This is a genomic window from Solibacillus sp. FSL W7-1436, from assembly GCF_038007305.1.
Classification (GTDB): domain Bacteria; phylum Bacillota; class Bacilli; order Bacillales_A; family Planococcaceae; genus Solibacillus.
The window spans coordinates 1,602,501-1,660,171 of sequence record NZ_JBBOWV010000001.1 but is presented as its reverse complement, the minus strand read 5'-3'; the positions used below and the strand labels follow the sequence as shown (position 1 = coordinate 1,660,171).

At 42.3% G+C, this 57,671-nt stretch carries 45 protein-coding genes, 14 tRNA genes, 2 rRNA genes and 1 riboswitch (2 of these 62 cut by a window edge); of the genes, 7 read left to right on the top strand and 54 right to left on the bottom strand.

Annotated features, from left to right (window positions below):
- Positions 1 to 1,274: the 5' portion of an amino acid permease gene (locus tag MKX73_RS08335; RefSeq protein ID WP_340717033.1), read on the bottom strand. Its footprint begins 184 nt before the window's first position; only the first 1,274 of its 1,458 coding nucleotides appear in the window; the start codon lies at positions 1,272 to 1,274; the stop codon falls past the left edge of the window.
- Between the two features lie 251 nt (positions 1,275 to 1,525).
- A riboswitch (Lysine riboswitch) is annotated at positions 1,526 to 1,706 on the bottom strand.
- Between the two features lie 142 nt (positions 1,707 to 1,848).
- Between MKX73_RS08335 and MKX73_RS08330 the strand changes: the two genes are divergently transcribed.
- Both MKX73_RS08330 and MKX73_RS08325 read left to right on the top strand, forming a co-directional pair.
- Positions 1,849 to 3,048 carry a CynX/NimT family MFS transporter gene (locus MKX73_RS08330; RefSeq protein ID WP_340717032.1) on the top strand — a complete coding sequence of 400 codons (1,200 nt, stop codon included), beginning with the start codon at positions 1,849 to 1,851 and terminating at the stop codon, positions 3,046 to 3,048.
- A 60-nt stretch (positions 3,049 to 3,108) separates the two neighbouring features.
- Positions 3,109 to 3,663 carry a restriction endonuclease gene (locus MKX73_RS08325; RefSeq protein WP_340717031.1) on the top strand — a complete coding sequence of 185 codons (555 nt, stop codon included), beginning with the start codon at positions 3,109 to 3,111 and terminating at the stop codon, positions 3,661 to 3,663.
- Positions 3,664 to 3,706: 43 nt separating this feature from the next.
- Here the strand turns inward: MKX73_RS08325 and MKX73_RS08320 are convergent, their stop codons facing one another.
- The 13 genes from MKX73_RS08320 to MKX73_RS08260 all read right to left on the bottom strand — a co-directional run bounded on the left by MKX73_RS08320 (position 3,707) and on the right by MKX73_RS08260 (position 18,781).
- Complete coding sequence (locus tag MKX73_RS08320) at positions 3,707 to 4,762, bottom strand: nitric oxide synthase oxygenase (RefSeq protein ID WP_340717030.1); 1,056 nt, start codon at positions 4,760 to 4,762, stop codon at positions 3,707 to 3,709.
- Positions 4,763 to 4,900: 138 nt separating this feature from the next.
- Positions 4,901 to 5,866: a quinone oxidoreductase family protein gene (locus MKX73_RS08315; RefSeq protein ID WP_340717029.1), complete on the bottom strand. Its 966-nt coding sequence runs from the start codon at positions 5,864 to 5,866 to the stop codon at positions 4,901 to 4,903.
- Positions 5,867 to 5,955: 89 nt separating this feature from the next.
- On the bottom strand, positions 5,956 to 7,482 hold the full coding sequence (locus tag MKX73_RS08310; RefSeq protein ID WP_340717028.1) for a tripartite tricarboxylate transporter permease: 1,527 nt from the start codon (positions 7,480 to 7,482) through the stop codon (positions 5,956 to 5,958).
- 19 nt (positions 7,483 to 7,501) lie between these two features.
- The gene (locus MKX73_RS08305; RefSeq protein WP_340717027.1) at positions 7,502 to 7,966 is read right to left on the bottom strand and encodes a tripartite tricarboxylate transporter TctB family protein; all 465 of its coding nucleotides are present in this window, start codon (positions 7,964 to 7,966) and stop codon (positions 7,502 to 7,504) included.
- A 58-nt stretch (positions 7,967 to 8,024) separates the two neighbouring features.
- A complete protein-coding gene (locus MKX73_RS08300) occupies positions 8,025 to 9,044 on the bottom strand; it encodes a Bug family tripartite tricarboxylate transporter substrate binding protein (RefSeq protein WP_340717026.1) in 1,020 nt (339 codons plus the stop codon).
- A gap of 178 nt (positions 9,045 to 9,222) precedes the next feature.
- Positions 9,223 to 9,912: a response regulator gene (locus MKX73_RS08295; RefSeq protein ID WP_340717025.1), complete on the bottom strand. Its 690-nt coding sequence runs from the start codon at positions 9,910 to 9,912 to the stop codon at positions 9,223 to 9,225.
- A 5-nt stretch (positions 9,913 to 9,917) separates the two neighbouring features.
- Complete coding sequence (locus MKX73_RS08290; RefSeq protein WP_340717024.1) at positions 9,918 to 11,501, bottom strand: sensor histidine kinase; 1,584 nt, start codon at positions 11,499 to 11,501, stop codon at positions 9,918 to 9,920.
- A gap of 214 nt (positions 11,502 to 11,715) precedes the next feature.
- A complete protein-coding gene (locus tag MKX73_RS08285; RefSeq protein WP_340717023.1) occupies positions 11,716 to 12,921 on the bottom strand; it encodes an RtcB family protein in 1,206 nt (401 codons plus the stop codon).
- Positions 12,908 to 13,180 carry a hypothetical protein gene (locus MKX73_RS08280; RefSeq protein ID WP_340717022.1) on the bottom strand — a complete coding sequence of 91 codons (273 nt, stop codon included), beginning with the start codon at positions 13,178 to 13,180 and terminating at the stop codon, positions 12,908 to 12,910. Before MKX73_RS08280 ends, MKX73_RS08285 begins: the two co-directional genes overlap by 14 nt.
- A 343-nt stretch (positions 13,181 to 13,523) precedes the next feature.
- On the bottom strand, positions 13,524 to 14,489 hold the full coding sequence (locus MKX73_RS08275) for an agmatinase family protein (RefSeq protein WP_340717021.1): 966 nt from the start codon (positions 14,487 to 14,489) through the stop codon (positions 13,524 to 13,526).
- Positions 14,486 to 15,715 (bottom strand): imidazolonepropionase, encoded by a 1,230-nt coding sequence (hutI, locus tag MKX73_RS08270; RefSeq protein ID WP_340718869.1) that lies wholly within the window; start codon positions 15,713 to 15,715, stop codon positions 14,486 to 14,488. The genes MKX73_RS08275 and hutI overlap by 4 nt, the downstream gene beginning before the upstream one ends.
- Before the next feature lie 45 nt (positions 15,716 to 15,760).
- Positions 15,761 to 17,422: a urocanate hydratase gene (gene hutU / locus MKX73_RS08265; protein ID WP_340717020.1), complete on the bottom strand. Its 1,662-nt coding sequence runs from the start codon at positions 17,420 to 17,422 to the stop codon at positions 15,761 to 15,763.
- Positions 17,423 to 17,446: 24 nt separating this feature from the next.
- Positions 17,447 to 18,781, bottom strand: a complete 1,335-nt coding sequence (locus MKX73_RS08260; RefSeq protein WP_340717019.1) for a YjiH family protein — start codon at positions 18,779 to 18,781, stop codon at positions 17,447 to 17,449.
- Positions 18,782 to 18,938: 157 nt separating this feature from the next.
- Here MKX73_RS08260 and MKX73_RS08255 point away from each other — a divergent pair, with 157 nt between their 5' ends.
- Complete coding sequence (locus MKX73_RS08255) at positions 18,939 to 20,408, top strand: response regulator transcription factor (protein ID WP_340717018.1); 1,470 nt, start codon at positions 18,939 to 18,941, stop codon at positions 20,406 to 20,408.
- Between the two features lie 46 nt (positions 20,409 to 20,454).
- Here the strand turns inward: MKX73_RS08255 and MKX73_RS08250 are convergent, their stop codons facing one another.
- The 20 genes from MKX73_RS08250 to MKX73_RS08155 form a co-directional block, all read right to left on the bottom strand.
- Positions 20,455 to 21,300 (bottom strand): aspartate/glutamate racemase family protein, encoded by an 846-nt coding sequence (locus MKX73_RS08250; RefSeq protein WP_340717017.1) that lies wholly within the window; start codon positions 21,298 to 21,300, stop codon positions 20,455 to 20,457.
- Positions 21,297 to 22,676: an FAD-dependent oxidoreductase gene (locus MKX73_RS08245; protein WP_340717016.1), complete on the bottom strand. Its 1,380-nt coding sequence runs from the start codon at positions 22,674 to 22,676 to the stop codon at positions 21,297 to 21,299. Before MKX73_RS08245 ends, MKX73_RS08250 begins: the two co-directional genes overlap by 4 nt.
- Before the next feature lie 5 nt (positions 22,677 to 22,681).
- Positions 22,682 to 23,128 (bottom strand): GlcG/HbpS family heme-binding protein, encoded by a 447-nt coding sequence (locus MKX73_RS08240; protein WP_251690492.1) that lies wholly within the window; start codon positions 23,126 to 23,128, stop codon positions 22,682 to 22,684.
- Between the two features lie 21 nt (positions 23,129 to 23,149).
- Entirely contained in the window at positions 23,150 to 23,884 is a 735-nt protein-coding gene (locus tag MKX73_RS08235; RefSeq protein WP_340717015.1) for an SDR family NAD(P)-dependent oxidoreductase, read from the bottom strand.
- A gap of 9 nt (positions 23,885 to 23,893) precedes the next feature.
- Positions 23,894 to 25,312, bottom strand: a complete 1,419-nt coding sequence (locus tag MKX73_RS08230; protein ID WP_340717014.1) for an FAD-dependent oxidoreductase — start codon at positions 25,310 to 25,312, stop codon at positions 23,894 to 23,896.
- Positions 25,313 to 25,334: 22 nt separating this feature from the next.
- On the bottom strand, positions 25,335 to 26,198 hold the full coding sequence (locus MKX73_RS08225) for an isocitrate lyase/PEP mutase family protein (protein WP_340717013.1): 864 nt from the start codon (positions 26,196 to 26,198) through the stop codon (positions 25,335 to 25,337).
- A gap of 14 nt (positions 26,199 to 26,212) precedes the next feature.
- Positions 26,213 to 26,998 (bottom strand): FAD synthetase family protein, encoded by a 786-nt coding sequence (locus MKX73_RS08220; protein WP_340717012.1) that lies wholly within the window; start codon positions 26,996 to 26,998, stop codon positions 26,213 to 26,215.
- 51 nt (positions 26,999 to 27,049) lie between these two features.
- A complete protein-coding gene (locus tag MKX73_RS08215; RefSeq protein WP_340717011.1) occupies positions 27,050 to 28,000 on the bottom strand; it encodes a VOC family protein in 951 nt (316 codons plus the stop codon).
- A 118-nt stretch (positions 28,001 to 28,118) separates the two neighbouring features.
- Positions 28,119 to 29,093 carry an SMP-30/gluconolactonase/LRE family protein gene (locus MKX73_RS08210; RefSeq protein WP_340717010.1) on the bottom strand — a complete coding sequence of 325 codons (975 nt, stop codon included), beginning with the start codon at positions 29,091 to 29,093 and terminating at the stop codon, positions 28,119 to 28,121.
- A gap of 134 nt (positions 29,094 to 29,227) precedes the next feature.
- Positions 29,228 to 30,223: a 4-hydroxy-2-oxovalerate aldolase gene (gene dmpG, locus MKX73_RS08205; protein WP_340717009.1), complete on the bottom strand. Its 996-nt coding sequence runs from the start codon at positions 30,221 to 30,223 to the stop codon at positions 29,228 to 29,230.
- Entirely contained in the window at positions 30,220 to 31,107 is an 888-nt protein-coding gene (locus MKX73_RS08200) for an acetaldehyde dehydrogenase (acetylating) (RefSeq protein WP_340717008.1), read from the bottom strand. Before MKX73_RS08200 ends, dmpG begins: the two co-directional genes overlap by 4 nt.
- A gap of 17 nt (positions 31,108 to 31,124) precedes the next feature.
- Entirely contained in the window at positions 31,125 to 31,895 is a 771-nt protein-coding gene (locus tag MKX73_RS08195; protein WP_340717007.1) for a 2-keto-4-pentenoate hydratase, read from the bottom strand.
- 14 nt (positions 31,896 to 31,909) lie between these two features.
- Positions 31,910 to 32,386, bottom strand: coding sequence for a flavin reductase family protein (locus MKX73_RS08190; protein ID WP_340718868.1), 477 nt, complete (start codon positions 32,384 to 32,386; stop codon positions 31,910 to 31,912).
- Between the two features lie 69 nt (positions 32,387 to 32,455).
- Complete coding sequence (locus MKX73_RS08185; RefSeq protein ID WP_251690479.1) at positions 32,456 to 33,409, bottom strand: VOC family protein; 954 nt, start codon at positions 33,407 to 33,409, stop codon at positions 32,456 to 32,458.
- 31 nt (positions 33,410 to 33,440) lie between these two features.
- A complete protein-coding gene (locus MKX73_RS08180) occupies positions 33,441 to 34,649 on the bottom strand; it encodes an acyl-CoA dehydrogenase family protein (protein WP_340717006.1) in 1,209 nt (402 codons plus the stop codon).
- A 20-nt stretch (positions 34,650 to 34,669) separates the two neighbouring features.
- A complete protein-coding gene (locus MKX73_RS08175; RefSeq protein ID WP_340717005.1) occupies positions 34,670 to 35,527 on the bottom strand; it encodes an alpha/beta fold hydrolase in 858 nt (285 codons plus the stop codon).
- Positions 35,528 to 35,540: 13 nt separating this feature from the next.
- The gene (gene tcuA, locus MKX73_RS08170; protein WP_340717004.1) at positions 35,541 to 37,025 is read right to left on the bottom strand and encodes an FAD-dependent tricarballylate dehydrogenase TcuA; all 1,485 of its coding nucleotides are present in this window, start codon (positions 37,023 to 37,025) and stop codon (positions 35,541 to 35,543) included.
- 69 nt (positions 37,026 to 37,094) lie between these two features.
- Complete coding sequence (locus MKX73_RS08165) at positions 37,095 to 37,949, bottom strand: alpha/beta fold hydrolase (protein ID WP_340717003.1); 855 nt, start codon at positions 37,947 to 37,949, stop codon at positions 37,095 to 37,097.
- 11 nt (positions 37,950 to 37,960) lie between these two features.
- On the bottom strand, positions 37,961 to 38,953 hold the full coding sequence (locus tag MKX73_RS08160) for a VOC family protein (RefSeq protein WP_340717002.1): 993 nt from the start codon (positions 38,951 to 38,953) through the stop codon (positions 37,961 to 37,963).
- A gap of 101 nt (positions 38,954 to 39,054) precedes the next feature.
- Positions 39,055 to 40,257, bottom strand: coding sequence for an acyl-CoA dehydrogenase family protein (locus MKX73_RS08155; RefSeq protein WP_340717001.1), 1,203 nt, complete (start codon positions 40,255 to 40,257; stop codon positions 39,055 to 39,057).
- A gap of 447 nt (positions 40,258 to 40,704) precedes the next feature.
- Between MKX73_RS08155 and MKX73_RS08150 the strand changes: the two genes are divergently transcribed.
- From MKX73_RS08150 to MKX73_RS08140, 3 genes are all read left to right on the top strand, one after another.
- Positions 40,705 to 42,531 (top strand): V4R domain-containing protein, encoded by a 1,827-nt coding sequence (locus tag MKX73_RS08150; RefSeq protein WP_340717000.1) that lies wholly within the window; start codon positions 40,705 to 40,707, stop codon positions 42,529 to 42,531.
- A 275-nt stretch (positions 42,532 to 42,806) separates the two neighbouring features.
- The gene (locus tag MKX73_RS08145) at positions 42,807 to 44,015 is read left to right on the top strand and encodes an MFS transporter (RefSeq protein WP_340716999.1); all 1,209 of its coding nucleotides are present in this window, start codon (positions 42,807 to 42,809) and stop codon (positions 44,013 to 44,015) included.
- A gap of 168 nt (positions 44,016 to 44,183) precedes the next feature.
- Positions 44,184 to 45,146 carry a fumarylacetoacetate hydrolase family protein gene (locus MKX73_RS08140; RefSeq protein ID WP_340716998.1) on the top strand — a complete coding sequence of 321 codons (963 nt, stop codon included), beginning with the start codon at positions 44,184 to 44,186 and terminating at the stop codon, positions 45,144 to 45,146.
- Positions 45,147 to 45,198: 52 nt separating this feature from the next.
- Here the strand turns inward: MKX73_RS08140 and MKX73_RS08135 are convergent, their stop codons facing one another.
- Complete coding sequence (locus tag MKX73_RS08135) at positions 45,199 to 47,046, bottom strand: SLC13 family permease (RefSeq protein ID WP_340716997.1); 1,848 nt, start codon at positions 47,044 to 47,046, stop codon at positions 45,199 to 45,201.
- A gap of 317 nt (positions 47,047 to 47,363) precedes the next feature.
- Between MKX73_RS08135 and MKX73_RS08130 the strand changes: the two genes are divergently transcribed.
- Entirely contained in the window at positions 47,364 to 48,854 is a 1,491-nt protein-coding gene (locus MKX73_RS08130) for a catalase (RefSeq protein WP_340716996.1), read from the top strand.
- A gap of 203 nt (positions 48,855 to 49,057) precedes the next feature.
- On the opposite strand, the gene MKX73_RS08125 is transcribed toward MKX73_RS08130, so the two are convergent.
- The 19 genes from MKX73_RS08125 to MKX73_RS08035 all read right to left on the bottom strand — a co-directional run.
- Positions 49,058 to 49,987, bottom strand: coding sequence for an AEC family transporter (locus MKX73_RS08125; protein WP_340716995.1), 930 nt, complete (start codon positions 49,985 to 49,987; stop codon positions 49,058 to 49,060).
- Positions 49,988 to 50,142: 155 nt separating this feature from the next.
- Positions 50,143 to 52,095, bottom strand: a complete 1,953-nt coding sequence (locus tag MKX73_RS08120) for an S-layer homology domain-containing protein (protein ID WP_340716994.1) — start codon at positions 52,093 to 52,095, stop codon at positions 50,143 to 50,145.
- 223 nt (positions 52,096 to 52,318) lie between these two features.
- The gene (locus MKX73_RS08115) at positions 52,319 to 53,314 is read right to left on the bottom strand and encodes an MBL fold metallo-hydrolase (protein WP_340716993.1); all 996 of its coding nucleotides are present in this window, start codon (positions 53,312 to 53,314) and stop codon (positions 52,319 to 52,321) included.
- Between the two features lie 182 nt (positions 53,315 to 53,496).
- A tRNA-Glu gene (locus MKX73_RS08110) sits at positions 53,497 to 53,568 on the bottom strand.
- 2 nt (positions 53,569 to 53,570) lie between these two features.
- Positions 53,571 to 53,646: transfer RNA gene (locus tag MKX73_RS08105), tRNA-Asn, on the bottom strand.
- Positions 53,647 to 53,655: 9 nt separating this feature from the next.
- Positions 53,656 to 53,732, bottom strand: a tRNA-Ile gene (locus MKX73_RS08100).
- Between the two features lie 6 nt (positions 53,733 to 53,738).
- Positions 53,739 to 53,814 (bottom strand) — tRNA-Phe (locus tag MKX73_RS08095).
- Between the two features lie 10 nt (positions 53,815 to 53,824).
- Positions 53,825 to 53,900: transfer RNA gene (locus tag MKX73_RS08090), tRNA-Asp, on the bottom strand.
- Positions 53,901 to 53,926: 26 nt separating this feature from the next.
- A tRNA-Ser gene (locus MKX73_RS08085) sits at positions 53,927 to 54,019 on the bottom strand.
- 19 nt (positions 54,020 to 54,038) lie between these two features.
- Positions 54,039 to 54,114, bottom strand: a tRNA-Ala gene (locus MKX73_RS08080).
- A 6-nt stretch (positions 54,115 to 54,120) separates the two neighbouring features.
- Positions 54,121 to 54,197, bottom strand: a tRNA-Pro gene (locus MKX73_RS08075).
- Positions 54,198 to 54,221: 24 nt separating this feature from the next.
- Positions 54,222 to 54,298 (bottom strand) — tRNA-Arg (locus MKX73_RS08070).
- 27 nt (positions 54,299 to 54,325) lie between these two features.
- Positions 54,326 to 54,414: transfer RNA gene (locus tag MKX73_RS08065), tRNA-Leu, on the bottom strand.
- Between the two features lie 4 nt (positions 54,415 to 54,418).
- Positions 54,419 to 54,493: transfer RNA gene (locus tag MKX73_RS08060), tRNA-Gly, on the bottom strand.
- Between the two features lie 50 nt (positions 54,494 to 54,543).
- Positions 54,544 to 54,619: transfer RNA gene (locus MKX73_RS08055), tRNA-Lys, on the bottom strand.
- A gap of 6 nt (positions 54,620 to 54,625) precedes the next feature.
- Positions 54,626 to 54,701 (bottom strand) — tRNA-Thr (locus tag MKX73_RS08050).
- A 9-nt stretch (positions 54,702 to 54,710) separates the two neighbouring features.
- Positions 54,711 to 54,786, bottom strand: a tRNA-Val gene (locus tag MKX73_RS08045).
- Positions 54,787 to 54,795: 9 nt separating this feature from the next.
- Positions 54,796 to 54,911: ribosomal RNA gene (rrf, locus tag MKX73_RS08040) — 5S ribosomal RNA — on the bottom strand.
- Between the two features lie 87 nt (positions 54,912 to 54,998).
- A 23S ribosomal RNA gene (locus MKX73_RS08035) occupies positions 54,999 to 57,671 on the bottom strand (it continues 256 nt past the right edge of the window).

Genomic DNA, 57,671 nt, shown 5'->3' with positions numbered 1-57,671 from the left:
GCAAACGCAAATAGCGGACCGAATGGGAAGAATTTTGATACATACGGTAAATCGCTCAGTGAATGTCCTTGTGCGACATAGGCACGACGGAATCGGTAATGACTGATCGCAATACCGAGCCAGGCGATGAAGCCGGACATACCAGAAGCATTTAATAGCCAGATGTACACTACTCCGTCACCGAAAAATGATGCGAGGAATGCTAATGAACCTACTGCCAATGTTGCTAATAATGCATACATCGGAATACCGCGTGAAGTTACTTTCATGAACAGTTTCGGTGCTTTTCCTTCTACCGCTAACTGGTAAAGCATACGACTTGCTGCATATAAACCTGAGTTCCCTGCAGATAACATCGCCGTTAAAATGATCGCGTTCATAACAGATGCCGCAAACGCTACACCTAAGTTCTCAAATACTAATGTAAATGGACTTGTCGCAATATCTTCTGAAAGGAGACGTGAATCCGTATACGGAATAAGCAATCCGATTGCACCAATTGCGAAAATGTAGAACAGTAAAATACGCCAGAATACTGAACGTACAGCTTTTGGAATATTTTTGCCCGGGTCATCTGTTTCCCCTGCCGTTACCCCAAGCATTTCCGTACCTTGGAATGAGAAACCGGCTGCAAGGAAAATACCGAACAATGCCAGGAAACCGCCATTAAAAGGTGCGTCGTCTTTAACGAAGTTTGTGAAGCCGACCGGATCGTTCCCGCCTAAAATTCCGAAAATCATTAAGAAGCTGACAATGATGAAGACAATTACTGTCGCGACTTTAATCATCGCAAACCAGTATTCCGCTTCACCGAAAGCTTTTACAGATGCTAAGTTAAATGATAAAACGACTACAATAAATAAAATTGTCCATAAAATTGAAGAACTGTCCGGGAACCAGTATTTCATAATTAACGAAACAGCCGCAATTTCTGCTGCAATTGTAATTGCCCAGTTGTACCAATAGTTCCAGCCAAGCGCAAAGCCTAGTGCCGGATCCACAAATTTTGTTGCATACGTACTAAACGAACCGGATGTTGGCATATAGGCAGCCATTTCCCCTAATGATGTCATTAGGAAATACACCATAACGCCGATCAGTGCATATGCGAGCAATGCCCCGCCAGGACCTGCCTGTGCAATCGCACCACCTGATGCTAAGAATAAACCTGTACCGATTGTTCCGCCAAGTGAAATCATCGTTACATGGCGACTTTTCAAACTCTTTTTCAACCCGTTTTTATTATCGAGCTGATCTATTTTAATCTCACTCATGATAAAACTCCTTTATTTTAGCCAATACCGTTGTAATAAGGCGGCTGTCCATTAGTTGCTTTAACTTTTTAGCCAATTGAGCTAGTTTTTTAGTCAAATTTATACGTTTATTAGTCCATTGAGCTAGTTTTTTAGCCAAAGTCCTGTAATTTTAGCCGCTCTCCGAAACTTTTTAGCCACTCTCGAATAAATCTGTAAAAAGAAAAACCACCACAAGTTTTTGTGATGGTTATATTTACACCTCATCAAACTTGAAAGATAGCTCAACACATGCTCACACATGTGACAGTTCTGTTCCTTATCGAAAACAGCCCCAGCATTATTTTCAAGAAGAAAAATAACACTTCGGCAACCATTCCTTTCATAAAGCTTCACCGATTCTTCCTAATCTCAGCTATACTAGTCTTAATGATTGCGACCTCTACCTCATACATCTACATGAGGTAATGTTTTATTTAATTGATTAAAAGTCTAACATAACATTTTTTTGATAGCAATGGCTTCAACTTTATTCTGTTTTTTAAGAGTATTCACACTACTTAAAACTATATTACTAGTCAAAAGGAGAATTAATATGGACGCAGAACAATTAAATCAAAATAGCAAAAAAATACTATCCAACAGAACACTCATCTATTTTATGGTTGCCGTATTTTTATTTGCGACAACATTACGTACACCGATTACGTTAATCGGTCCAATTATTTCATTTATTCGTGACGACCTTGGAATATCGAACTTTCTTGCGGGCTTCTTAACGACTATCCCTTTAATTGCCTTTGCGGTCGTTTCACCATTTGCACCACGAATTGCGCGTAAGTTTGGGATGGAATGGACCTTATTTTATTCCGTCATTCTGCTATGTGTAGGGATCGTATTGCGTTCACTTGGGGCAACATCCTTACTCGTTTTAGGAACAATATTAATCGGGGTCGCCATTGCATTTGGTAATGTCCTTATCCCTAGTTTTTTTAAATGGAAATTCCCATTACATATCGGTTTATTGACAGGGATTTATTCCGTATCAATGAACATTTCTTCCGGACTTGCTGCAGGCTTTAGTTATCCGATTGCTGCAAGTGCAGGCTGGCAAATCGCAGCTGGTATTACGATTATTTTAGGTATTCTTACAATGCTGATTTGGCTGCCGATTTTGCGTCAGGAAAAGGTCGAATTAAATATGCCCTCTTCGCAAACAAAGAAAACGCAGATGTGGAAATCCCCGCTTGCCTGGGCAGTCGCTGGAGCAATGGGCTTTCAATCATTTATATTTTACTGCTCGTCTGCGTGGATACCGGAAATTTTTATTAGCCAAGGCCTTGATGCTACAGCGTCCGGCTGGATGGTTTCCGTTATGCAGTTTTCGCAAATTCCGATGACATTTATTATCCCGATTATCGCCGGTAAAATTGCTTCACAACGTCCAATCGTCGTTTTCTTTACGATATGTTACTTAGTCGGTTTTACTGGTGTGTTGATGGAATGGACAAGCCTAGCAGTCGTATGGATGATCTTATTAGGCTTTGCAGGCGGGGCTTCGTTTGGTTTAGTACTGATGCTGTTTTCATTGCGTACAAAGACAGCGTATGATGCGGCTGAACTTTCCGGCTTCGCACAGTCAATCGGTTATTTCGTTGCCGCAATCGGACCGGTTCTGTTCGGATACGTCCATGACTTGACGGACAGCTGGTCAATTCCGATTTTGCTGTTTATCCTGATTTCTGTGCTGTTACTTTTCGCTTCCTATATGAGCTCAAACAATCGTATGGTATAACCAAACGTATGTACCCTTTTGTGATATAATAGCGGTAATAAATAAAAGGAGTACAGAACTTTGCGTAAAAAGAGAAGACGAAATAAAAAACGCCTGCCGGTCATCCCGCTATTTTTCATCGCATCGGCTGGTGCAGCTGGTTTTTATGTAATGCGAACGGCTGAAGGCATCGGTATTGGAATTGTCGCTTATTTCGTACTATATATCGCGTTTAAAATTTGGCTAAGATCGCTGAAGACGAGGAAGTTACGAAAGTCCGGCATTCGCGAAGTCGATAAAATGACCGGTGAGGATTTCGAGAGATTTTTAGGGGAGTTATTTAAACGACGCGGTTTTAAAGTGAGCTATACTGCAACGAGCGGTGACTACGGTGCCGACCTTATTTTGAAGGACGGTAAAGATATTATTGCAGTGCAGGCAAAACGCTATTCCGGTACGGTTGGTGTAAAAGCGGTACAGGAAATTATCGGTGCGGTGAAGATGTATGAGGCAACTGAAGCATGGGTTGTCACAAACAGTCATTTTACACGCCAGGCCGAAAAACTTGCCGACATCAATGACGTTTATCTGATCGATCGTGAGGAATTGATTCAGATTATCTTGAACAAAAGATAAAGAAACAGGTGTGCAGAGGCTTTCGCTTCCTGCACACCTGTTTTTAATATGGCTGCTGCTGGTATAGGTAGTTTGGTTTTTTGATCTTGTTGGCAATCGGTTCATGATACAGATCCGTCGTTGCAGGAGACAATGGCGGTACTAACCATACCCAATTTCCCGTTACATCCCGGTCGCTCTTATTTTCCTGCTTTTGAAACAGCTGAAACTGCTGGGCGGCTGTATGATGATCGACAATACTAATGCCCGCTTTTTTATATGAATGAAGAACCGCAACATTCAGTTCGACAAGTGCACGGTCCTTCCAAAGCGACGCATTCATCGAAGTGTCCAGTCCCATTGTTTCGGCCACTTTCGGCAGGAAATTATAGCGGTACGTATCCGCCAAGTTGCGCGCCCCGATTTCTGTTCCCATATACCAACCGTTAAACGGTGCTGCCGGAAAATCAGTTCCTGCAATATTAAAACGCATACTTGAAATAATCGGAACCGCATACCATTTCATATTCAACGGCGAAAAATCATACTCCGGATGGGTAATCGCCACTTCCAGTACATGCTCTTTCGGAATGTCAAATATCATCGGCTCCCGGTCTTCCACTTGAATTACAAGCGGTAAAACATCATAGTTTGTACGTGCACCTTCCCAGCTGAGCCTTTCACATATTTTCGTGAACTCGAGCGAATCGGAATCACCAATAATCCCATCATCTGTTTCATATCCGGCATAGCGGATTAGCTGATGGTTCCAAATGCGTACACGCTCCGGTTCAAACAGTGTAATGGCCGGTCTGATTTTCCCGTTGTTGGTAGCAAAATCAATATGGTTGATTAGCGCTTTATAAATATCCTGTTCACTAAGTAAATGGCGCTCATCAAACACGGTCAGGCTATTCCAAAACAGTCGTCCGATGCATTTATTGCTGTTGCGCCATGCAACCCGCGCCCCATGTGTAAGCTCATCTGACGTTAAGGTGAAATCCGGAAGCTGAGCCTCTTCCAGCCGCTTTTTCAGCCACTCTTCTGTCTTGTTTGTTTCTTTTTTATATAAAGTAAGGAAATCTATCCGTTCATGCAATACAGTAGTCGTTGTTGCCATTGTTTCATCCCCTTCTAGCCTTATTTTGGCCTCTTAGAAAGAGAAACTCAATGAAACAACAACCGGTTAAAACATGTATATTTCATACATGACTAAAATTGTTCATAAAGTTCGGATTGATAATTAATAGGGCTCATTTTATAAAAGACGAATTAAAACCTTCCCTTGATGCTTTCTGCTTTCAATTAGACGATGTGCTTCCCGGACTTCCTCTAAATCGAATACTCGTGCAATCGGAACGCTTAATTGCCCTTTTTCAAACAATGGAATGATTCGCTCAACTACAGGAGCTAATCGAGCCGGGGCTTCCTTACGAGTTGTACCTAAGCTGAAACCTTTTATGTTTCGGCAGCTATTATGCACATCGCTTGTTGATATTACGCCAGCCTTTCCGCTGCTATTTCCAAACTGAACTAATGTGCCAAAATTAGCTAAGCATTCAAGACTTGCCTTTGTCACATCACCAGCGACTGAGTCAAAAATCACTTGTGCCCCTTTATCATTAGTATGTTGCTTAACACCTTCTACAAAGCTGTCATAAGTAAACACATCATCAGCACCTATGCTTAGAACATAATCTTTTTTACTCAAATCACCAACAGTTCCAATAATTTTCGAGACCCCATAATATTTTGCCAACTTAACAAGCATTGTCCCCACTCCACCAGCCGCGCTGTGCACGACAATTGTATCTTCCTTTTGTACTTCACCAATCTGATTAAGTAAAATCTCAGATAAAATAGTCACTGTTGGTAGAGCAGCAGCTTGTAATGGGTCGATTGCTTCGGGAATTTTAAAGGTTAACGTTTCTTTCGCCGCTACTACTTGCTGATAAGAACCCTCTTTAGGGAATGCGAAAACATAATCTCCTTTTTGAAATGCCGCACATTTACTTTCGATAACGTGCCCTACAATATCTAAGCCTAATGTGATAGGAAATGTACTTTGACCTTTATTACCTATTCGAGTTTTAATATCAGCATAATTTACGCTCGTATATAGCCCCTGTATTAATACTTCTCCCTGTTGAATTACCGGTATCTCCGCATCTTCCAAAATTAAAACATCTGCCGCTCCTGGTTTGTATTGACGCACACTTTTCATTTCACTCACTCCCCTTTATTTATTTCAAATAAAATAGCCGCCCAAATTCGGACGGCAACTCTCTGTTAAACACGACTTAATAGCTTAACTCATCCTTCTTCATTAATAATTACATTTTTTCCACGTAATTTCATAAGAATCGGAATTAGTATCCATAAAACTGCAACAATCAAGAAGATTAATGAAAGTGGTTTTGCTACGAAAATACTGTATTCTCCATTTGAAATCGTTAAAGCACGTCGCATGTTATTTTCAATCATCGGACCTAACACAAGCGCTAAAACTAATGGGGCAACAGGGAAATCATTTTTCGCAAAGAAGTAGCCTGCAACACCGCATCCTAATAGTAAGAATAAATCAAACGTCGTATATTGAACTGCATATACACCGAAAAATGAAATTGCAATAATAATAGGCAGTAAAAATCGTTTCGGTGTTTGGATAATTTTAGCGAATACACGAACTAATGGCATGTTCAATACAAGCAGCATTAAGTTTCCAAGGAACATACTGGCGATCAAGCCCCACGCTACATCTGGATGTTCCTCAAATAATAATGGACCTGGCTGAATATTGTACATAATGAACGCACCCATTAAAATAGCTGTCGTCCCTGATCCCGGAATCCCTAATGTTAATAAAGGGATCATCGCTCCACCTGACGCCGCATTATTCGCAGATTCCGGTGAAGCAACCCCTGCAATATTTCCTTTACCAAATGATTCTGGTTCTTTGCTGATCTTCTTTTCTGTAATATAAGCAAAGAAAGAAGCAAGTGTCGCTCCAGCGCCTGGTAGTACACCTAAAAAGAAGCCAAGGAATGATCCACGAGCAATTGGTGCTGCACTATCTTTTAAATCCTTTTTTGTAGGTAAAATACGATTAATTTTTGCAATCGGCTCATCGTTGCCATCCTTCTCAAAAATCGTTTTGAAGACTTCACCTAATGCAAATAAACCTACAGCAATTGTTAAAAATTCAATTCCGCTAAATAAAACCGGCTGGTCATATGTAAATCGGGCAATTCCTGAAACAGCGTCTATTCCAATTGTTCCTAGGAGTAGGCCAAGAACAGTCATAATTAATGCCTTTGTTATCGATTTCCCCGCTAAACCACTTACCGCTGCCAACCCTAACAGCATTAGCGAAAAATATTCTGCCGGACCAAAATTGATTGCTACTTTAGATAATGGTCGGGCTAACAGAACCAACCCGATCAACGCAATAATACCGGCGATAAACGAACCGATTGCTGCAATAGATAAGGCAGCTCCAGCCCTTCCTTGACGTGCCATTTGATACCCGTCAAGCGTCGTAACAACTGAAGAAGATTCGCCTGGTGTATTTAATAAAATAGATGTTGTAGATCCACCATACATTGCACCGTAGTAAACTCCGGCTAGCAAGATGATTGAACTAGTTGCAGCCATTTCTATTGGTAAACCAGATGTTAATGTAGCCGTAACAGGAATTAATAATGCGACACCGCTCATTGGTCCAATTCCTGGTAATACGCCTACTGCTGTTCCAATAATTACACCTAATAATGCGAATAAAATATTATGCCACTGAAAAGCAATAGCAAACCCGTCTAATAAATACTGTACCGTTGACATATCAGCTCCTCCTTTCTATTTAGAGTGGGAATTTAGGTAATGATCCGCCTAATACGTTCACAAAGCCGAAGTAAATAATTGCTGAAAACGCAGCTGCCACTATAATCGAGCTAACCCACTTTCCTCGTTCAAGTGTTTGGAATGAAATTAATAAAAATGCAAAGGTCGTAACTAAATATCCTAGTTTTTCAAGTAAAAATGCATAAGCAACTGCTGAAATAAAAATAATTAGAAATTGCTTATAATTAGAGAATTTCGCCCCTTCTTTATCCTCAATACTTTTATATATTGCCTTATGACGAACCGTTTCAAAAAATAGTAAAATACTTAATATAATTAAAGCTATTCCTAATCCAAACGGAAATGTACTCGGCCCAATTTGAGAGCCGTATGCACTTGCAGATATTTTTTGGGATTCGACGATAATCAGTATTCCTAGCATCAAAAATACAACACTAGCAACACGGTCAAATTTTAAATTCATCGTTGTACACCTCCTATAAAGCAGATGAGGGCAATTATATGCCCACATCACCGTTTAATTATTTTTGCATACCTAAAGCTGTTAAAATTTCTGTAATCGTTCCTTCTTGTTCTTCAAGGAATTTCGTGAAATCTTCGCCTACACGGAAGTCCTGTTCCCAGCCGTTACGCTCTAATTCAGCTTTCCATTCCTCTTTATCATTTAACTCTGTTAATTTTTCAACCCAATAATCCTTAGCTGTATCAGACATATCTTTCGGTCCGAAAATACCGCGCCAAATCGTAAACTCTGACTCAATCCCTAAGTCATATAATGTCGGGATTTCTTCCAGACCCTCAAGCGCTAATTTTTCTGGTGATGTAACTGCCAATACTCGAACGTCTCCACTCTTCACATAAGGTGTTACAGTTGAAATATCCGTTCCGATCGCATCGGCGTTATTTCCTAATAATGCTGCCATCGCTTCCCCGCCACCATCATAAGAAACATATTTTACTGCTTTAGGGTCAATGCCGTACTCGTATGCAGGTAAAATTGTAACTAAGTGATCCATTGAACCCGGAGCTGAACCGCCAGCCATTGTAAGTGCTGTCGGATCTGCTTTAACAGCATCCAATAAATCTGTTAACGTTTGGTATGGAGAATCAGCACGGACAACAATTGCACCAAAATCCTTTGTTAGCTGCGCTAAAGGTGTCGTATCTTTATAACCGTAAGGACTATTACCTTCCGCTTTTAAGTTATTAATTAAAATCGGCGGTGACTTTACCATTAACATATAATCGTTTTTAGCTTCTTTCGTTGCGTATGTTGCCATGAATACGGCACCGCCGCCACCTGGTTTATTTTCTACTGTTATTGGTTTTTCGATTAATTTTGTTTCGTTCATTACTTTTGCAATGGAACGAGATGTTAAATCCCATCCTCCGCCAGCCCCTGATGGTGCCACGATTGTTAAGTTGCTTGTTGGATAATCTTTGTCGCCTGATGATGTCCCCTCACTATCATTACAAGCTGCTAATGTAAGTGTTAACGCCGCTGCTGAAAATAAAGTTAGTAGCTTTTTTTTCAAAGTCATAAAATAGTCCCCCTTCTGTTTTACGCGTTATGTAAGCGTTATCTTAATTAAAAGTGATATTGTGTCTTTTTTATATATAACGAAACTATTGTCTTTTATTTTCATACTGGTTATATTGTTCATATTGTTCACGGCATAAAAAAAGAGCATGTCTTTTTTACGACATGCTCATGTTCATTTATTTTTTTATAAAGTATCTGCGCTCCGGTCTGCCAACGTACCCATAAATATGCTCAACAAAAATCACCTTTTCATCCATTAGATGTTCCAAATAACGCCTCGCTGTTGTTCTACTTATCCCTATTTCATTGCCAAGCTTTTCAGCAGTAATTCCTTCATCACAATTTTGAATATAGGTTACGACTTTTCCTTTCGTCACGGAATCAATGCCTTTTGGATTGCTTCCCTTATCAATTTCACCTGCATATGTAAGGTTATTCCACAATTTTTTAATATCTTCGGCCTGCAACCGGTCGGTGGAGTTTAAAATTGTTTTTTTCTCTTTATAGTTGAGAAGGCATTCAGTGAAACGCTGTAGTGTTAAAGGTTTTAATAAAAAATCAATCACACCGCTCGCATATGCTTTCTTTACAATTTCAACCTCCGCTGCTGCCGTAATTAAAATAATATCGGTATCCATATCTTTTTGCCTAATATAATCAATTAGTTCTGTCCCCAGGTTATCGGCAAAGTATATATCAAGCAAAATCAAGTCTGGTTTTATTGTATCCAGCCAAATTTTTGCCTCTTCAACTGTATGAGACATTCCTATCGTCTTAAAACCTTCAATTTGCTCAATGAACTTTTCATGTATTTGAGCAATACGGATATCGTCTTCAACGATTAATACTTCAATTGTATTCCCCATATTTCTCACCCCTCTTTTGGAATTGAAAAAATGAATAGTGCCCCTCCTAATTCTCCTCGTTCAATTGCGATTGAACCATTTAATTTCCTCAAGTTTTCATCGACAATATACAAACCGTAGCCACGATGTTCTTCGCCTTTTGTGGATTGCTTTTTTTCAAATATGCTGTGGATTACCTGTTCATCAATACCATTCCCTGAATCTTCAATTTCACAAATAACCTCTTTTTCATCTTCATAAATATAAATCCGTACAATACGCTCTTCTTCATCTAAATGCTCTACCGCTTCAAAGGCGTTCGTAACTAAATTTCCTAGGACTGAAATGAGTAAATGCTTTTCCAGATGTTGACCCAGTTTCCCACAAAAACTATCTTCATCTAGTAATAACGTAACTTTTAACTCTTTTGCTCTATTATAGAATCCTATGATTAAACCACAAATAAACGTATCTTGTATTTTTTCGTTCAAAAAGGATATTAGCGCATGGTTCCCAATTCGCTCAGAGTGAATTAAGTATAGTGCTTCATCATATTCCTTCAGTTGAATCAACCCTGAAATCGTGTATAAAAAGTTATTGTACTCATGTGTTTGCGCTCGAAGGGATTCGATATATTGTTTTACTTGTGATAGTTCATTTGCAACTAAGTCAATTTCTTCAAAAGGTCTAAAACTGGACACCGCACCGGTTACTTTCCCCTTATTAATAATCGGAACACGGTTTACTAAAGTTTTCACACCATTAATGGTCATCATCCGGTCTAATTGTTCGTGGCCAGAATCCATAACTTTAATTAAATGTGTATTCGGAATAACTTCACTAATATTTTTGCCTATCTCAGATTGTCCACTTCTTAAAATCGCCTTGGCAGATTGATTAATCAATGTAATATTACCGTTTCGATCAACCATAATAATTCCTTCTCGAATCGATTCTAATATAGCATTTCGCTCTGACAATATTTTTACAATTTCCTGCGGCTCGTAATCCAATAGCTGTGCTTTTGTTTTATTGGAGAAATAAGTGGCCAGGATAATCGATAATATAATGGTAATAAAAAATACTACTATTAAATACTTGGAATAAATAATATTTGCTGAAAAGATATCGGTAAATAAAAAGCCAACCGAAACGACACCGATGATTTTCCCGCTTTCATCTTTTACAGGCGCCTTACCGCGTAATGCTTTACCTAATGTCCCTTCCGCAATAGAAACGTAAACTTCTCCATCTATTAGTGCTTTGGCATTATCATCACCAACCATTTTTTCCCCGATTCGTTCTTTTACGGGGTGTGCATACCTGATTTCATTTTCATCTCCAATAACGACATATTCAGCATTGGCATTTTGTTGAAACTTTAGCGCAACTTCTTGAATTTCGGATGATGTTTGGGGTTGCTTCAGTCCTTCTATAATGGCTGGGTGTTCCGAGGCGACTTTTGCTATACCCAGTGCCCGCTCACCCATTTCCTTTTCTACAATTTCTCCGATAATAAAATAGGTTAAAAATAAACTTATGACTAAAATCATTATTGCTAGAATGGTATTATACTTAAAAAAACGAAAATTTAACGAGCTTCTTTCCATATGCTATTACCTCTATTTTTGGCAGTGATACTTTAGATGATTATATCATAAGAATATTCCATTAATTCTAACAATTAAGAAAAGTGGCTGTAGTACATGGTCAATATACTCGATTACAGTACTCGGCGGAAAATGACTAAGCCACTTGGCGCCGAATAATTAACGGCACCAAATGGCTACATTGTCCTTTTTATAAAGTAAGCTTAATTACTAACTATCTCTTCCATTTATCACTCGCTTTGAAATTATAAACCGGTGTCACGTGGTTCTGGATTGTCACCGTTTCTCCAATTTGATCGACGATTTCCTGCATCGGCTTATAGGCCATTGGTGCTTCGTCGAGCGTTTCTTCACTTACCGAAGTTGTCCAAATTCCTTGCATCGTCTGTTTGAAATCATCCATCGACAAGTTTTTCATTGCGGCTGTCCGCGAGTAAATCCGGCCTGCTCCATGTGGGGCGGATTCGTTCCAGTCAGCATTCCCTTTTCCGATACAAATAAGAGAACCGTCCCGCATATTCATCGGGATGACAAGCTTTTCATCCTTTGCCGCGCGCACTGCCCCTTTACGCAAAATCATAGCATCCGTATCAATATAATTGTGTACGGAATCAAACTGCTCCGCGAACTCCCACTTCATCTTTTCCGCGATTGTCTTGGCAATATGGATCCGGTTTTCATGAGCGAAACGCTGTGCCAGTTTCATATCTGCAATATAATCCTGGAACAGTTCACCTTCTAAATAAGCCAAATCCTTTGGCACAATCGGATTTTCATTCTTATAGGCTTTAATCATTTTCTGAATTTCTCTGCTGTTTCCTGCTTCTTTCAGTGCCGCAATTCTTTCGGATAAATCTTCGCGCTGTAATGACTCAAATGCACGCTTCTGATGCCAGTTTGCCACCTTTGCCCCGACATAGCGCGAGCCCGTATGGATCAATAAATAGTGAACGCCCGTCTCATCTTTTGCAAGTTCGATAAAATGATTGCCGCCGCCCAATGTACCTAGCGAGCGTCCTGTATACTCATTTTGCAGGCCACGTGCGATGAAGTTTTCATTGGCAAAACGTTCTGCGTCTTTTAGATTGTGTGCCGTTTCATGAATTTCATTGCCGCTCGGTACAAAACGCCGGATTGTTGTATCGAGTTCATTAAAATCAATTTCGCCTTTACCGATTTCCGATACAAGTACCCCACATCCTACATCAACACCGACGAGGTTCGGTACGACGCGGTCATTCAACTGAATCGTTGTACCGATGACACAGCCTTTTCCGGCATGATAGTCGGGCATAATCCGCACTTTTGTTCCTTCCATAAACGACTGATTGACGAGTTCATCAATTTGCTGAATTGCCGCTTCCTGCGGTGTGTTCGTATAAATTTTCGCGTTTGTATATTTCCCGTTAATTTCGATCAATGCTGTTCACGCCTTTCTCTTTTATACTGAGTACTGCGAATATAAGAAATGCCACCCCGATATAGCTTCCAAGTAGGAAGATTGCGGAGCCTCCGTTAACAAAACCGAATGACAATTCCGATTGCAGCCCAACTGTATCTGGTGCGAATTGCGGCTTGAAGAAAAATGTTTGAACTAAGCCGATTAACAGCTGTGCAGCGAAATATAAAATATGTAAGAGCAGTGCCCCGATGAATGCGAAAAGAATTTTACGTTTCATGCCAGACCTCCCTTTGCGAAAGTAATTGTTACTATTTACGATTGGAGGCGAGAAGAAGTTTCATAAATTTTTCCTTTTATAGCAGCCGGCTTTTATTAGAAGATTTAGAAGTATATTAGAAGTAACGAAGGTGATATTTGAAACTTTCGGCGCTATATTCGAAAATCGGGGATCGATATTAGATGATCTATATGTTTTATTAGAAAATGACCGGTTTATTAGAAACTTGGGGACGGATATTAGACAATCTCTTAACTTTATTAGAAAATCAAACCTCTCCTTAATAAAAAACGGACCGTTCGAAAAGCGCTTACACTTTTCAAACAGTCCATTACCCTCACTATTACAAATGAACAAATCTCGATACCAGCATCGTTAAAAACGCGTACACTCCGGCTTTTACCGTCTGCAATTCACGTGTATCACGATGCGGATCGACACAGACGAAATCCATACCTTTTACCATTTCGTACTTCCCTACTTCATACAGCAAATCGAACAGCTCATCTGTCCGCATGCCGCCTGGTGTGGAGGCAGGAACTCCAGGTGCGTAGGCAATATCAAGTACGTCCATATCTACCGTCACGTAAACAAGATCCACTTTACCAGAAAGCTCCTCCATGATATTCGCGATTACGGCCTCCGCGCCACGACGACGGAAATCCTTTAATGTAATACGATTTACCCCATAATGGTCTGCGGTCCTAATAAGGCTCGGGGCATTGTAAAAACCGTGCAGCCCGATATTGTACACATCTTCGCCTCGTACTACCCCAGCGTCCAGCAGCTGGCGGATCGGCGTGCCGTTTGTCGGTCCGTCTGATTCAGTATCACGTAAATCCAGATGGGTATCGAACTGCAAAATACCGATTTGTTTGCCGGAATTACCGGCAAATGCTCTTACAACCGGTGCAGTAATGGAATGATCGCCTCCAATTTGTACATAGAAGCTATCAGGGCAATCATTCAATACATCCGTCATCGCCTGTTCGATATTTTCATGACACTCTAAAATATTCGTACCGTGCATTTTCACATCACCGACATCAGCGACCCGCAATTCACGAATATCAACATCTTCATCGATCGAATACGTCGTAAACAGATTCCAGCTTTTACGGAAAAAATCCGGATATTCCGAAGCTGCGGAAGCACTGATCGACGAGCGGGACAGCGGGACCCCTGTTATGACAACATCAAAGGATTCCGAAAGCTCCCCATAGCTCGGGACAATCCAGTCCTTTACCTTCATGTCTTCAGATTCCGCCCGATTCCAAGAAGTTGCCGGGCTTACTAGAAAAGCGCTCACAGTAAGCTGCCACCTTTCACAACGACGTTTCCTGCTTTAATAACAGTGTCTGTATGATTCATCCCGTAAAAATATTGAAGCTGCTTATAATTCGGGACGTCCAAAATCAGTACATCTGCCTGTTTTCCTTTTTCGAGCGTACCGACCTGGTCGGCGCGTTTTATCGCATGGGCAGCATTGATTGTCGTTGCACAAAGCACTTCTTCCATCGTCATTCCCATGTTCATGCATGCTAAATTTTGAATGAACGGCAAGCTGATCGTTGGAGACGAGCCTGGATTAAAGTCAGTTGAAATCGCTACAGGTACGCCACTATCGACCATCAGGCGGCCTCTTGCATACGGTGCGCGTAAAAAGAAGGCAGTTCCCGGCAAGAGCACAGCAATCGTCCCGGCCTTTGCCATTGCAGCAATTCCTTCATCTGAAGCAACGAGTAAATGCTCTGCAGAGATGGCCCCGACTTCAGCAGCGAGTTCGGCACCTTCATACGGCTCGATTTCATCTGCATGAATTTTCGGTGTCAGCCCATATGCTTTCCCCGCTTCCAAAATCAGGCGGGATTGCGCAGGTGTGAATACCCCTTTTTCGCAAAAGACATCATTGAACTCCGCAAGCTCCAGCTCCGCCACTTTCGGAATCATCTGCTCGATAATAATTTTTACGAATTCATCTTCATTACCTTTAAATTCTTTCGGAACAGCATGTGCACCCATAAAAGTCGAAACAATATCGACCACATGCTCTGCCTGCAGTTTTTTCACAACCTCAAGCTGTTTCATTTCATTTTCAAGATCAAGGCCATAGCCCGATTTTGCTTCAACCGTCGTAACACCGTGACGCAAAAACTCGTTTAAGTGCTGAACGGTTTTGTCATATAAATCATCAAAACTCGCTTCACGTGTTTTTGTCGTCGTATAGTGAATCCCGCCGCCTGCATTCATAATATCCATATAGGACCTTCCGGCAAGGCGCATATTCAGCTCATGTTCACGAGTCCCTCCATGCACTAAATGTGTATGGCAGTCAACAAGGCCGGGCATGACAATCTTCCCTCGTGCATCAATTACCTCGGCATCGCTTACTAGATGCGGATATTCCTGCTTTATCTCATCAAGAGGTGCAATCATTGCGATACGGTCGCCTTCGATTAATACACTTACCTCTTTTTTCAGGCCGAGCTCGCTCATCTGCTCACGTCGGCGCGGTAACTTCACATCACATTCCATTGTTAATACTTCATTTGCATTGTTTATTAAAATAGCCAAAGTTCATCATCCTTTTAGCATCGGCATATTGATACCTTTTTCTTTTGCTGTGCGAACTGCAATGTCGTAGCCTGCATCTGCATGGCGTACAACCCCCATACCCGGGTCTGAAATAAGCACGCGATTGATCTTTTCTGCTGCCAGCTTTGTGCCGTCAGCTACAAGTACTTGGCCGGCATGCTGCGAATAACCCATTCCTACACCGCCGCCATGATGGATGCTCACCCAGCTTGCACCACCTGCCGTATTGACGAGCGCATTTAATAATGGCCAGTCTGATACAGCATCCGATCCGTCCCGCATCCCTTCTGTCTCACGGTTTGGCGAAGCGACGGATCCGGAGTCCAAATGATCGCGGCCGAATACAATCGGCGCTTTCAATTCACCGTTTGCGACCATCTCGTTCACTCTTAGGGCAAAGCGGTGACGGTCGCCATATCCCAGCCAGCAAATTCGGGCAGGTAAGCCTTGCCATTTCACCATTTTTTGTGCCATGTCAATCCAGTTTACTAATGCTGTATCTTCAGCAAACATTTCCTTCGCCAAAGCATCCGTTTTGTAAATATCCTCCGGGTCGCCTGACAGTGCTGCCCAGCGGAACGGTCCTTTTCCTTCACAGAATAACGGGCGAATATATGCAGGTACAAAACCAGGGAAATCAAAAGCATTTTCCACACCCATTTCCTTTGCATACGCACGGATATTGTTTCCGTAGTCGAATGTTTCCGCACCTGCCTGCTGGAATTCAAGCATTGTCCGTACATGCTCTGCCATTGTTTCCTTTGCACGGCGCTCATATGTTTTCACATCCGTTTTGCGCAATTGAAGTGCTTCCTCCAACGTCATCCCGTTTGGAATATAGCCGTTGATCGGGTCATGGGCAGATGTCTGGTCTGTCACGAAATCCGGGATCATGCCGCGGTTTAACAGCTCGCGGTTAATGTCCGCACAGTTTCCGACTAAACCAATTGATGCCGGTTCTTTTGCAGCTGTTAACTTATTAACAAGTTCAATCGCCTCATCTACTGTTTCGACAAGGTAATCACAGTAGCCTTCATTTATTTTACGTTCGATTCGTGCACGGTCCACTTCAACAACTAAAATGACCGCTCCCGCCATTTTTCCCGCTAATGGCTGGGCACCACTCATACCACCCATACCACCAGTCAATATCCACTTACCACGCAGGTCGGCAGTTCCAAACTTCTTTTTCCCGGCTTCTACAAAACTTAAATACGTGCCTTGCAAAATTCCTTGTGCCCCGATGTAAATCCATGAGCCCGCCGTCATTTGCCCGTACATCATTAAGTTGCGCTCTTCCAGCTCATAGAAATGGTCCCAATTCGCCCAGCCAGGCACCAGATTCGAGTTGGCGATCAGTACGCGCGGTGCATTTTCATGTGTTCTGAACACTGCGACCGGTTTTCCGGACTGCACAATCATCGTTTCGTCATTTTCCAGTTCTTTTAATGTTGCAATGAGTTTTTCATAGCTTTCCCAATCACGTGCCGCTTTTCCGATACCGCCATATACAACCAGCTCATCAGGATTTTCCGCTACTTCCGGGTCCAGATTGTTCATCAGCATGCGCATTGCCGCTTCCTGTGTCCACCCTTTACATGAAAGCTCGGAACCACGTGGTGCACGGATGTTTGTTTTATATACCATAAAAATCTCTCCTTTAATTTGAAGTTAGAATAAGATAAATGCTATTGGCGTAACGATAATGAGTGTTAAGACAACTCGTTCAAACCAGATAATGAGCATCTGGCGAATTGATAACGGGATGTCTGTCGATAAAATAACCGGAATGACAGCTGAGAAGAATAAAATAGCTGAAATCGAAATAACGGCTACGATAAACTTCGTTACAAGAACTGCTTCGGTTACAATCATTGCCGGTAAAAACATTTCCGCAATCGATAATGACAGTGCTTTAGCTGTCAGCATCGGATCTGGAATTTGCAGTAAATACGTAAATGGCGCGAAAATATATGCCAGCCAGTCAAACAGCGGTGTATAAATCGCCAATACCATTCCTAATAGTCCAATGGATAAAATGGATGGGATGACCCCCATCGCCATAATAAAGCCTTCTTTTAAATGGATGTATAAATTTCTAGGTAAAGACGGGTTTGTCTTTGTTGCTTCTACCGCTTCTGCCCAAGCAACTTTTAAACGATCCGTTTTTACGATCTTTTCAGGCTGAGGTGTCGAGCCTTCATAATATTCATCTTTAATTTTGTTTAACGGATAAATCCGAGCTGTAATTGCAGTAACGACGAATGTCACAACCAATGTCACCCAGAAAAATAAGTTCCAGTATTCCATTAAATCCAGTGTTTTCGCGACGACTACCATAAAAGTAGCCGACACTGTAGAGAAGCCTGTCGCAATAATGGCAGATTCTCTTGCTGTATATTTTCCTTCCTTATACACACGGTTCGTCAATATTAAGCCTACCGAGTAGCTGCCCACAAACGAGGCTACCGCATCGACTGCTGAACGGCCAGGCGTTTTGAAAATCGGTTTCATTACCGGCTGCATGAGTACCCCTATAAATTCAAGTAAGCCATAGCAAACGAGCATTGCCAGGAATACCGATCCAATCGGAATGACCAGACCCACCGGCTTAATAAGTTTCTCTAATAAAAATGGACCGATATCCGGATTAAACAACCATGCCGGACCAAATCCAAAAATAAGCATAACCCCGGCAACAAGTCCGCCCAATTTAAAAATCGATAACACCATGTTTACTTTTGTGGTATTCCACTTTTTAGTGACAAATGGATAAAATGCACCTAGTACTAAAAGAATCAACACATACCCGTTTACTAGCGTTGGTGCGAATGTCGTGAAAGCACTTACGATATGGTCGATTAAAATCGATGTTTTCCCATTCCATTCAAATGTGATAAAAAAACTAAAAATTCCGATTAAACTGCAAAACACCATTTTCATGAAAATGCTCACTTCAAACTGTCCAACTTTTGGCAGTTCCTGTTCCTCCTGGTACTTTGTCATCCCACCACTCCTTTGTAATTTCCATTTTAATTTTCTTTCAATTCGGAATAAATAGAATAAAAACACCGATTATAGTAATATTTGAATAAAGTAAAATTAGTTTGAGTGATTTATAGAATTTATATATGAATTAGTAGTTTTTAAAGGTGGTGTTCGATTGAAAATTTTAATTGTTGAGAGGGATTTTGAAGAAATTGCAGGAATTGAATGGTATTTAAAAAATTATTTCATGCGGAATATTGAAGTAATTGGTGCAACAGATGGAAGTAATATAATTGAAACTTTTGATGAAACAAGGCCGGAAGTACTTCTTATTGAGATGGAACTAGTTTCTCCTTCTGTAGAGCAGTATTTACAAAAGCAGGTGATTCCCGTTATCGGTATTACAGCGGAACCTATTTTTCAGCAGGCAATGAAAGCAATCCGCTTAAAGGCAATCGATCTTTTTGTAAAGCCCGTACCGTTGGAGCAGTTAAAATCCGCTTTGCTGAAAATCCCTTCGAATAAGACGGCAGCAAGCCCAAGCAGTACGATTCCAGTGGAAACGCAGTTATATGCGGATTTGTATTTAAATAAGCCCGGAAACTTCTCTTTAGACGGAAAGGCCTTCTTTTTAATGGAGTGTGCAGATTACGAGCATAATTTAATGCTGTATGAATGGCTTATTGAACTGCCTATTTTTCATAATCTTTTAGCCTTGCCTCTGCAAAATCGGGTAATTTGTATTGTGGATATCGATGTTTTTACCAATCTATTCAGACAGCTTCGAATCATGAGCCTGGAATGGGAGAAATTCAGTGGGGAATCGCTGAACATTGCTGTTTATGATGGTAAGGAAACAACATTGATGGCAATGTATCAAGCATGCAAAAAAACGTTGACGCAGCGCTTTTATAAAGGGTATTCCCATATTTTTAAGAGCTCGCAAACCCTTCATGTGACGAGGCTTGATCCGCTTTTAACTCCAGAGGAACAGCAGCTTTGGATTACAAGTCTTGAAAACGGCGATTTAAAAGCGATTAAGGCGTTTCTATATACGCTGACAAAAGGTAATACCTATTACCATCAGGATGATGTGCGCATTCATTTGACGAGTATTTTAGCACAAATCCGCCGTTTTATGATGAAGTATCATCTGCAGCAGCAAGCGAAAATGGAACAGCACTACCGCGCACTGTTCCATTTTATTTTAGAGCATCCGATTTTATATGCGATTGTGCAGGAGTTCATTTTATTTACACAGAGGCTGATCGATGCGAAGAAAAATTTGCAGCAACAGCAGATTGCCGATTATACGGAGCTGGCTGTCGAAATAATCGAGCGCGACTATAATAATGCCGAGCTGACATTACAGCATACGGCGGATGAATTAAATATAAGCACCAATTATTTGAGCAATGTATTTTCAAAAAAACGCGGTATTCCGTTCCGGAAATATTTGCAGCAGTATCGTGTACAGCAAGCCGAAAAGTTATTGATAGAAACGAGTTTGGGCATCGGGACAATTGCGGAAATGGTCGGATTTACGGACGGCAATTACTTCACTAAAGTATTTCGGGAATACTATCAGTTAACCCCTTACCGCTACCGTTTGCAGGTGAGGAAGACAGCCGGGAATTCTGTTTAGGACAATAAAAAATACCTGGGCACATATTGGCCTAGGTATTTGTATATTATACAGACGCTGTAGCGCGAACGGATAACCCGAAATCCATATCAGCTGCGGTTTGTTTCAAATTATAATAGTCTCTTAGCTTTTCAACGATTTCAGTTGGCGGTTTTTCATTATAATAGCCGACACGTGTCATCGTCATTCCACTTACCTTCTGCAGATCGACAAGTGATTCGCACATTTTAATTCCTGTGCCAAAAGAATCGATAATCGGGACATTGCCGACATGGTGGATATGGTGAGTTGCCAGGAATATATTCATTGGCCCTTCACCCGGTATAATGACATCCGCGCCTTGCGCAATTGCTATTTCAGCCGCTGCAATGAATTTATCAATGATTGGCTGAGGGTTTTTATAGCCTTCCATAATATCGTAAAATCCGATGTCTGCCTGTACGATCGGTCCAAGCTTTTGCGCCAGCCCGTATTGCTGTGCATTGAAACGCAGCTGATCGGCTAACGGTGCCAGGAAATTGACGATTCCGATTTTCGTACCAAGCATTGACGCCATATGCATCGAAGCCTGTCCGTACCCGATAACCGGAATATCAACAAGTGCACGCGCCTCGATTAAGCCGACGTCCGGAATCGTTCCGATGAACACCGCATCATAGCCCGCTTTTTCCGCGATTAATGCATTGCGGATGAACTGCTCCTTATGCAAGTTTTGCAAATAGTTGTACGTAATATAGTGACCCGGATAATTTTCAGGGTACGTATCATTCGTCATGCCGTGAAGGACGACATCTACATCTGGACGCGCAATTTTTAAAATATGCTGAATGACCGCATCGCGATATTCCGGAATATCTTCAATTGATGTTAAGCTTTGGTGCCAAATTTTCATTTAAGTACCTCCTGCTTGTTTGCTTGTATTGCCGTTCTTGCAGCTATGCGACCAAAAATTGCGGCTTTTCCCAACGAGCTCCCAGTCATATAACCCGCTCCGTGGAAACCTCCCACCATTTCGCCTGCAGCAAATAAACCTTTGATCGGTTCTCCGAATGGATCGAGTACATGCGCCTGTTCATCGACTTGGACACCTGCATACGTAGCAAGCATCGCTGTCGCTGTTTCCATCATATAAAACGGTGCAGTTTCGATTGCCATTGGGGTACCGAATTTATGTGTGAGCGATGTGCGGCCAAATGCTGTATCCCGCCCTTTTTTCACATCCGAATTATAAGTGGAAATCGTTTGCTTTAATGCGTCAACCGGCAGACCTGCCTTCTCTGCCAGCTGTTCGATTGTGTCAAAGCTTTCAATTAAACCTTCTCTGTAAAGTAAATCAAAATCGTAAAGTGCATCATTAGCGACACTTTTGTCCATGACCGTCTGATCCCATACCTGATAGCTTAGGCAATTCGGTTGCTGTAATGCTGCATCACCAAGCAGCTTATATGAAATCGATTCATTCACGAAGCGCCTTCCTAGTTCGTTAACGATAATGCCGCCTTTATAAAACGTATGGGCCTGCCGCTTTTTATCGTTTGTCGATGTTGGATGAAAACCGTATGTGCCCTTCAAATACGTAAAGTCTTCCAGCCATGCCCCTGCCGAAGCAGCAAGTTTAATCCCGTCACCTTTATTACCGGCACCACCGAGACGAACAGTGTTGGCCAGCTGCGGAGCAAACTGTGCCAGCAGCTCTTCACTTTGGGAAAAACCGCCCGCTGTTAACAGGACACCGTAATCCGTTGTAAGTTCGATCTGTTCACCGTTCTCTTCGTATACAACACCAACTACTTGCTCGTTGTCCTTTAGTAATCGTACAACAGGTGCATTCGTTTTAATTACTGCGCCGTTTGTTTCAGCATTTGCACGTAAGTGGCCAATCGCCTGGCTAGGAATGATCGTATGTCCGCGCGGGTTGGAATGTCCGCTAACAGCTTGGCATGTCTGGAATTGTACTCCCTGTTCGACAAGCCAGTTGTATGTAGCAAGCTGATGTTCGCCATATGCTTCAATGAGTTTACGTTTGTTTTTATAATGACCTACAGCAAGAAAATCTTCCATCAAGCTTTCTGTCGTATCTTCTATACCGAGCCTCTTCTGAAAATCCGTCTCGGCAAATGCCATAAAACAGCCGCTTAATAAAGAACTGCCGCCAATTTCAGCTTGTTTTTCCAGAACAATGACCTTTGTGCCAGCAGCAGAAGCCTCTACCGCCGCACAAAGTCCTGCCATACCCGCACCAACAATTATAAGGTGGTCACGGCTCATGCGTACTACGCCTCCTTAACTGTTTCGGCCAACAGTTCAAGAGCGGCTTCACAAACTTGCATATCATGTGTATAGTGACCGCCGCTTACACCGATTCCTCCGATGCATTCACCATCTAATTGGATCGGATAGCCCCCTCCGAAAATAACAAGGCGATTTGTGTGTACAAGACCTTCCATTAGTGGCGGATCATCTTTTAAACGGTCGTACCATTCATGTGTAGCACGATTATACGCAGCCGCTGAGAATGCTTTATTTTGTGAGATTTCCAGCGCTAATACCGGTGCACCATCCATAGCTGAAAATGCTTTTAAATTCCCGGCTTTGTCAACGATTGAAATCGCGAACTTCATGCCCAGCTCTTTCCCTTTCTCCTCTGCCTTCTCTAGCATCTTCTTTGCTAAATCTAAAGTCACTGTGTTTTGTCGGAATGAATATGTTAATTCTGTCATTTTAATATCCCCTTTTTATTGTTATTTAGCTAAACCTACCGGTGCACCAAATCCGAAAGCTTCAACTGAAGTAGCAGTAATGGCGCGGCTTTTCGGCAGTACAAGGTCGACGATGACATTGGCAATATCAATGGCATCCAACCAGCCGTCTTTATTCAAGTTTGCTCCGAGATCATTGGTCATTTGTGTATCAACCGGCCCCGGGCAAACAGCGTTTACACGTATCCCGTATGGTTTTAGTTCTTCACCCAATGCTTTTGAAAAACCGATTACCGCATGTTTGGAAGAAATATAGGCACTGCGGTTTGGACCGCCTTTCGTTCCCCAGATCGAAGAAATATTGATGATCGACCCTGTACGTCTTTCAATCATCGACGGAACCGTTTCATAGCAGAAGTAGTACGGTCCATGGACATTGATGTCGTGTATTTTAATCCATTCATCGGGCGTTGTTTCCGTAAATGGCTTCAATGCCATCGCCCCTGCATTATTGATCAATATATCGATCGGTCCAAGTTCGGATGCGACAACCGCCACAGCTTCCTGGACTTGTGCATAATCAGAAACATCGCATTTAATCCCGATTGCCGGGACATTATATTTTGTTTCAATGAGCTGCTGCACTTCCGCACACTCTTGTTCATTACGCGCACAGACAGCAACTTTCGCACCTTTTGAAGCTAATAATAAGGCAGCCTCTTTGCCGATGCCCCGGCCTCCGCCAGTCACAAGCGCTACTTTACCTAGTAATTCCATATGAGCCTCCTATTGATAAGACTTTTCCTTTTCCGCAATATAGCGCACCGCATCATGGCCGGCACGGCGACCGAATACTAAGCAGCGCAGCACAGATGTGCCACCAGGATATTTGCCGTAATACACACCTGAAGTTTCGCCTACAGCATAAAGGCCCGGAATCGCTACATCATCACCTGTTACGACACGGCCATTTAAATCTGTCGCTAATCCGCCATTTGTAAATACGTTGCAGCAAATAATCGGATACGCAATAAACGGACCTTCATTGATCGGGATGGACCAGTTCGATTTATTTAGCGCCAAGCCTGTTGTTGCAAGGCCATCGACCCGGTTATAAATGAATTCACCTGTTGGACAGGCTGCATTGAATTCATCGATTGTGTGCTTTAAGTTTTCGGCATTCACACCGATTTGATTTGCGATATCTTCAATCGTTTCTCCGACAATTGCCGGGATATCGGTTTGCAGCGCCTCTTCATAATTCGGGATGTTATACATTTTCTGATCGGTAATCATGTAGGCGATGTGGTCTTCGCATTCGTAAAAGATTTTACGTGCCACTTCCTCATACTGCTCATCAATTGTCGTAACACCTTCATCTGTAAAGCGTTTTCCCTGCTTATTCACGAGGACAGCATACGGGAACAACATAACGCCCGCTTCTTCACGTTTACTGCGAGGGTCAACAGTTTCGGCATGGAAAGCATCGAACTGCCCTTTTCCCGCAGCTCCGATATTTAGTGCCATACGGATTGCTTCGCCTTTGTTGAACAGACCGCCTTCGGATACCGGGGGAATCTTATGTGCATCCGGGCCGATATACTGCGCCATCATTTCCTTATTTCCCTGGAAACCGCCTGCACCTAAAATGACCGCACTTGTTTTCAGTACCATCGACGTCCCGTCAGCCATACGTACTTTAATGCCATTGACCGCCCCTTCATCATCGAGCGTTAAATCCCATGCTGTTGTTTCGTAAATGATTTCCACACCTAGAGCACGTGCGCGTAAAGTGAGTGCATCAATAATCGCGCGCCCTCCGCCAATCGGTAACAGGCGGGGTCTCGATGCTGTCAAAAACATCGTCGGCAAATAATCAAAATCAACACCTTTTGACTCTACCCAGCGCAATGTTTCTCCTGCTTCATCACGTAATGTTTCGGCATAGGCACGATCCATGAATGAATCCGAAAAAGAGACCATATCCTCAACAAGACCATCTGCCGGCTTATCGATATTTTCCATACGCATATAAGCAGCCGTCCAGCGTGTATTTCCGCCGCGCTGTTCAAAAGGCGCACGCTCTAAAATGGCAATCGTTAAATTTTCATTTTGTTCCTTCGCTCGTTCAGCTGCAGCCAATGCAGACGCTGTTCCTGCTGCACCGCAACCGACAATGACTAAATCATAATCCACTCCACTCATATCAACACCATCTTCCCGAATATTAAGAATATTGTTTTTCCAGTTGTTGAATTTCTTTTAATTTAAACAGTTCCTGGCGCTGTTCCCATGTACAAATGACATCATGAATATTTTCCTGGCTTTCATCACGCATTAAAATCTGCATGGCATCCGTAGCACCTTTAATCGCACCGCGTAAAGCCGAATTCGCACAAAGCATAATCTGGAATCCTAAATTTTGCGCTTCCTGACGTGATACTAAAGGCGTTTTACCACCTTCTACAAGGTTGATAATATGCGGAATACCCGTTACCTCTTTTGTAATACGCGACAGTTGCTCATAATTAGTTGGCGCTTCCACAAAAATCGCGTGTGCCCCTGCCTCTTTATAAGCGTTTGCCCGTTCAATCGCTTCATCAAAACCGAGGACACCTAATGCATCTGTACGCGCAATGATTGCTAGCTGATCATCGGTACGCGCATCAAGAGCAGCTTTAATTTTTCCGACCATTTCATCCTTTGGAATCACTTCTTTACCATTGAAATGACCGCATTTTTTCGGCATAACCTGGTCTTCGATCTGCAATGCAGCCGCACCCGCTTTTTCCAGCACCTTTACCGTCCGCTGCATGTTGATGGCATTCCCGAAACCTGTATCGGCATCAACCACTATCGGAATCGTTGTCACTTCACTCATCCAGGAAACGACCTGGGCGATTTCCGTTAAAGTTGTCAGTCCTACATCCGCCCAGCCAAGCTGAGCATTTGAAATACCGGCCCCTGTTGCATAAATGGCCTTAAATCCGGTTTCTTCAATAATGCGGGCGGTCATTGCATCAAAGGCGCCCGGCAAAATAAATGTGTCTTTACCTGCTAATAACTGTTGAAACATCTCTGTTTTTTTCAAGGTTAACCAGCCTCTCAACTAATTTCTTGGTATTTTTGGGTTGCGCGTTGATGGAAATAAATCAAACAATCCTCAATATTCAAATCATGGTGGAAAATAATATTCTTGGCATTTTTCACATAAACTTTTTGCGAAATCGCGCGCTTGCCGGCCAAAATCGTGACATAGTATTCTCCGCATTGAGGAAGTGTATAGTAGTCGTGCAAACCATATTTCATCGAGTACTGAACGCTATACGGTTTTCCTAATAACGCTGTTACTTCCTCGACATAGCCCCGTTTCAGCTTTTCACGAATGCATGTCGAGCTCACCTTTTCACCTGAAATGGCAAAACGCTTTACAACATCGACTATAATTTTCGAGTCGCTGTCCGACTGGATTGTAGCAATCGAGCCGGCTCCTTTCGCTCCATACGTATAGTCAAAACCTGCTACAGCATACTGCACTTGAAGCCCCATTAAATACTGTTGGACAAATTCCTTCGGCAGAAGAGCAGCAAACGATTTCGTAAAATCCACAATATAGAACAAATCGACACCTAATGACCGAAAGCGCTCGGCTTTTTTCTCCATCGGCATTAAATAGTCTACTTCTTCATTTGAAAAGACCGTTTTCGGATGGGGGAAAAAACTCATCACAGCCAATTTCAATCCTTTTTTCTGGGCTTTTTTACGGGCTGCTAAAATCACATGCTGATGACCTTTATGCACACCATCAAAAAATCCTAATGCCATTACTGCCGGTTCACTGTTTTGCTGGACAATCGGTAGATTTTTTTCGTTTACGATAATTGTTTTCATGCTTCTTCACAACCTTTCTAAAATGTCGTAATTTAGTGGTTTACTAGGTTCTCACCTTGCTTCAATCGTAATATTATTTAAGTCTTTATCCTGCACACTGTCGCCCCAATATGTATTACTCAAGGCACGTTCTTCCAATGTCCACTCTACCGGTTCCCAATCCGGTTCGAATATTAAGTAACCGCCCGAGAATAATTCCACACGGCAACCACTTCCGGGATCCATTACATATAAATAGATTGCCTGAGATACACCATGTTTACCTGGACCGATAAACGGCAGATTGTTTTCTTTTAAAATATCTGCAGCACGTAGTATGTCCTGTGTATCATCCAGCCAGTACGAGATGTGGTGCAGACGGGCCGGTGTTGGAAGCGTTTCCTTTTTTATCATCGCCACATCATGCACAAGGGGTGTCACACTCATCCAGCCTGCCAAAATGCCGTCATCGCCGCGTACATATTCACGCATATTGAAACCGAGCACTTCCATTAAAAATTCATAGGATTCATCTACATCTGTCGTCGTATGGATGTTTACATGATCAAATCGACGAGGCGAAATCCCTTTATTCCATGATTTATATACTTGGTTCTTCAGAATCGAAGCTTTATCCGATTCAGCTTTTGATTTTTCAACGTCATAATAGAGTTCAAATGTATGGCCGCTCGGTAATTGAAAGCGGATCGAATCACCAATGCCCGGTGTGGTGCCTTTTGGATATTCCTGAACATCTATCCCTTCCTCTTCTAAAAGTTCTTTGAAGCCTTGAACACAATCAGCTGTTTTTGTACGCCAGCCGATATGTTTGACGTGGGGACTTTCACCGGCTTCAACGCTCAATGTATGATGCTGGAAATCACTGTAGGCACGCAAATAGTGAACACCGTCAATTTCCGTTGTTTCTTCCAATCCAATAATCTCTTTAAAGAAAACTAATGACTTTTCCAAATCTGTTGACACTAAAGCAACATGGCCTAATTTAGCAATTTCTGGTGCCAATACAATTCCCCCTCAAAATGATGAATATGAGTAACCTGTATAAGGTTGTTATTGTTTTCAATGTTACAAAATGTACTTTTTGATATCTAGGAAACTTTTATTCAGAAAAATCTAACTTTTAGTAAAAAATTACCGAATTTGAAGAATCACTTCCGCTTTTCGCCAGCATAAATTCATAAGGTAATACACCTTTCGCTTTTATCGGAAACTGCAGTAAATACCCTGCTAGCGGTTCCTCTTTAACCTGTGCTTCCGGCAATGCTTCATAGGCAGTTGTAACATATAGTTGGTCCAAATTTTTCCCGCCGATTGTGCAGGAAGTGATATGGGAAACAGGAATTATGAATTCTTCTTTAATGTGCTGTTCCTGTGGATCGATACATACAACACGGGTTTGTTCCTTACTCGTTTTTGCCATTAGACCACTTTTAAATAAAGTTACATATAAATTGCCTTCACTATCGATCGTCATGCCAGCAGGATACCCTTCGTCCATTTTGAAAGTATAAACAACCTTTTCAAATAGCAGCTGTCCGCTTTCAGCTAATTCATATTGAAAGATTGCGTGTTTCGACGAATCGATATGATAAAATTTATTTGTTTTGCGATCCCACTCCAAACCATTCGATATCGCGACTTTTGATAAATGTGTCTGAATTTTGCCTTCTGCATCGATGGAAATCAACTTTGCATTTTCGAATGGATAGTTGGAAAATGCGGTTTGAGGTGTTTCTTTGAATTTCTTAAAAAAACCATCTGAAGAGCCTACCCATAGTCGTCCATCCGGTCCACATTTAGAATCGTTTAAAAAATGTATTTCAGACAGATCCGGCGGCAAAACAAATGGTTTTTTCAGACCTAATTTAAAATTGATTAAATAGAGGCCGTCTTTATAAACTCCAATAAACTGACCATCTGTAGTCGGGATGATTGATTGAATCCATCCCATAGCATCGTACACATCTTCTTTTTCCGTTTCCGGTTTGAATGTGATGATTTTTTTATTCGCAATATCAAGCCAAATTACACCGTATGCCCGATGCCAGATTGGACCGTCTGCAAATTTCGCGCGGTATTTCCCACAAATCTTCATGCGCTCACCTTCTCTATCTATATAAGTATTTAAAAATATGAGATGAATAAAAAGCTACCTCATTGGTATTAAGGTAGCAGTTAAAAATTATTGTTTTTTTTCATATATAACTGTATTGTGACCACAGCCTTTTATTATTTCCGCAAACTCTGTGCCACTTCATAAATTAAATCTTCCTGTCCGCCGACTGTTTTACGGCGGCCCAGCTCAACTAGAATATCGCGTTCATCTACACCGAATTGTTTGGAAGCTTTTTCGGTATGGAGTAAGAAGCTGGAGTACACCCCTGCATATCCCATAATCAGGCTTGAACCTGAAATTTCCTGCGGACGCGGTAAAATAGGTGCGACGATGTCATTTGCCGCATCGATAATATTGTACAGATCAACACCTGTCTGAATGCCCATACGCTGCAATACCGCAACTAATACTTCGGTTTGTGTATTGCCGCTGCCTGCCCCTAATGCACGTAATGATCCGTCAATATAGGTAGCGCCCGCTTCGATTGCCGCTAAAGAATTCGCCATAGCCAGCGACATATTATTATGTGCGTGGAAGCCGATTTCACAGCCGATATTTTCTTTCAATGCACGAATTCGTTCGGTTACTTGATCCGGTAATAGGTAACCTGCAGAATCTGTCACATACACGATTTCCGCACCGTAACTTTCAAATAGTTTAGCCTGCTCGACAATGACGCTTGTCGGAGCCATATGGGCCATCATCAGAAATCCCGCAGTTTTCAGTCCCAATTCACGGCTATAGGCAATATGCTGTGCTGAAATATCCGCCTCTGTCACATGTGTTGCAACACGTGCCATCTTTGCGCCCACATTCACTGCATTTTTTAAATCATCCTTAATTCCGATACCGGGAATAAGTAGGACAGCCACTTTTGAATCGGTACATTCAGCGGCAGCAGCTTCGATTAACTTCAGCTCGTCCACAGCTGACAGACCGTACTGCAAGCTCGATCCGCCTAAGCCATCACCATGTGCGACTTCAAAATACTCTACACCCGCCTGATTTAATCCTCTTGCAATGTCACGTACTTGCTGCTCGGAATACTGGTGCTTCATGGAGTGACTGCCGTCTCGCAACGATACGTCTAAAATATGAATGTCTCTCATCGCACAACCGCTCCTTGCGCTATTAGATTTTTGGCTAATTTATTTGCCACACGTGCAGCAGCTGCCGTCATAATGTCCAAGTTACCTGAATACGGCGGGAAGAAATCGCCAATCCCTTCCACTTCCAATAAAACCGATACTTTATTCCCTTCAAAAATCGGTTCACCACATAGACTGTAGCCCGGGACGTATGTTTTTACTTCCTCAATCATCTCTTTAATAGAAGCGCGGATTTCATCTTCTTTCCCTGTCTCCGCTACGAGTGCATGGACTGTATCACGCATCATAATCGGCGGTTCTGCCGGATTTAAAATGATAATTGCTTTCCCTTTTTTTGCACCGCCGACAACTTCGATCGCATTTGCCGTTGTCCGTGTAAATTCATCGATATTCGCTCGTGTACCCGGGCCTGCACTTTTACTTGCGACAGTTGCTACGATTTCTGCATAATCAACTGGCACAACACGGGAGATCGCCGCCACAATCGGAATCGTTGCCTGGCCGCCGCAAGTTACCATATTGACATTGTCCTTTTCAAAATGCTCACTTAAATTTACCGGCGGAACAGTGAACGGTCCGATTGCTGCCGGTGTTAAATCAATCATCTTTTTACCTGCAGCTTTTACAACCTCGTAGTTTTCCTTGTGAGCATAGGCGCTCGTCGCATCAAAGACGATATCAACTTCTTCTAACTGTGTTTTAAACCCTTCAATACCATTTTCAATTGCGATATAGCCCCGGTCGCGTGCACGTGCCAAACCTTCCGACTGCGGATCAATCCCTACCATGACCGCCATCTCCAGTGCATCACAACGCTCAATTTTATACATTAAATCCGTACCGATATTCCCGGAACCGATGATGCCTACTTTTAACTTCGTCAATTTGCTCACCTCAATCCTCAATCTGTAAACTGTACTTTCAACTGTCCGTACTTACCGAAATCAATTTCAAACTCGTCATCCGCTTCGAAAAATACTGCCGCTGTAATCGCACCCGCTAAAATGAACTGACCCGCTTTCAGTGAAATATCATATTCACTCAACATATTGGCAAGCCAGGCAATTGCTTTCACCGGGTTTCCCATTACCGCGTTGCTTACACCTTGATCGATCACTTCACCATTTTTCTTCACGACTATCGGAATGTTCGCGAGCTCCTCAAAAGGTGGTAAATCAGATGGTGTCCCGATAATTGCCCCTGCAGACGAACCGTTATCCGCAACCGTATCCTCAAATTTAAATTTCCAGTCCATAATGCGACTATCGATAATTTCAATTGCCGGTGCAATCGCTTTTGTTGCCTGTAGTACCTGTTCGACCGTTACATTCGGACCTTTTAAATCTTCCTTTAATAAAAAAGCAATCTCAAATTCTACTTTCGGTTGAATAAAATGCGATTTCGAAATTGTACTGTTATTTTCATATACCATTGTGCTCAAAATATGCCCAAAATCAGGCGTGTCTACATTGAACATCTTCTGCATGACTTCGCTCGTCAATCCAACTTTCATTCCTACCAGTTCAGCTTCCTTCAATTTCTCTTTAATTTGTAACAGCTGAATATGATAAGCGTCGTCAACTGAAATATCAGTTGACGACGTGAAAGGTTCAATTGGCTGTTTCGAACGTTCAGCAGTTAATAAGGCATTAGCAGCTTGTTGAATATCCAATTTGAATCCCCCTGTTATACAGTAATTGTTTCTAATGAACGGTATTTGCCCGCATAGAATAATAACGGCTCTTTCGTTTCATCCAGCTTAATATCCCGTACTTTGCCGATGAACAAAGTATGATCGCCTTCAACGTACTCCGATACTACGTCACAGCTGATTTGTGCAATGGCACCTTGTAAAACCGGTACACCTGCCAAACGCTCGAAAGTTACCTCTACGACTTCATCTTTCTTTTGACCGGCAAAAACCATTGAATAGTCTTGTTGATCCTCAGCTAAAATATTGACACCGAAAATGCCGCTCTCTTTAATTTTCGGCAGGCAGCGTGCTTTTTCACCGATTGAAATCACAACTAGCTTCGGCTCTAAAGAAACAGACATGAATGCATTTGCTGTCATACCATGCTCTTGTTTATCGTGCTCTGTTGTAATGACGGTAACACCTGTCGCAAACTTACCCATCGCATTTCTGAATAAACGGTCATCCATCATAATGTTGCCTCCTCTTTGCAGATTATATTTTCATTTCGTAAACTTTCCGCTTTACCGCAAAACTTTTTACGCTTTAATTGTCGGGTTATTTTCAGGGTTATTGTCCATTTGATCGCCCCAATAAGTGAAACCTAAGCTCATCTCATCCAAAGTCCAACGAATCGGCTCCCAATCCGGCTCGAAAATTAAATAGCCGTTTGTGAAGATTTCCAGACGTACGCCACTGCCAGGGTCGATCGCATAAATGTACATTGCCTGTGAAATACCGTGTTTTCCCGGTCCTTTAAACTCAATACCGTTTTCTTTTAAAATATCCGCTGCACGCAGTAGATCCTGAGCATTATCCAACCAGTATGAAATATGGTGTACTTCATGTGTAGAAGCGGAATGCGGATCAAAGCTGAATGCAATGTCGTGAACGAGCGGTGTTACACTTAACCATGCGCCTAAGTAGCTGCCGTCCGGTGCTTCCACATATTCACGCAGGTTAAATCCTAAGTGCTGAATCATAAAATCTGAAAATTCATTTGCCGGGATTGAGCTTAATAGATTCACATGGTCAATACGGCGAGGTGAAACGCCTCTATTCCATGATTTATGTGTCTGATTTTTTAATACGGAACGTGTTTCAGGTGCAGCCAATGTTTTTTCCATATCAAAGTAAATTTCAAATGTATGTTTACTAGGAAGCTGGAAGCGGAATGCTTTTCCTTGACCCTTTTCCGTGCCTTCCTCTACCCAGTTGATTTCGATTCCTTCTTTTTGGAGATTTTCAGCAAAAGCATCTACATCTTCCGGACGTTTTGTACGCCATGCAATATGATCAAGGCGAGACTCCTCGCCCGCGCGAAGTGTTAATGTATGGTGTTCAAAATCACCCCATGCACGTAAATAGTGAACACCGTCTGCTTCTTCTGTTTCTTCAAGACCAATTACTTCTTTAAAAAACCAAAGTGATTTTTCTAAATCTGTACTTACTAAACCAAAATGGCCAAGTTTTGAAATTTCCGGATTTGTCATAGTGCATTCCCCTTTTTGATTATTTATTTATCTATGCAAAATATGTGTTTGGCTCTAAATCCACCATTAAACGTCCATGTGTCTCAAGCAGGCTTGATGGTGTAATGAATGCGTGTAAATGCATCGTAATAAAGTCGCGGTAAAATGCCTGGAATACATTGTTATTATATGCAAATACCGAACCTGCTCCCGCCAGCATCAAATCATAGGCTTCCTTACATAATTGGTTGGCATAGCCGTACTGTGCTTTAATGCGAATGCTCACTTTTTGCGTGAATTCCTTGCCGCTCGTTGAGTAATCGTCCAAAATTTTGATCGCATTTTCGAATAACGACCTTGCGCACTCCAATTTCATATCGATTTCCGCAATCTGTAAATGTGTCAGCGGTGCATCCGACATTTTGTTGTAGAATGTATTGCCGATACCTGCTTTATTCACTCGTTCCATATGGACATCGAATCCGCCAAGAGCTGTGCCTAATACCGGGGCTGCAATCGATAACGTCAGTGACGGTACGAATGGTGTACGGTATAACGGATTGTCCTTTAATTCATCGATCATATAATGGCGCTGCTGCGCTAAACGGTCTAATGAAATGCGGTGATCCGGGACAAACACTTCCTTAATGACAATACTGTTACTGCCTGATCCTTTTAATCCGACTACATCCCAGTCATCCAAAACTGTTACATCTTCACGAGGCACGATTAAAATCGCCATTTCAATTCCGCCGTTGCCATCGTCAACCGGTGCGCCACAGTAGAACCAGTCAGCATACGGAGCACCCGATACGAAAGGCCACTGTGCATCTTTAATGAAGTAACCGCCGTCAACTTTTTCAATATCGATACGGATCGGTTTGAAGTTCCCGGCTAAAATCACATCATTATCACGGTTTGGTCCAAAAATCTCAGCCAGCGCTTTTTCGCCATATACATAGGAAATCATGTAATCGCGAATATTGCTTAATGCTGTGAACCACCCGGCAGACGGGTTTCCGCGGCTGATTTCAGTTACGACATCAAAGTAATTCTGCATACTTGTTTCATGTCCACCGAAGATTTTTGGTCGTAATACCTTCAATAATCCTTTTTCACGCATTTCCTGAATGATTTCATCTGGAATTTGGCTGTTTTTATCTATTTCCAATGTTGCTTCACGTAATTTAGGAATGAGCTGGCGCGCGTTCTCAACAAGCATTTCGCTTACAGACAATGTACTTACTACTGTTTCTCCCATGTTATAGCCCCCTTATATGATTAAGAATGTACTTCTTTTTTATCCTTTGTGAAAAAGTGCTTTGTCGCGTGTAAAAACTCTTCACGCTGCTCGATCATTGCCCAGTGACCGCATCTTTTTAAGATATGCAGCTTTGCATTCGGTAAGTGTTCCAGTGCATATAGGCTGCTTTGTAACGGTACGAAACGATCGTAGTAACCATGGATTAATAAAAATTCATTTTGCATACGCTCCAGTGCCGTTTGTGGAATTTGGAATTCGATCATTGTTGAACGTGTAAAGTTTTCACGGTAGGAACGCTGGATTTCCGGGCGTTGGAATGCTTCCCAACGTGCCTCGACCACTTGATCTACAAAATCCTGCATACGGTCCAGGTCATAAACGAACCAGCTCAGTAAGTTGCGCAAGTTTTCTTTTGTCGGGTCTAAATGGAAGTTTGCCAGTTTTGACAGCTCCGGTGTTGGCTGTGACAATGAGACACCCGCACCCATCAGCACAATTTTATTGAAGCGCTCTGGAGCAGCCATATTTAAATAAGTTGCTACTACGCCGCCTAGAGAGTTCCCGATCAGATTTGCTTTTTCAATGTTCAGCGCATCCATTAAATCGAGTACTTGCTTCACACGAACCGACATCCATTGCACACCGTTTTCCGGATATTCCTCCGGATGGTCCGTGTTGCCGAAACCGAATAGATCAAGGGCAACTACGTGGAAATCTTCCGCATAATCCTCGATGACAAATTGCCAGTTCGCTTTACCATTTGCTCCAGGGCCAGATCCATGGATTAAAATAACCGCATCTTTATTTCCGATTCCGCCCTCCATAATAAATGTTTCGTAATCGCCTGTTTTTACTTTGCGCTCTATAATTGTCATAATACTTCCTCCCTTAAATCGTGATTTTACTTCGGCTATATTTTGCTGCCTGTTCTCCTGCAATGCGGCCAAATACCGCACCGGAAGTTAAACCCGCACCACCCGGATAATTGTCGTAATATAAACCACCGACAATTTCACCCGCTGCATACAAACCATCTATTTTAGTGAAATCATTATGAATGACTTCCGCTTTTTTCGTGATTTTCAAACCGCCGTAAGTAAATGTAATACCGCACCCGATGGCATACGCTTCAAACGGACCTTCTTCTATCGGGTTTGCCCAGTTGGATTTCGGAACGTCAAGACCAGTTGTTGCTTTGCCGTCCAATATATTCGGATTGAATGCCGCATTACGGTTTACCGCAGCATTATAGGCATGAACTTCCTCCAGGAAACGATCCTTATTGATGCCGTCCATTTTTTCGGCTAATTGTTCCAGCGTAGGCGCGGACACTTTCGATACGTGGCGCCCTTCGTATTCTTCTCGCAGGTAAGGTTTTGTTTTTGCATCAAAAATTTGCCATGCACACTGCCCCGGCTGCTTTAATATTTCACGTCCAAGCTTGGCGTACGTATAGTTTCGAAAATCGGAACCTTCATCTATAAAGCGTTTGCCTTCATTATTGACGAGGATGCCGAACGGATAGCTTAATTTCTGGAAGCCTTCTTTATAATCCGGCAAGTAACGGTCGCCTCCAACCGCGTGCGCACCGGACCAGTTTCCTGTTGTTCGGGCTCCGAGCTGAATTGCCATTCGCAGGCCGTCCCCCACGTTATATTTACAACCGCGCGTATGAACCGTATCCCAGCCCGGGCCCAAATATTTCGTTCGCATTTCCACATTTGCATGGAAGCCGCCGCTTGCCAGCACGACCGCCTGGCAGTCAATTCGGCGTTCTTCACCAGCGTGACGGACGATAATCCCTTTTACTTTGCGCTGCTCCGTTACAAGATCAACAGCCGCCGTATTGTAATGGATTGTAATGCCTAAACGATTGGCTTCATTATGTAACGCATCAACTAAGCCTTTTCCGCCGCCGACTGCTTCAATGACCATGTTGCCCCAAAATTTGAATTTTCCGTCTATTTTGTATGCCTGACGTCCATAAATCGGAATGAACTTAATATTGTGATCGAGTAACCATTGCATCGTTTCAAAGCTCTTGTCGGTCATGACCGATGTTAAATCGTAATCTGTACGAAAGTTTGACATCGTGCATACGTCATCAAAAAACTGTTCGCTTGGATAGCTGCCGAAATCCGTCATCGCAAATTCCTCATCCGTCATATCCGGCAGCAATTGCCGAACCTCTTCGCCATTTTTAAAAGCAAAGCGAATCGATCCATGCGTATAGGTCGTATTGCCACCCTTTTCTTCTTCAGAGGAAATTTCCAGTACTGTTACTTTCGTGCCATGTTCTGCTGCCGAAATGGCCGCGCATAACGCGGCATTTCCGGCACCTACTACGACGATATCTGCCTGTTCATTTAACATTTATAAATCACTTCCACTTCATTTTGTAAGCGCTTTATTATCATCCGGCGGAAAAGCACTTTGATGAACTTAAATTTTACGGTTAAAGAATTGTTGGATTAAATAATTAAACTGTTCTTTTTTCTCGATTTGTGTCCAGTGACCGCATTGAGGGAATACATGCAATTGTGCATTCGGAATATGTTCTGCTAAATAATAGCTTGATTCGATTGAGCATACTTTATCGTTTTGACCATGGATTAATAAAATCTCGTGGTTGATGCGGTTCAATGCGATGACAGGAATCGGTACTGCCGCCGTTGCGAAAATAGAGTTATTTGAGCGTTTCACTTCTTCACGCATTGCATTGGCAAAACGTGCATCTGTTAAACCGTCAATAACTGGCTGCATCGCGTCTTTGTCGTAAACGAACCATCCCATAATTTGTTGTAGACGTTTTTTAGAAGGATTGTCATAGAATGATTTTGCACGAGCCAGCTCCAAGCTTAGCTTCGTATTAGGTGTACCGCCAGGACCCATTAATACAACCCGGTCAAAGCGTTCCGGATATTCAAGCAGCAATTCGAGTGCAATGGAACAGCCTAACGAATTCCCTACTACATGTGCTTTTTCGATTTCATAGTAATCTAGTAACTCAATTAATTGCTCCACCCAGCAATCCATCCACATTTGGCGATTTTTAAGCGGCTCATCCGGATGATCACTATCCGCAAAGCCGTATAGGTCAGGTGCTAAACAGTGAAAATCATTTCCGCAGTCATTCAATGCATAGTTCCAGTTGGCGATTGACGTTACACCTGGACCTGAACCGTGTAAAAATAAAATCGTTTCATTTGTCTTTGAACCCGCCTCATGAACAAACGATGTATATTTACCTGTTTTCACGTGACTCGATTTGATCGTCACTTCATTTGCTACTGTCATTTTCCATCCTCCTATACTTCCAATGCTGGTACTGCCTTCGTTTCTTTAATACCTGTTGCATCAATTGTCGGGACGATAAGCGGATTGCCTGTAATGCTGTCCCCCCAGTACGTGTTTCCAAATGTACGTTCTTCGGGACGCCATACAACTGTTTCCCAGTCCGGCTCGAAAATTAAATAACCGCCTGTAAACAGCTCCACTCTGCAACCGCTTCCAGGATCGATCACATATAAGTAAATTGCCTGTGAAATGCTATGTTTCCCAGGTCCAATAATTTGCAGCCCTTGCTCCTTGCAAATATCCGCAGCACGCAGTAGATCACCCGAGTTGTCCTGCCAGTAAGAAATGTGGTGGAATCGCGCTGTTGTTTCAAGATTTTCATGCGATACCAATGCCACATCATGTACTAATGGAGTGACACTCATCCACCCTGCTAAAATATCCCCTTCTTCTGTTTCAATGCACTCATTGATCCGGAAACCAAGTTCTTCCGTGAAGAATTTATAAGTGACACTAGAGTCCGCATCCGTATGAAGATTGACATGATCAAGACGTCGAGGAGAAGCACCTTTGTTGTATGATTTATACGTTTGATTTTTCAGGACAGAGAGGCGGCTTTCTTCCACAACCGGTTTTTCAATATCATAGTAAAGCTCCAGCCGATGTCCCGATGGTGCTGTAAAACGGATTGCTTCACCGATACCCGGTGTAGTCCAAGCAGTGATATGCTCGATTTCATATCCTTTGCCGCCTAATTGATCCGCAAATAAAGCCACATCCTCTTTGCGCTTTGTACGGAAACCGATGTGCGTTACCCGACCTGTTTCACCTGGCGAAATGGACAGTGTATGGTGTTGGAAGTCTCCCCACGCCCGTAAATAATACGTATCTCCAATCCGTTCTGTTAGCTCAAGGCCGATAACATCCTGGAAAAAATGCAATGATGCTTCCACATTCGAAGACTGTAACGCAACATACCCTAATTTTGCTATTGCTTGTTTCATTCATTTAGCCCCCTTACTTAAAAGTAACTGTACTTTAAATCACAACTATCAAACTACGAGAAATTTTTTTAGTTTTTATTGAAAATTCCGTAAATTTTTACTTAATATCGAATTTGATTTGGCTGTAAACCTGCTAATTGTCTGCCATAGTTTTCTCTCGTAATAACCGGAGACAAAGAGCGGTGGGAGTTTAATGTCAAGAAATCACGAAGGAGACGCTGCATCGGACTCGCATCATACACAAATCCGGAACCACTTGCTCTTAAAATTGCCTGAACTGCATCGTTCAGCATTTCATTTGCGTAGCCAATATCCGCCAAAGCTTTCAGGCGTAAATCTTTTGGCATAATCTCACCTTTTGCTGCCCACTCATCAATCGATTTTGCTAAATTCATAAAGTAAAGTTCAGCTGTTTCTACTTTTAGTTCGGCTGTTGCCAATAACTGATGTGTACTCGCTGCATCTTTGATCATTTTTACACCCATATGCTGGGCAGTACGGTACGGCAATGATTGTTTGAAATTATCGAGCATCTCTTTCACAACACCTAGACCAGGTAAGCCCAATGATAAAATTAAACACGGGAACAGTGCAGAGTTATATAACGGAATATCGCGTAAATGCGGTGACTGGAAATCTCCGTCCAGAATTTTCACAAATGAAGTAACCCGGTGTTCCGGTACGAAAACATTTTTCATTCTAACAGCGTTACTGCCCGTTCCTCGAAGGCCTAACGTATGCCAGTCATCTTCAATTTCCAGCACATCAAACGGTACTGTCATTAACAGCTGCTCTAAAATGTTATCGTTCTCATCTTTTGTATACATACCGAAGTAACCCCATGTCGCATGCAGTGAACCGGAGCAGAACATCCAGTGACCTTCCTCAACAAGGTAACCGCCTTCCACCTTCCGTACAGTACAGGATCTTGGTTCATATACACCCGCAAATAATACATCCTCCGGGTTGTCAGAGAAAATTTCCAGATGGGCTTTTTCACTGAATGATTCCGCCACCATAATGTCGCGAATCGCACAAAGAGAGGCAATCCATCCAGTTGAAGCACATGCTTTCGATAGTTCAATAATGACCTGGCTGTAAGTTTCGACATTTGTCTGTAAACCACCGTATCGTTCGGGACGTAAAATATACATTAAGCCAGAATCTTTCAATTCCTGCATCGTCGCTTCTGGTATTCTTCTAATCTCCTCTGTTTCCTTTACACGTTTACGAACATTCGCTGCAATCTCCTGCATTTTATTCATAACTTCAATTTGTCTTTCTGTAAGCGCTGTCGTCATCATTTCAACTCCTTTTATTTGTTAAATCCAATATTACGGTTTTAATTTTCGAATAATATGGTGAATATCTATGGAATTTACAATCAAATATAAGTAAAAATTAACGAATCTTGACTGAACAGCAAACGTCAAATCATATAAAAATTCCTATTTCCAAAGATTTTTTTGACCTTTTTGTCTCATCTCCACGGCAGCATTTATTCGGATAACAAACCAATGCTTTTTCTATGGATAGCTGCTTTTCTAATAATAATTGCCACAGGGTCTATTATAAAATCCAGGAATTACAGACAAAATTCAAGCACTTTTCAAATAGTATTGACGAGTCGAAAATAGTAATTTTATTACTAATATTTAACAAATATTGAAAAGTATCTTCTCATTTCTATGTAAAGTATGGTATGTTTCCTTTTAAAACAGATAATATTCCGAATATTCAGGAGGTTGAAAATGACTGGCTCATCTTATGTAGATAAAGCGTTGTACACTACTACTAATACATTTGGAATTTTAAGGAAAGAGTTAATCGAGAGCTTAGGCCTTGAATACGCAAAATTTTTCTTGCAGCGTTACGGTTGGAATATCGGTATTACTCACGCTAAAGAAGTCGATTATTTACCACTTACATTAACCGAAAAACTAAACAGTGCTGTTGGGTATCATCTTTCTTCCGGACAAATTACGGATCTCCTTTCAGAAAGAGTTTTACAGTTAAACCCGGATGATACGGTAAAATATATGTACGCTAAAGGAATTTGGGTTAATTCATATGAAGTTGAGGAACATTTGAAACATTTCGGGCAAAGCGATTCCTGCATTTGTCATACATTGGCCGGTTATTCAAGCGGCTTTACCTCTTATTTGACGAAAAAGGAAGTATATATTGTGGAAATGACTTGCCGCGCCAAAGGAGACGAGCACTGTGCATTTGAAATGCGCATGCTGGAGCAATGGGATTCGGAAACTCAATCCGACTTAAAAAAAATTAGTCAGACGCGTATGATTGATGACTTGAATAAAACATATATGGAGCTTTTCGAGGAGAAGAAACATACAGAAAAAGTATCGACTTTCCATAACAACTTAACATTGGGTATTTCACAAGGTATGCATATCGACCAGATTTTGGAGACGATTTACAATACGCTGAATATACCTGCCATCGTACAGGATTTAAGCTTCAATACACACCACTCGATCGGGATGACACAGGAGCAGCTGGATTTTATTAAAGACGACTTTATTCAGCAAATGCCCCAGACAAAATCCGGAAAAATTTTAATTCAGCCAATCGACCCTATGCAGCCAAGTCAGGTAGATTGCCCGAACCATACCCGGTTAATTAGCCCGATTATTGTACAGAAGCAAATTATCGGTTATATATCCTTCATATATTTTTCGAAGAATACGAATTTTAAAGAAGAAATGCATTATTTACAACGCTCGGCCGTATCCATCTCCCTTTGTTATTTAAATGAAAAATCGAGTCTGGAAGCGACCGAAAATATTAAAGCTTACTTTTTTGAACAGTTACTGCAGCAGCAGTACACTTCAAAGAAAAGTATGATCAGCCGCAGCTACCTCCTACAAATTGATTTAAATGAAGATTTTTATATCGGCAGTCTTGGTGTCACTAAAAAAGGAATACCCGTTCATGAAGCTTCCACTATTTCAAAAATTGTTCAGTCCGTCATCGTCTATTTGGAAATGCATCAAACATCGATTTTCATTACAGAATTCCAGGATGAAATTGTATTTTTGTTTCCTAAAAAGGATGATAACGATGATATTTTCCAAAATATATTGAAGCATTTGCAGCGCAAATTCAGAAATTATGATTTCCGTATCGGACTAAGCCGCGTCATTAACGATATTGATGACATTGTGGAAGCGCACCGGCAGGCGATTTCTTCTTTGAATATCAATAAGCGTGACACGATCGTATATTTTGAGAATACGAATATACTTGGTTCGTTAATTAATCACCAAAACAGCGAAATAATTGTGAAATTGGCCCAACGTGAGCTGGAACCTATTTTGTCGTTAAAACCAAATAAAAGAGATGAATTTCTGAAGACTTTATACACATTTTTAAATCATAACGGAAACCTTAATCTGACAATGGTTGACTTGAATTTGTCGATGAGCGGGCTTGTTTACCGGATTCAGAAAATCGAAGAACTGCTTAATCGGAACCTGCGCAGTTCTAAAAACCTGTTTGAATTAATCCTTTTAATCGAATCATTGATAGTTTTAGGTGAAATTGAAATAGAATAACCGAATTTCAAGTACAGAACAACGGAATTTCCGTAGTTTTGTACTTTTTTTATTTGTGGTTACTTTTGATTATAAAAAATGCACTGTGACAAAGAATTTCAGGACGGTATTTAACAATTTTTGTTTAATTAAAAATAACTTTTCCGTAAATTATTATCGTTACTATGAAAGGGCTTACATGATAATATCTGAATATTCAATCGATTGAGGGGGGTATTTTGCACAACATGCCAGGTCTTTAAGTTTCATACAAAATAAAAATTAGGGGGTATTTAATGTTTCCAACATCCAAAAGAGGTTTTCTGAAATTTCTAATTGTCCTGATTGCCTTCCAGGACGTAGCTGCTGGTGTAGCCGGGTCGATTATGGCAGACCTTATTGTAGCCTTCCCGGAATTTAGCCCTACTACTGTTATGTTAATCGCGACAATGCCAGGTTTGCTTCAAATTTTCCCTTCCCTTTTCTATGGTAAGCTAGCTAATAAATTTTCAAAACGCGCATTATTAATGACCGGTTTAATTTTATTCTTAATCGGTGGTATTATGCCATTCTTCTTAAGCAATCTATTCGCAATTATTGTTTTCCGCGGTATTTTAGGCCTTGGTGTTGGTATTACATTACCTTTATCCATTGATATTATTACTGGTTTCTTTGATGGCCGTGAACGTGATTTCCTGATTGGGTTCGGTACATCGACAATCGCATGTGTTGGGGCAATCTTCTTCCAAGTAGTCGGCGGTATGCTGGCAGACGCTTACGGTTGGAACTATGGATTCCTAGTGTACTTATTCCCTATTTGGATTTTAGCCATTACATTCCTGTTCTTACCGGAACCGGAAAAACAAGAAGTGCCCAATGCTTCCATTAAAGATGTACTTTTTAAAGCACCAAAAACAGTTTATGGCTTCACATTCGGGCAAATTATTTTCTCTGCCTTCATTTATGGCTATGTAACAAATATCTCAATCATTATTCAGACGGAAGGTTTAGGAAATGCGACGGAAGCCGGTCTGGCGATTTCCCTCTTTACAACAGGTACGTTAATAACGGGCTTCATCTTCGGTAAATTGCGTTCGATGATACCAAACCTGATCGTACCATTTGGTGTACTGTTAACAGCTACCGGGATTTTATGGTGTTCTGCAGTAGGCAGCTTAACGATGATCTTTGTAGCGAGTGTACTCGGCGGCATGGGTTTAGGCATCGTACTTCCTGGCGTATTAGCACGGGTTTCTGAGCTATCAAACTTGGCAAAAGGAATTTCCTATGTTGGAATCGCTGCTGCCGGTCAAGGTTTAGGCGGTATTGTAAGCCCTTATATGTTTGCCACTCTTCTTGGTGTTTTTGGCTTGGACGGGGGACGCTCTACTCTACTAATCTCTTCAATTGGTTTATTTGTTTTAGCAATTGTCTGGGGAATTATTATAACAAGAAAATCGCCGCTATCCATTAATGATAGTGAAGGTCAGACAGAAGTTGCTTAACATGAAAAGGCTGTTCGCTATGGATTTCCCCATAGTTGAACAGCCTCTTTTTTTATTATTTCATTAATTTTTATTGTTTTCTTTTTGGAAATCCATTAATTAACAACTAACTATTTCTTACTTGTTCAATTAAAATTATATTAGTTTTACTATTTTAGGAGGGGTGTAATGGGAATTAAATTAGTACGTTTTCAGCAAGGTGAATTGGTTCAATGGGGTGTATTAGAGGATGAACTATACATTATCAACGGTTCTTACCGAACATTACGGGATATTTTAACAACGGGTATGGGGGATGTTATTACTGCAAAAAAAACTGGTCAGATTGTTAATCAATCCGACATTACCATTCTTTCGCCTGTTACAGATGATGCAAATATTTACTGCCAAGGTACTAACTACGGTGCACACCGTGTTGAAGCCGGTTTTTCACAGCAAAAGCCGCCCTATAACCTGCTATTTACCAAGGCACCAAGCACGTTAACTTCCGCAACAGCAAATATCGTATGCCCTGCACATGTTCGATTACTCGACTATGAAATTGAATTAGGCATTATTATGAAGCAGGATGTAACGGAAGCGGTTGAAGTGACGGAGCATAATTTAAAAGATTATATAGCAGGGTTGGTCATTACGAATGACGTTTCGGCACGGGATGTACAAATCGTTGAACAGCAATGGTTTAAAGGTAAAAGCTATCGCGGCTTCTGCCCTACTGGACCGTATATTTACTTGTTGGAAGACGGCGAAATTGATTATTTGGAACAGTTGGAGCTCCATTTATCCGTAAATAGCGAGACACGTCAGCGAGTGAAAACAGATCAGCTATTGTTTAAACCGACCGAAACTTTAACAGAAATGTCGAGTATTTTTGATTTAAAAACCGGTGACCTTATTTTAACAGGGACTCCTGCTGGTGTGGGTCTACGTCTGAACGCTGAAATTTTAGGCATTATTTATGATAATTCCATCTCATATGAGGAAAAAGTAGAGGCTTTCTACAATTCCCAAAAAGAGAACGGCTATTTGCAGCCGGGTGATGTCATGCGCCTGGAAATTAAGAGTGAAGATGGTGTCATTGATTTAGGTGTACAGGAAAATAAAATTGTACAGTCAGTCGCCGTAAAATAAAGAGGTATTTGAATGACTTTTTCATTCAAATACCCCTAGGTTTCTGTAACAGTTAAAATGGAAACAGCAACGGGACTGCAATCATCATGACGATAAACATAATAACCTGCAGCGGAACACCGACTTTAACGAAATCCATAAATTTATAGCCCCCGGCTGTTAATACAAGAGAATTTGTCGGAGAGGCAATCGGTGTCGCAAACGCCATACTCGCAGCAGTTGCTACCCCTATCATAAATGTATACGGGTTTGCATCCATAGCAAGTGCTGCAGTGATGGCAATCGGCGAAAACAGGACCGCTGTTGCCGTATTACTAACAAATTGCCCGAAAACAACTGTCAGTAAGTAAATCCCCATCAATACACCGTATGGACCGAAATCACCGAGAACATTGATGATGCCTTCTGCGAGAATCGTCATTCCCCCTGTTTTCTCAAGCGCTGTCGCCATCGGAAGCATCGCCGCTACGAGGACAATACTTTCGAAGTTTATTTTACTGTAAGCATCATCCATATTACGCAGACAGCCCGTTATAATCATAAGCACAGCCCCGATCAATACAGCAATGACGGCATCAAATACTTCAAAAACCATAAGCCCGATCATCAGCAGCATAATAATACCGGCAATCGGCGCCTTTCCGTTTGCGGCAATTGCCCCTGCCAACTCGCGTGGCTGTCCCACTACAACCACATCTTGTGTTTCGCGGGACAACAGCTCGATTTCATCCCATGTTCCCTGTACTAAAATCGCATCCCCGAAACGCAGCTTCTGATCGGCCATGTTCTTCAATAAGTATTCGCCTTTACGGTTGATTCCTAAAATGTTCAGATTATATTTTTCACGGAATCCGATTTTACTGACCGTTTCCTTAATAAGACGTGATTGCGGTGTTAATAAAACTTCGGCAACACCGATTTTTTTCGTAACGAGCTCTTTATCATGGTTTTCAAACGGCTGAACGGTCAATGCAAAATCATGGGCAAAACGTGCTACATCATCGGCCAAACCTTGAACATACAACTCATCACCGACGTGAATTACACTTGTCGGACCCGCCAGCTCCTGATACGTCATCGGTCTTAAATTACGCCCTTCCTGAACAGCACCATGTTTTATCTTCATAATATAAATATGATAGGTTGCCGGAAGCTTTAAATCAGCAAGTTTTTGTTCTGAAATTGTCGAATGCTCGGTAACGACAACGCGGAACAGTTTATCATGCAAATCATATTCCTTGGCAATTTTCTTCGGAGAAAGCTTATACCCCGCACTTGACTGCGAACGGTTTTCCTCATTCGGCAACAGCACATTGCGCACCAGTACCAAATAAATAATAACGGTAACTGTTGCGATAATTCCAATTGGAGTTATCGTGAAAAATCCAAGTTTTTCGAAACCATGATCAACAAGTGTTTGCGAAGCGATCAAGTTTGTCGGTGATGCAATTAGCGTCATCAGCCCTGACATGCTCGCAATGTACGAAAGCGGCATTAGAAACTTTGACGGACTTACTTTAATGCTGATTGCTATCGAGACGACAATAGGCAGCATTAACGCAACCGTACCTGTATTGCTCATAAAAGCCCCTACAACCGCGACAATGACAAGCAGTAAAACAAAGAGACGGAGCTCACTATCCCCCGACCATTTCAGTAGAAGGTTTCCTGCCATACCGGCAAGTCCCGTCCTTAAAATTCCTGCCCCTACTACAAAAAGCCCTGCTATCATAATGACTACAGAATTCGAAAATCCTGCCAGCGCTTCAGCAGGTGTTAAAATATTTAATATTACAAACGATAATAAGGCCATTACTGCAACAAGATCTGCCCGCAATCGATTTGTCGTAAATAAAATAATCGTAACTGCCAAAATAATAAAAGTTAATGTAAGTTGCATAACAATGTCCCTTCGTATGGTAGTCGCCTCTATTATATAGGAAATAATAGAAGAACTCTCTGTATTTGTCGATTAATAAATAAAACGCTATTATTAGTCAAAAATGCGGAGCAATGGTTACCTTTTCCAGCTAGAAAAAGGTATAATTTACTAGAAAAGAATATTGTTAGAATATTCTTTACTGTCTATTTTTAATAACCACTTCTTTAATATAAAGATTCCTTAAAAAGAATTATTATAATCTAGTAGAAATTATGATTTAGATTTGTTATATTATTTATGAAGAGTTTTTCAAAAAATTTTAGGAGGAACTACATATGACAAACGAACGTTTAACAACTATTACTGGTGCTCCGGTAGTATCAAACGACGATGCACAAACAGCTGGTCGTCGTGGTCCGATTTTATTACAAGATGTATTTCTAATTGAGAAATTAGCAAACTTTAACCGTGAAGTAATTCCTGAGCGTCGTATGCACGCAAAAGGTTCAGGTGCATTTGGTACATTTACTGTAACTCATGACATCACAAAATATTCAAAAGCAAAAATCTTCTCTGAAGTTGGGAAGAAAACAGAAATGTTCGCACGTTTCTCAACTGTAGCAGGTGAGCGCGGTGCGGCTGATGCAGAGCGTGACATTCGCGGTTTCGCATTAAAATTCTATACTGAAGAAGGTAACTGGGATATGGTTGGTAACAACACACCTGTATTCTTCTTCCGTGATCCATTACACTTCCCGGATTTAAACCACGTTGTTAAGCGTGATCCAAAAACAAACATGCACAACGGTAACTCGAACTGGGATTTCTGGACTTCATTACCTGAAGCATTACACCAAGTAACAATCGTAATGTCTGACCGTGGTATTCCAAACGGCTACCGCAAAATGCACGGATTCGGTTCTCATACTTACTCAATGATCAACGAAGCCGGCGAACGCGTATACGTGAAATTCCATTTCCGTTCTCAACAAGGTATCGAAAACTTAACAGGTGCAGAAGCTGCTGAAATTATCGGAAAAGACCGTGAATCTTCACAACGTGACCTATTCGAGTCAATCGAAAAAGGCGATTTCCCGAAATGGAAAATGTACATCCAAGTGATGACTGAGGAGCAAGCTCGTAACTCTAAAGACAACCCGTTCGACTTAACAAAAGTTTGGTACAAGTCTGAGTACCCGCTAATTGAAGTTGGGGAATTCGAATTAAACCGCAACCCTGAAAACTACTTCGCTGATGTTGAGCAAGCTGCATTCGCTCCATCAAACGTTGTACCTGGTATTTCATTCTCACCAGACCGTATGTTACAAGCGCGTTTATTCGCTTACCAAGATGCAACTCGTTACCGTTTAGGCGTTAACCACCACCAAATTCCTGTAAACACACCAAAATGCCCATTCATGGTATATCACCGTGATGGTCAAGGCCGTGCTGACGGAAACCGTGGTGCAGCTATTACTTACTATCCAAATAGCTATGGTGCATTACAAGGTCAAACACAATATAAAGATCCTGCATTAGCTCTTGATGGTCCAGCTGACATCTACGACTTCCGTGAAGATGACAACAACTACTTCGAGCAACCAGGTAAATTATTCCGTCTTCAAACACCAGAACAGCAACAACGTTTATTCGAAACAACTGCTGCTGAAATGGACGGTGTTGAAGAATTCATCAAACGTCGTCACATTTTACACTGCTACTTAGCTGATCCAGCATATGGTGAAGGTGTAGCGAAGGCAATGGGTCTTTCATTAGATGGTATGGACCTTTCAAATCCATACGCTAGTACAGTAAGTATGTACTAAGATGTACTTTATGAATTTAGCTTCTTGCTCAAATTGTTAAATTCACTAGCTTTTCATTAATTTAGTGTTTACTAGATTACGTAAACGTTATTGATATCCAACTATAATCGCTTACAACCGCAAGTATCTGAGGGGATACTTGCGGTTTTTATATGTAAAAAGGCTGCAGCAAAAGTTTATTCTACTTTTGCTGCAGCCTTTTTCTATACAAATAAAATTGTCGATAAATAAATAACAAACGTCACTGTTAAACAGCTGATAATCGTAGAAAACAGTACTGTCTGGGCTGCTGTAGCCGATTCAATATCATACTCGAGCGCCAAGCTGGAACTGTTTCTTGATGTCGGGAATGCACTTGCGATAAATAGCGACTGTGCGACTACCCCGTCCAGGCCCAGCGCAAAAATAATTAGAAGTGCTGTAGCCGGGCCGACTATTAATCGTGTAAAGCAGCTGACAAAAATTGTTTTATTGAACATCGAGCGCATTTCGATTGTAGAAAGCTGTGCCCCCAATGTAATAAGGGCAACCGCCACAAATCCGTCTGCAATATGCTCAAGCGGAATACTGAATGTTTCCGGAATCGGGACGTGAAAGTAATTCAATGCAGCGCCAATAATGAGCGCATGAACGATCGGCATTTTCAGAAAGTCCCGTACAATCGCTATTCCTGATTTTGTTGATGAGATTAAATTATACAAGCCATATGTATACGTCGTCATATTTTGAAAAATAACAAGAATAACTTGAATCGCTACCCCGATCGGCTGGGTCGCAAAAATCATTTGTGCAACCGGGATCCCGTAGTTACCGGAGTTTATAAGGACAACACTGTTTTTAAAAACTGCCGCTTCCTTTTTATCAAGTTTCAACAACTTTGTGAGCAGCTGACTTAACAGCATTTGCGCACCGATAAACAGAATAATGAAAATCGTAATTTGGCCGAGGACACTCATTTCAATGGAGGTTTCATAAATATTGATAAACACCGCTGCCGGCATGAAACAGTATGTAATGAGATGCGATAATGCCTTAAGATTAAACTGAAACTTGCGCTGTAAAAAGGCACCTATAATAAGCAAAACTAAAATCGGTGCAACAATTTTGAAGAAAATCATCGATAAATAGACCATGCGAAAACTCCTTTTGTGCATGTGTGCTGTAGTTGTTAATTATAGCGCATTTGTAAAGGAATTGTCAGAGGATCCGACAGTTTTTTCCGTTTCAGCATAGCGATTTTTCTCTTAAAAACCTATGATTTCCGGATAGAAATCATAGGTTTAAAAGTTTATAGATAGTCGATTGCTACTAATGCATCGTAAATAAGTTTGGCAAACTCGCCGCGCAATAAAGTTTTCTCAGGATTAAATGAACCTTCCCCATCAACAACCCCAAACAGCTCTAAAATTGCAATGCTTTGACGTGCTTCCAATGTCAGGTTTGCTATATCGGGATAGCTGAAGTTTAATTCATTATATACTTTCGCCAAATCCTGATCTAAATAGCGGTACATGTTGGCAATAATGATGGCGGCTTCTTGCTTTGTCACTGTGGCATTAGGTGCAAAACGGCTCGATGTGGCTCCGCTCATGATACCTGCTTCCAATAAACCTTGAACCAGTTTTAACTGCTGCGCATTAGCTATATCCAAATATTTTGATTTAGTGTCACTTGATAGATCAAGTGCCGATGCAATCATCACCGCTGCATCGAGCTTGCTTACTTGTTTATAGCTTTGAACTAGTCGGTTTTTCGGATTAAATAGAATGTCTCGCTTTGTCAGTTCCCGAATTGCATGTCCCTGGTCATTATTTGGAATATCCGTATAAATAACGCGGCTGTTCGCCGCTTTAAATGAACCACTTGTCGCTGTGCGGATAATGAATTTTAAGCCATCCACTTTAAATGACGCCGGCGAAGTGCCTGTTGATGTAACACGCTGAATTACTTGTGAAGTATTCGCCTTTAATTTAGAAACCGGAATATGAACTTCTACTGTACTTTCAAATGTTTTTGCATGAGTTCCTTCTGTAAATTGAATGTGCAGCTGATTATTCGTCACATTTACAGACACGCCAACAGTAGCTGCAGAGCCCTGAATTTCCGACGTAGGAATAACGATTTCAATATCCCCTGCTTTTAGAAGCATATTCCGGTCTGCAAGATTTTTCACCTGAGAAGCGGTAATCTTAGTTGTATAGCGTCCATTTTGGTAAGTCATCGTTTCATATTGTGACCAGTTTGCCGTTTTTGGAATCGCTGGTCCCACTGTAATTGCGGAATCATCCGGAATGTAAAGCGGGTCGTATGTCGGCTTTTCAATGACTATCCCGCCTGGCTTTATTTCATGAATATAATCGGGATAATACATGTACACAAGCATAATATATTGCGGATTTCTCCACATAGTTTCAAGACGGACAAGCTTTTCCAACACTGTTACATATCTTTTCGCTTCAGACGATAAATTATTGTAAAGCGAACGGGCTCTCGCAATTTCCTGTATCGTCGAGCTGTGGCTAATATCGTTCATGTAAATATCAAATGCGTTGGCATCAAGCTTAGCCTGCTTCACTACCGTATTTTGATAAATAATATAATTCTCACCGTCAATTAAAGTATTGAGGTTTGTTACAAATGATTTTGCAAGGTCACTTAGTGTATTGTACGCAAGCCGAATACTTTTGATTTGAGTTTCGGTGTACTTCGTTTTATCGATTCGTTTAATGCGATCCATTACTACTTTCGCTTCTTTTTCAGCTTGCACCTTTTGCACAGCTAAACGGCTCTCGAAGTATTCCAGGTTTGGCACTACTTGTTTCGGAATTAGCTTTTTCGCCTCGCTATTCAATGCATCATAGGCTTTTCGGGCTGCACTAATCTCAGAAGCCGTTGCCTCGTCATTGAAAGTTTGAATCATTTCGATGACCTCTTCTGCAGCGATCTGATTGGCGATTTCCGCTTCTTTTTTCGTCAAATCTTCCAAAAGCACTTCCACTTTGCCGTAGTTGCTAATTTGTTGGCGCAACCCTTGCGAAAGATTGTTATAAGCTTCCTTCACTTTTTCCAGTTCTGATTTAGTCGACCTTGGATTTAAACCTTCTATCGCTTTGTTAATATCTACAGGTGTTGCGAGAGAATCCCCCAACGTTTCGGTTTGCTCCGCCTTTGCTTCCCCCACCATACCAATACTTACTGGGATTGCGACCAAAGCAGCCAGCAGTAACTTTGATTTATTCATATGTATCACTACCTATTCTCTTTTTATAAAGCGTACTTATTATATCGGTTCATATCCCAAATTTTAGAATATTAATTGAGCCATGTTAATGAAAACTTGCCCCACTCTCTCCAAATTTGATAATAAATATTTAAAATGATCTTTGAAGCTTATTGATAGTACTTTATATGAGTTGGAAATGCTGATCCATAAAAAAAACAGCTACCTCCCCCGGGCAGCTGTTTCATTTGTTTTCAATCAATTTTGTCACCGTAAAATACCACTCACCGCCCCGTAACTCACGTATAATCAAACCGCGCTGTTCTGCAAGGAGCGTTAATCCGATAATGTCAGAGATTAAAAATGTAAAATACTTCGCAAAGCGGACACCATAGATTACTTCTCCTAATTGTTTCGCAGTATGATGTCCTTCACTAATTTTGGATACAACCTTTTGCAGCTTGTATTCTATTTTACTTAAGCTTTTCTCCATCACATCATTCAAGTTTTCATAAATCTCTTTATGTCCTGCAAACACGGTGCGTACATTGTGAGTTTTCATTTTATCAATTGAGTCTATATATTGGCTGATCGGGTTCGTTATATTTCCTGAATCGTCATGGTCAATTAAAGCATTTGTCATACCCGTGGCCAACAAAAAGTCCCCCGCAAATAACCAGCCTGTTTCCGCATCAAACAAACAGATCGAATCCGGTGAATGCCCTGGAGCCGCAACTACATGTAATCCACCGATTTCCTGTCCGTCTTCCAGTTGCAGAATTGGCGGATAGATCATTACATTTTCTTTATTGTGAAATGTATGCTCCATTTTTGCCATTCGTTCACGGGCAAATTCCAGTACGCCGTATTGCTCATACAACCTATAGTAAAAATTAAGCTTCTGCATTAAATAATCATCTTCACATTTCAGACGGGGAATGGCGATTTTACTGGCATAGACTGGAACCGGATATTCATTCGTAACTTGATTTACTACCCCGATATGATCATTATGAAAGTGCGTTAAAATAATACGGGTAATTTGGTTAATTTCAATTTTATATTCCTTCAATTTCTGATAGAAGAATTGCTCAAATTCACCACCTTCAATACCCGCATCTATTAAGGTATAGTCTTCTCCATTTTGGTAGACATAACAGTTTATACTCCCCAATCCACTATAATCAGAAGGAAAAATAATCGGGTAAACTGCTTTATTACCTGTTTTTATTGCATTCACTTTTCCACCTGCTCCCACTGTTTATATGCAGAAAGGGCATGCCTCGAAATTGATTCCAGACAGCCCTTCTATTGTATCTTAATAATACCTTACTGTTCATTCTTCAAACAGTGGAGATTTACATTATTACAAAACAAAAAAGACATTGCAAATTTTGCAATGTCTTTTCATTCAAGTGTATATGACCCGTACGGGATTCGAACCCGTGTTACCGCCGTGAAAGGGCGGTGTCTTAACCACTTGACCAACGGGCCAATGGCTCCGAAGGCAGGACTCGAACCTGCGACCTGCCGGTTAACAGCCGGATGCTCTACCAACTGAGCTACTTCGGAATAATACTATGGTGGGCCTAAATGGACTCGAACCATCGACCTCACGCTTATCAGGCGTGCGCTCTAACCAGCTGAGCTATAGGCCCATAGTATGGTGGGTTTGGACGGAATCGAACCGCCGACACTTAGAGCTTCAATCTAATGCTCTACCAACTGAGCTACAAACCCATAAAAAAAATGGCGGTCCCGACCGGGATCGAACCGGCGATCTCCTGCGTGACAGGCAGGCATGTTAACCGCTACACCACGGGACCAACATCTGAAGTAAAAATATTAAAAATGGAGGAGGTAGAGGGATTCGAACCCCCGCGCGGTGTTACCCGCCTGTCGGTTTTCAAGACCGATCCCTTCAGCCAGACTTGGGTATACCTCCAAAGGGAATAAAATATAAATGGTGGAGCCTAGCGGGATCGAACCGCTGACCTCCTGCGTGCAAGGCAGGCGCTCTCCCAGCTGAGCTAAGGCCCCATAAAATGGTCGGAATGACAGGATTCGAACCTACGACCCCTTGGTCCCAAACCAAGTGCTCTACCAAGCTGAGCTACATTCCGAATATGTCAGTAAAAAATATATTATGGCGCGCCCGGCAGGAGTCGAACCCACAACCTTCTGATCCGTAGTCAGACGCTCTATCCAATTGAGCTACGGGCGCGCATTATTAGAGATAAGAATTATAAAATGGTGCCGAGGGCCGGAATCGAACCGGCACGGTGATCACTCACCGCAGGATTTTAAGTCCTGTGCGTCTGCCAGTTCCGCCACCCCGGCATTTTGGAGCGGAAGACGAGGTTCGAACTCGCGACCCCCACCTTGGCAAGGTGGTGTTCTACCACTGAACTACTTCCGCAAAATGCTTAAGATCTTTTATATCTGACAGTATGTATAATTTTATAAAACTGGTGAGCCATGAAGGACTCGAACCTTCGACCCTCTGATTAAAAGTCAGATGCTCTACCAACTGAGCTAATGGCTCTCTAAATGGTGCCGGCGAAAGGAGTCGAACCCTCGACCTACTGATTACAAGTCAGTTGCTCTACCAACTGAGCTACACCGGCACTTAGAAATGGTGGAGGATGACGGGCTCGAACCGCCGACCCCCTGCTTGTAAGGCAGGTGCTCTCCCAGCTGAGCTAATCCTCCAATATTCTAGCGAAGCGACGTCCTACTCTCACAGGGGGAAGCCCCCAACTACCATCGGCGCTAAAGAGCTTAACTTCCGTGTTCGGTATGGGAACGGGTGTGACCTCTTTGCCATCATCACTTCACTATAGTGGGCTTTAAAAAGCCTATGTAAAAGAATTTTCATTCTTTCAAAACTGGATAAACGGTTCATTGAATTTGTGCAATAAAATGTGGTTAAGTCCTCGACCGATTAGTATTCGTCAGCTGCATGCGTCGCCGCACTTCCACCTCGAACCTATCTACCTGATCGTCTTTCAGGGGTCTTACTTACTTGCGTAATGGGAAATCTCATCTTGAGGGGGGCTTCATGCTTAGATGCTTTCAGCACTTATCCCGTCCATACATAGCTACCCAGCGATGCCTTTGGCAAGACAACTGGTACACCAGCGGTATGTCCATCCCGGTCCTCTCGTACTAAGGACAGCTCCTCTCAAATTTCCTACGCCCACGACGGATAGGGACCGAACTGTCTCACGACGTTCTGAACCCAGCTCGCGTACCGCTTTAATGGGCGAACAGCCCAACCCTTGGGACCGACTACAGCCCCAGGATGCGATGAGCCGACATCGAGGTGCCAAACCTCCCCGTCGATGTGGACTCTTGGGGGAGATAAGCCTGTTATCCCCGGGGTAGCTTTTATCCGTTGAGCGATGGCCCTTCCATGCGGAACCACCGGATCACTAAGCCCGTCTTTCGACCCTGCTCGACTTGTAGGTCTCGCAGTCAAGCTCCCTTATGCCTTTACACTCTACGAATGATTTCCAACCATTCTGAGGGAACCTTTGGGCGCCTCCGTTACTCTTTAGGAGGCGACCGCCCCAGTCAAACTGTCCGCCTGACACTGTCTCCTACCCCGCTAAGGGGCATGGGTTAGAAGTTCAATACAACCAGGGTAGTATCCCACCGACGCCTCCTTCGAAGCTGGCGCTCCGAGATCTCTGGCTCCTACCTATCCTGTACAAGTTGTACCAAAATTCAATATCAGGCTACAGTAAAGCTCCACGGGGTCTTTCCGTCCTGTCGCGGGTAACCTGCATCTTCACAGGTACTATAATTTCACCGAGTCTCTCGTTGAGACAGTGCCCAGATCGTTACGCCTTTCGTGCGGGTCGGAACTTACCCGACAAGGAATTTCGCTACCTTAGGACCGTTATAGTTACGGCCGCCGTTTACTGGGGCTTCAATTCACAGCTTCGCTTGCGCTAACCGCTCCTCTTAACCTTCCAGCACCGGGCAGGCGTCAGCCCCTATACGTCACCTTACGGTTTTGCAGAGACCTGTGTTTTTGCTAAACAGTCGCCTGGGCCTATTCACTGCGGCTTCTCTAGGCTATGCACCCAAAGAAGCACCCCTTCTCCCGAAGTTACGGGGTCATTTTGCCGAGTTCCTTAACGAGAGTTCTCTCGCACACCTTAGGATTCTCTCCTCGACTACCTGTGTCGGTTTGCGGTACGGGCACCTCTCACCTCGATAGAGGCTTTTCTTGGCAGTGTGAAATCAGGAACTTCGCTCATACGAGCTCGTCATCACAGCTCAACGTTATAGTATGCGGATTTGCCTACATACACGCCTTACTGCTTGAACACGCGCAACCAACGGCGTGCTTACCCTATCCTACTGCGTCCCCCCATTTCTCAAACGGTGAGGAGGTGGTACAGGAATATCAACCTGTTGTCCATCGCCTACGCCTATCGGCCTCGGCTTAGGTCCCGACTAACCCTGAGCGGACGAGCCTTCCTCAGGAAACCTTAGTCATACGGTGCATGGGATTCTCACCCATGTTTCGCTACTCATACCGGCATTCTCACTTCTAACCGCTCCACCAGTCCTTCCGGTCTGACTTCAACGCTGTTAGAACGCTCTCCTACCACGCATACTCAAAGTATGCATCCACAGCTTCGGTGAATCGTTTAGCCCCGATACATTTTCGGCGCAGCGTCACTCGACCAGTGAGCTATTACGCACTCTTTAAATGATGGCTGCTTCTAAGCCAACATCCTGGTTGTCTAAGCAACGCCACATCCTTTTCCACTTAACGATTACTTGGGGACCTTAGCTGGTGGTCTGGGCTGTTTCCCTCTTGACTACGGATCTTATCACTCGCAGTCTGACTCCCGTGTATAAATATCCGGCATTCGGAGTTTGTCTGAATTCGGTAAAGCGAGATGCCCCCCTAGTCCAAACAGTGCTCTACCTCCGGTATTCTCAATCACGAGGCTAGCCCTAAAGCTATTTCGGAGAGAACCAGCTATCTCCAGGTTCGATTGGAATTTCTCCGCTACCCACACCTCATCCCCGCACTTTTCAACGTGCGTGGGTTCGGGCCTCCAGTGAGTGTTACCTCACCTTCACCCTGGACATGGGTAGATCACCTGGTTTCGGGTCTACGACCACGTACTAATTCGCCCTATTCAGACTCGCTTTCGCTGCGGCTCCGTCTTCTCAACTTAACCTCGCACGTAATCGTAACTCGCCGGTTCATTCTACAAAAGGCACGCTATCACCCATTAACGGGCTCTAACTACTTGTAGGCACACGGTTTCAGGATCTATTTCACTCCCCTTCCGGGGTGCTTTTCACCTTTCCCTCACGGTACTGGTTCACTATCGGTCACTAGGTAGTATTTAGCCTTGGGAGATGGTCCTCCCGGATTCCGACGGAATTTCACGTGTTCCGCCGTACTCAGGATCCACTCTGGAGGGAATGAACTTTTGACTACAGGGCTTTTACCTCGTTTCGCGGACCTTTCCAAGTCGCTTCGTCTAGTTCATTCTTTTGTAACTCCGTATAGAGTGTCCTACAACCCCAAAGAGCAAGCTCTTTGGTTTGGGCTCTTCCCGTTT

Coding starts and splice junctions, on each gene's coding strand:
- MKX73_RS08120 (WP_340716994.1), bottom strand. CDS start 52,095: ATGAATAAATCAAAGTTACTGCTGGCTGCTTTGGTCGCAATCCCAGTA.
- MKX73_RS08300 (WP_340717026.1), bottom strand. CDS start 9,044: ATGACTTTGAAAAAAAAGCTACTAACTTTATTTTCAGCAGCGGCGTTA.
- MKX73_RS08190 (WP_340718868.1), bottom strand. CDS start 32,386: ATGGATGACCGTTTATTCAGAAATGCGATGGGTAAGTTTGCGACAGGT.
- MKX73_RS08155 (WP_340717001.1), bottom strand. CDS start 40,257: ATGATGACGACAGCGCTTACAGAAAGACAAATTGAAGTTATGAATAAA.
- MKX73_RS08290 (WP_340717024.1), bottom strand. CDS start 11,501: ATGGAAAGAAGCTCGTTAAATTTTCGTTTTTTTAAGTATAATACCATT.
- hutU (WP_340717020.1), bottom strand. CDS start 17,422: ATGGTATATAAAACAAACATCCGTGCACCACGTGGTTCCGAGCTTTCA.
- MKX73_RS08125 (WP_340716995.1), bottom strand. CDS start 49,987: ATGGTCTATTTATCGATGATTTTCTTCAAAATTGTTGCACCGATTTTA.
- MKX73_RS08140 (WP_340716998.1), top strand. CDS start 44,184: ATGGGAATTAAATTAGTACGTTTTCAGCAAGGTGAATTGGTTCAATGG.
- MKX73_RS08305 (WP_340717027.1), bottom strand. CDS start 7,966: ATGAATTTAAAATTTGACCGTGTTGCTAGTGTTGTATTTTTGATGCTA.
- MKX73_RS08165 (WP_340717003.1), bottom strand. CDS start 37,949: ATGACAGTAGCAAATGAAGTGACGATCAAATCGAGTCACGTGAAAACA.
- MKX73_RS08240 (WP_251690492.1), bottom strand. CDS start 23,128: ATGACAGAATTAACATATTCATTCCGACAAAACACAGTGACTTTAGAT.
- MKX73_RS08245 (WP_340717016.1), bottom strand. CDS start 22,676: ATGAGCCGTGACCACCTTATAATTGTTGGTGCGGGTATGGCAGGACTT.
- MKX73_RS08310 (WP_340717028.1), bottom strand. CDS start 7,482: ATGTCAACGGTACAGTATTTATTAGACGGGTTTGCTATTGCTTTTCAG.
- MKX73_RS08320 (WP_340717030.1), bottom strand. CDS start 4,762: ATGGCAACAACGACTACTGTATTGCATGAACGGATAGATTTCCTTACT.
- MKX73_RS08150 (WP_340717000.1), top strand. CDS start 40,705: ATGACTGGCTCATCTTATGTAGATAAAGCGTTGTACACTACTACTAAT.
- MKX73_RS08295 (WP_340717025.1), bottom strand. CDS start 9,912: ATGGGGAATACAATTGAAGTATTAATCGTTGAAGACGATATCCGTATT.
- MKX73_RS08235 (WP_340717015.1), bottom strand. CDS start 23,884: ATGGAATTACTAGGTAAAGTAGCGCTTGTGACTGGCGGAGGCCGGGGC.
- MKX73_RS08210 (WP_340717010.1), bottom strand. CDS start 29,093: ATGAAGATTTGTGGGAAATACCGCGCGAAATTTGCAGACGGTCCAATC.
- MKX73_RS08280 (WP_340717022.1), bottom strand. CDS start 13,180: ATGAAACGTAAAATTCTTTTCGCATTCATCGGGGCACTGCTCTTACAT.
- MKX73_RS08315 (WP_340717029.1), bottom strand. CDS start 5,866: ATGAAAAGTGTGCGTCAATACAAACCAGGAGCGGCAGATGTTTTAATT.
- MKX73_RS08220 (WP_340717012.1), bottom strand. CDS start 26,998: ATGAAAACAATTATCGTAAACGAAAAAAATCTACCGATTGTCCAGCAA.
- MKX73_RS08145 (WP_340716999.1), top strand. CDS start 42,807: ATGTTTCCAACATCCAAAAGAGGTTTTCTGAAATTTCTAATTGTCCTG.
- MKX73_RS08330 (WP_340717032.1), top strand. CDS start 1,849: ATGGACGCAGAACAATTAAATCAAAATAGCAAAAAAATACTATCCAAC.
- MKX73_RS08135 (WP_340716997.1), bottom strand. CDS start 47,046: ATGCAACTTACATTAACTTTTATTATTTTGGCAGTTACGATTATTTTA.
- MKX73_RS08175 (WP_340717005.1), bottom strand. CDS start 35,527: ATGACAATTATAGAGCGCAAAGTAAAAACAGGCGATTACGAAACATTT.
- MKX73_RS08250 (WP_340717017.1), bottom strand. CDS start 21,300: ATGAAAATTTGGCACCAAAGCTTAACATCAATTGAAGATATTCCGGAA.
- MKX73_RS08130 (WP_340716996.1), top strand. CDS start 47,364: ATGACAAACGAACGTTTAACAACTATTACTGGTGCTCCGGTAGTATCA.
- MKX73_RS08230 (WP_340717014.1), bottom strand. CDS start 25,312: ATGAGTGGAGTGGATTATGATTTAGTCATTGTCGGTTGCGGTGCAGCA.
- hutI (WP_340718869.1), bottom strand. CDS start 15,715: ATGGAATGTGATGTGAAGTTACCGCGCCGACGTGAGCAGATGAGCGAG.
- MKX73_RS08160 (WP_340717002.1), bottom strand. CDS start 38,953: ATGAAACAAGCAATAGCAAAATTAGGGTATGTTGCGTTACAGTCTTCG.
- tcuA (WP_340717004.1), bottom strand. CDS start 37,025: ATGTTAAATGAACAGGCAGATATCGTCGTAGTAGGTGCCGGAAATGCC.
- MKX73_RS08185 (WP_251690479.1), bottom strand. CDS start 33,409: ATGACAAATCCGGAAATTTCAAAACTTGGCCATTTTGGTTTAGTAAGT.
- MKX73_RS08180 (WP_340717006.1), bottom strand. CDS start 34,649: ATGGGAGAAACAGTAGTAAGTACATTGTCTGTAAGCGAAATGCTTGTT.
- dmpG (WP_340717009.1), bottom strand. CDS start 30,223: ATGAGAGACATTCATATTTTAGACGTATCGTTGCGAGACGGCAGTCAC.
- MKX73_RS08260 (WP_340717019.1), bottom strand. CDS start 18,781: ATGACAAAGTACCAGGAGGAACAGGAACTGCCAAAAGTTGGACAGTTT.